This is a genomic window from Marinomonas foliarum (genome assembly GCF_016906065.1).
GTDB lineage: Bacteria > Pseudomonadota > Gammaproteobacteria > Pseudomonadales > Marinomonadaceae > Marinomonas > Marinomonas foliarum.
The window spans coordinates 1,988,015-2,045,685 of record NZ_CP070273.1; the positions used below are offsets into that span (position 1 = coordinate 1,988,015).

At 44.8% G+C, this 57,671-nt stretch carries 51 protein-coding genes (2 of these 51 running past the window's edge); 24 read left to right on the forward strand and 27 right to left on the reverse strand.

Going from position 1 to position 57,671, the window contains the following annotated elements:
- The 4 genes in view from JSY38_RS09210 to JSY38_RS09225 are tightly spaced (at most 44 nt apart) and all read left to right on the forward strand, a layout consistent with a single transcriptional unit that may run on beyond the window.
- Nucleotides 1-465, forward strand: the end of a protein-coding gene (locus JSY38_RS09210) for a sensor histidine kinase (RefSeq protein WP_205116589.1). 606 nt of this gene lie to the left of the window's left edge; the window shows 465 of its 1,071 coding nt (coding positions 607-1,071); its start codon lies beyond the left edge, outside the window; it ends in the stop codon at nucleotides 463-465.
- Nucleotides 462-1,151, forward strand: a complete 690-nt coding sequence (locus JSY38_RS09215) for a response regulator (protein WP_205116596.1) — start codon at nucleotides 462-464, stop codon at nucleotides 1,149-1,151. The genes JSY38_RS09210 and JSY38_RS09215 overlap by 4 nt, the downstream gene beginning before the upstream one ends.
- Before the next feature lie 44 nt (nucleotides 1,152-1,195).
- Nucleotides 1,196-1,849: a potassium channel family protein gene (locus tag JSY38_RS09220; protein WP_205116598.1), complete on the forward strand. Its 654-nt coding sequence runs from the start codon at nucleotides 1,196-1,198 to the stop codon at nucleotides 1,847-1,849.
- A 1-nt stretch (nucleotide 1,850) separates the two neighbouring features.
- Complete coding sequence (locus JSY38_RS09225; protein ID WP_205116599.1) at nucleotides 1,851-3,218, forward strand: TrkH family potassium uptake protein; 1,368 nt, start codon at nucleotides 1,851-1,853, stop codon at nucleotides 3,216-3,218.
- Between the two features lie 73 nt (nucleotides 3,219-3,291).
- On the opposite strand, the gene JSY38_RS09230 is transcribed toward JSY38_RS09225, so the two are convergent.
- Nucleotides 3,292-4,026: an SDR family oxidoreductase gene (locus JSY38_RS09230; protein WP_205116601.1), complete on the reverse strand. Its 735-nt coding sequence runs from the start codon at nucleotides 4,024-4,026 to the stop codon at nucleotides 3,292-3,294.
- Nucleotides 4,027-4,166: 140 nt separating this feature from the next.
- On the opposite strand from JSY38_RS09230, the gene JSY38_RS09235 reads away from it, so the two are divergent.
- Nucleotides 4,167-5,099: an AraC family transcriptional regulator gene (locus JSY38_RS09235; protein ID WP_239544484.1), complete on the forward strand. Its 933-nt coding sequence runs from the start codon at nucleotides 4,167-4,169 to the stop codon at nucleotides 5,097-5,099.
- 8 nt (nucleotides 5,100-5,107) lie between these two features.
- On the opposite strand, the gene mnmE is transcribed toward JSY38_RS09235, so the two are convergent.
- From mnmE to rpmH, 4 genes are all read right to left on the reverse strand, one after another.
- Nucleotides 5,108-6,487 carry a tRNA uridine-5-carboxymethylaminomethyl(34) synthesis GTPase MnmE gene (gene mnmE, locus JSY38_RS09240; RefSeq protein WP_205116605.1) on the reverse strand — a complete coding sequence of 460 codons (1,380 nt, stop codon included), beginning with the start codon at nucleotides 6,485-6,487 and terminating at the stop codon, nucleotides 5,108-5,110.
- A gap of 137 nt (nucleotides 6,488-6,624) precedes the next feature.
- On the reverse strand, nucleotides 6,625-8,280 hold the full coding sequence (yidC, locus tag JSY38_RS09245; protein ID WP_114410487.1) for a membrane protein insertase YidC: 1,656 nt from the start codon (nucleotides 8,278-8,280) through the stop codon (nucleotides 6,625-6,627).
- Between the two features lie 94 nt (nucleotides 8,281-8,374).
- Nucleotides 8,375-8,773, reverse strand: coding sequence for a ribonuclease P protein component (rnpA, locus tag JSY38_RS09250; protein ID WP_114410488.1), 399 nt, complete (start codon nucleotides 8,771-8,773; stop codon nucleotides 8,375-8,377).
- 8 nt (nucleotides 8,774-8,781) lie between these two features.
- Complete coding sequence (rpmH, locus tag JSY38_RS09255) at nucleotides 8,782-8,916, reverse strand: 50S ribosomal protein L34 (protein ID WP_084035504.1); 135 nt, start codon at nucleotides 8,914-8,916, stop codon at nucleotides 8,782-8,784.
- Nucleotides 8,917-9,429: 513 nt separating this feature from the next.
- Here rpmH and dnaA point away from each other — a divergent pair.
- The 4 genes from dnaA to gyrB all read left to right on the forward strand — a co-directional run bounded on the left by dnaA (nucleotide 9,430) and on the right by gyrB (nucleotide 15,740).
- Entirely contained in the window at nucleotides 9,430-10,980 is a 1,551-nt protein-coding gene (gene dnaA, locus JSY38_RS09260; RefSeq protein WP_114410489.1) for a chromosomal replication initiator protein DnaA, read from the forward strand.
- A 32-nt stretch (nucleotides 10,981-11,012) separates the two neighbouring features.
- Nucleotides 11,013-12,110, forward strand: a complete 1,098-nt coding sequence (gene dnaN / locus JSY38_RS09265) for a DNA polymerase III subunit beta (protein ID WP_114410490.1) — start codon at nucleotides 11,013-11,015, stop codon at nucleotides 12,108-12,110.
- A gap of 99 nt (nucleotides 12,111-12,209) precedes the next feature.
- Nucleotides 12,210-13,316 carry a DNA replication/repair protein RecF gene (recF, locus tag JSY38_RS09270; protein WP_114410491.1) on the forward strand — a complete coding sequence of 369 codons (1,107 nt, stop codon included), beginning with the start codon at nucleotides 12,210-12,212 and terminating at the stop codon, nucleotides 13,314-13,316.
- Nucleotides 13,317-15,740 carry a DNA topoisomerase (ATP-hydrolyzing) subunit B gene (gene gyrB / locus JSY38_RS09275; protein ID WP_205113021.1) on the forward strand — a complete coding sequence of 808 codons (2,424 nt, stop codon included), beginning with the start codon at nucleotides 13,317-13,319 and terminating at the stop codon, nucleotides 15,738-15,740. It begins immediately after the preceding gene.
- 82 nt (nucleotides 15,741-15,822) lie between these two features.
- Here gyrB and JSY38_RS09280 read toward each other — a convergent pair whose 3' ends face one another.
- Entirely contained in the window at nucleotides 15,823-16,668 is an 846-nt protein-coding gene (locus JSY38_RS09280; protein WP_205113022.1) for an SDR family oxidoreductase, read from the reverse strand.
- 83 nt (nucleotides 16,669-16,751) lie between these two features.
- On the opposite strand from JSY38_RS09280, the gene JSY38_RS09285 reads away from it, so the two are divergent.
- Nucleotides 16,752-17,165, forward strand: a complete 414-nt coding sequence (locus JSY38_RS09285) for a winged helix-turn-helix transcriptional regulator (protein WP_205113023.1) — start codon at nucleotides 16,752-16,754, stop codon at nucleotides 17,163-17,165.
- 154 nt (nucleotides 17,166-17,319) lie between these two features.
- Here the strand turns inward: JSY38_RS09285 and JSY38_RS09290 are convergent, their stop codons facing one another.
- Nucleotides 17,320-18,603: an NAD(P)/FAD-dependent oxidoreductase gene (locus tag JSY38_RS09290; protein ID WP_205113024.1), complete on the reverse strand. Its 1,284-nt coding sequence runs from the start codon at nucleotides 18,601-18,603 to the stop codon at nucleotides 17,320-17,322.
- 116 nt (nucleotides 18,604-18,719) lie between these two features.
- Nucleotides 18,720-20,210: an aldehyde dehydrogenase gene (locus JSY38_RS09295; protein WP_205113025.1), complete on the reverse strand. Its 1,491-nt coding sequence runs from the start codon at nucleotides 20,208-20,210 to the stop codon at nucleotides 18,720-18,722.
- 213 nt (nucleotides 20,211-20,423) lie between these two features.
- On the opposite strand from JSY38_RS09295, the gene aguB reads away from it, so the two are divergent.
- Nucleotides 20,424-21,302: an N-carbamoylputrescine amidase gene (gene aguB / locus JSY38_RS09300; protein ID WP_205113026.1), complete on the forward strand. Its 879-nt coding sequence runs from the start codon at nucleotides 20,424-20,426 to the stop codon at nucleotides 21,300-21,302.
- Between the two features lie 8 nt (nucleotides 21,303-21,310).
- Nucleotides 21,311-22,387: an agmatine deiminase gene (aguA, locus tag JSY38_RS09305; protein WP_205113027.1), complete on the forward strand. Its 1,077-nt coding sequence runs from the start codon at nucleotides 21,311-21,313 to the stop codon at nucleotides 22,385-22,387.
- 85 nt (nucleotides 22,388-22,472) lie between these two features.
- On the opposite strand, the gene JSY38_RS09310 is transcribed toward aguA, so the two are convergent.
- Together JSY38_RS09310 and JSY38_RS09315 are read right to left on the reverse strand one after the other, a co-directional pair.
- On the reverse strand, nucleotides 22,473-23,594 hold the full coding sequence (locus JSY38_RS09310; RefSeq protein ID WP_275586976.1) for an extracellular solute-binding protein: 1,122 nt from the start codon (nucleotides 23,592-23,594) through the stop codon (nucleotides 22,473-22,475).
- An 83-nt stretch (nucleotides 23,595-23,677) separates the two neighbouring features.
- The gene (locus JSY38_RS09315; RefSeq protein ID WP_114410500.1) at nucleotides 23,678-25,021 is read right to left on the reverse strand and encodes a glutamine synthetase family protein; all 1,344 of its coding nucleotides are present in this window, start codon (nucleotides 25,019-25,021) and stop codon (nucleotides 23,678-23,680) included.
- A gap of 237 nt (nucleotides 25,022-25,258) precedes the next feature.
- On the opposite strand from JSY38_RS09315, the gene JSY38_RS09320 reads away from it, so the two are divergent.
- Nucleotides 25,259-26,536, forward strand: a complete 1,278-nt coding sequence (locus JSY38_RS09320; protein ID WP_114410501.1) for an NAD(P)/FAD-dependent oxidoreductase — start codon at nucleotides 25,259-25,261, stop codon at nucleotides 26,534-26,536.
- A gap of 104 nt (nucleotides 26,537-26,640) precedes the next feature.
- Nucleotides 26,641-27,300, forward strand: coding sequence for a TetR/AcrR family transcriptional regulator (locus JSY38_RS09325; RefSeq protein ID WP_114410502.1), 660 nt, complete (start codon nucleotides 26,641-26,643; stop codon nucleotides 27,298-27,300).
- Nucleotides 27,301-27,324: 24 nt separating this feature from the next.
- Here JSY38_RS09325 and JSY38_RS09330 read toward each other — a convergent pair whose 3' ends face one another.
- Nucleotides 27,325-28,143 carry a helix-turn-helix domain-containing protein gene (locus JSY38_RS09330; protein ID WP_114410503.1) on the reverse strand — a complete coding sequence of 273 codons (819 nt, stop codon included), beginning with the start codon at nucleotides 28,141-28,143 and terminating at the stop codon, nucleotides 27,325-27,327.
- 558 nt (nucleotides 28,144-28,701) lie between these two features.
- Here JSY38_RS09330 and JSY38_RS09335 point away from each other — a divergent pair.
- From JSY38_RS09335 to JSY38_RS09360, 6 genes are all read left to right on the forward strand, one after another.
- On the forward strand, nucleotides 28,702-30,036 hold the full coding sequence (locus tag JSY38_RS09335; RefSeq protein WP_114410504.1) for a glutamine synthetase family protein: 1,335 nt from the start codon (nucleotides 28,702-28,704) through the stop codon (nucleotides 30,034-30,036).
- A gap of 115 nt (nucleotides 30,037-30,151) precedes the next feature.
- Nucleotides 30,152-31,243, forward strand: a complete 1,092-nt coding sequence (locus JSY38_RS09340) for a polyamine ABC transporter substrate-binding protein (protein ID WP_205113028.1) — start codon at nucleotides 30,152-30,154, stop codon at nucleotides 31,241-31,243.
- A 76-nt stretch (nucleotides 31,244-31,319) separates the two neighbouring features.
- Nucleotides 31,320-32,474: an ABC transporter ATP-binding protein gene (locus JSY38_RS09345; protein ID WP_114410506.1), complete on the forward strand. Its 1,155-nt coding sequence runs from the start codon at nucleotides 31,320-31,322 to the stop codon at nucleotides 32,472-32,474.
- The gene (locus JSY38_RS09350; protein ID WP_114410507.1) at nucleotides 32,471-33,403 is read left to right on the forward strand and encodes an ABC transporter permease subunit; all 933 of its coding nucleotides are present in this window, start codon (nucleotides 32,471-32,473) and stop codon (nucleotides 33,401-33,403) included. Before JSY38_RS09345 ends, JSY38_RS09350 begins: the two co-directional genes overlap by 4 nt.
- Nucleotides 33,403-34,212, forward strand: coding sequence for an ABC transporter permease subunit (locus tag JSY38_RS09355; RefSeq protein WP_114410508.1), 810 nt, complete (start codon nucleotides 33,403-33,405; stop codon nucleotides 34,210-34,212). Before JSY38_RS09350 ends, JSY38_RS09355 begins: the two co-directional genes overlap by 1 nt.
- 27 nt (nucleotides 34,213-34,239) lie before the next feature.
- The gene (locus JSY38_RS09360; RefSeq protein ID WP_205113029.1) at nucleotides 34,240-34,944 is read left to right on the forward strand and encodes a glutamine amidotransferase-related protein; all 705 of its coding nucleotides are present in this window, start codon (nucleotides 34,240-34,242) and stop codon (nucleotides 34,942-34,944) included.
- A 25-nt stretch (nucleotides 34,945-34,969) separates the two neighbouring features.
- On the opposite strand, the gene JSY38_RS09365 is transcribed toward JSY38_RS09360, so the two are convergent.
- The 3 genes from JSY38_RS09365 to JSY38_RS09375 all read right to left on the reverse strand — a co-directional run bounded on the left by JSY38_RS09365 (nucleotide 34,970) and on the right by JSY38_RS09375 (nucleotide 38,933).
- The gene (locus tag JSY38_RS09365; RefSeq protein WP_205113030.1) at nucleotides 34,970-35,713 is read right to left on the reverse strand and encodes a siderophore ferric iron reductase; all 744 of its coding nucleotides are present in this window, start codon (nucleotides 35,711-35,713) and stop codon (nucleotides 34,970-34,972) included.
- Between the two features lie 33 nt (nucleotides 35,714-35,746).
- Complete coding sequence (locus JSY38_RS09370; protein WP_205113031.1) at nucleotides 35,747-37,885, reverse strand: TonB-dependent siderophore receptor; 2,139 nt, start codon at nucleotides 37,883-37,885, stop codon at nucleotides 35,747-35,749.
- A 121-nt stretch (nucleotides 37,886-38,006) separates the two neighbouring features.
- Complete coding sequence (locus JSY38_RS09375) at nucleotides 38,007-38,933, reverse strand: AraC family transcriptional regulator (RefSeq protein WP_239543936.1); 927 nt, start codon at nucleotides 38,931-38,933, stop codon at nucleotides 38,007-38,009.
- Between the two features lie 162 nt (nucleotides 38,934-39,095).
- On the opposite strand from JSY38_RS09375, the gene JSY38_RS09380 reads away from it, so the two are divergent.
- On the forward strand, nucleotides 39,096-40,229 hold the full coding sequence (locus JSY38_RS09380; RefSeq protein ID WP_205113032.1) for an MFS transporter: 1,134 nt from the start codon (nucleotides 39,096-39,098) through the stop codon (nucleotides 40,227-40,229).
- 74 nt (nucleotides 40,230-40,303) lie between these two features.
- Here the strand turns inward: JSY38_RS09380 and gmhB are convergent, their stop codons facing one another.
- The 7 genes from gmhB to def form a co-directional block, all read right to left on the reverse strand.
- A complete protein-coding gene (gene gmhB / locus JSY38_RS09385; protein WP_205113033.1) occupies nucleotides 40,304-40,861 on the reverse strand; it encodes a D-glycero-beta-D-manno-heptose 1,7-bisphosphate 7-phosphatase in 558 nt (185 codons plus the stop codon).
- 55 nt (nucleotides 40,862-40,916) lie between these two features.
- On the reverse strand, nucleotides 40,917-41,390 hold the full coding sequence (ybaK, locus tag JSY38_RS09390) for a Cys-tRNA(Pro) deacylase (protein WP_114410514.1): 474 nt from the start codon (nucleotides 41,388-41,390) through the stop codon (nucleotides 40,917-40,919).
- Nucleotides 41,391-41,420: 30 nt separating this feature from the next.
- The gene (locus JSY38_RS09395) at nucleotides 41,421-42,869 is read right to left on the reverse strand and encodes a TrkH family potassium uptake protein (protein WP_205113034.1); all 1,449 of its coding nucleotides are present in this window, start codon (nucleotides 42,867-42,869) and stop codon (nucleotides 41,421-41,423) included.
- Nucleotides 42,870-43,021: 152 nt separating this feature from the next.
- Nucleotides 43,022-44,395 carry a Trk system potassium transporter TrkA gene (trkA, locus tag JSY38_RS09400; protein ID WP_114410516.1) on the reverse strand — a complete coding sequence of 458 codons (1,374 nt, stop codon included), beginning with the start codon at nucleotides 44,393-44,395 and terminating at the stop codon, nucleotides 43,022-43,024.
- A 403-nt stretch (nucleotides 44,396-44,798) separates the two neighbouring features.
- Entirely contained in the window at nucleotides 44,799-46,145 is a 1,347-nt protein-coding gene (gene rsmB, locus JSY38_RS09405; protein ID WP_205113035.1) for a 16S rRNA (cytosine(967)-C(5))-methyltransferase RsmB, read from the reverse strand.
- Nucleotides 46,142-47,128: a methionyl-tRNA formyltransferase gene (gene fmt / locus JSY38_RS09410; RefSeq protein WP_205113036.1), complete on the reverse strand. Its 987-nt coding sequence runs from the start codon at nucleotides 47,126-47,128 to the stop codon at nucleotides 46,142-46,144. Before fmt ends, rsmB begins: the two co-directional genes overlap by 4 nt.
- Before the next feature lie 85 nt (nucleotides 47,129-47,213).
- Nucleotides 47,214-47,729 (reverse strand): peptide deformylase, encoded by a 516-nt coding sequence (def, locus tag JSY38_RS09415; RefSeq protein ID WP_114410519.1) that lies wholly within the window; start codon nucleotides 47,727-47,729, stop codon nucleotides 47,214-47,216.
- A gap of 233 nt (nucleotides 47,730-47,962) precedes the next feature.
- On the opposite strand from def, the gene dprA reads away from it, so the two are divergent.
- A complete protein-coding gene (gene dprA, locus JSY38_RS09420) occupies nucleotides 47,963-49,234 on the forward strand; it encodes a DNA-processing protein DprA (RefSeq protein ID WP_205113037.1) in 1,272 nt (423 codons plus the stop codon).
- A gap of 40 nt (nucleotides 49,235-49,274) precedes the next feature.
- On the opposite strand, the gene JSY38_RS09425 is transcribed toward dprA, so the two are convergent.
- A complete protein-coding gene (locus JSY38_RS09425; RefSeq protein WP_114410521.1) occupies nucleotides 49,275-49,691 on the reverse strand; it encodes an RNA-binding S4 domain-containing protein in 417 nt (138 codons plus the stop codon).
- A gap of 44 nt (nucleotides 49,692-49,735) precedes the next feature.
- Between JSY38_RS09425 and cysQ the strand changes: the two genes are divergently transcribed.
- Complete coding sequence (gene cysQ, locus JSY38_RS09430) at nucleotides 49,736-50,584, forward strand: 3'(2'),5'-bisphosphate nucleotidase CysQ (protein WP_205113038.1); 849 nt, start codon at nucleotides 49,736-49,738, stop codon at nucleotides 50,582-50,584.
- A 125-nt stretch (nucleotides 50,585-50,709) separates the two neighbouring features.
- On the opposite strand, the gene JSY38_RS09435 is transcribed toward cysQ, so the two are convergent.
- Entirely contained in the window at nucleotides 50,710-51,294 is a 585-nt protein-coding gene (locus JSY38_RS09435) for a TetR/AcrR family transcriptional regulator (protein ID WP_205113039.1), read from the reverse strand.
- A 132-nt stretch (nucleotides 51,295-51,426) separates the two neighbouring features.
- Between JSY38_RS09435 and fabF the strand changes: the two genes are divergently transcribed.
- Nucleotides 51,427-52,695 carry a beta-ketoacyl-ACP synthase II gene (fabF, locus tag JSY38_RS09440; protein WP_205113040.1) on the forward strand — a complete coding sequence of 423 codons (1,269 nt, stop codon included), beginning with the start codon at nucleotides 51,427-51,429 and terminating at the stop codon, nucleotides 52,693-52,695.
- A gap of 106 nt (nucleotides 52,696-52,801) precedes the next feature.
- Here the strand turns inward: fabF and JSY38_RS09445 are convergent, their stop codons facing one another.
- The 4 genes from JSY38_RS09445 to JSY38_RS09460 form a co-directional block, all read right to left on the reverse strand.
- Nucleotides 52,802-54,124 (reverse strand): TRAP transporter large permease, encoded by a 1,323-nt coding sequence (locus tag JSY38_RS09445; RefSeq protein WP_205113041.1) that lies wholly within the window; start codon nucleotides 54,122-54,124, stop codon nucleotides 52,802-52,804.
- Nucleotides 54,121-54,675 (reverse strand): TRAP transporter small permease subunit, encoded by a 555-nt coding sequence (locus JSY38_RS09450; protein WP_114410525.1) that lies wholly within the window; start codon nucleotides 54,673-54,675, stop codon nucleotides 54,121-54,123. The genes JSY38_RS09445 and JSY38_RS09450 overlap by 4 nt, the downstream gene beginning before the upstream one ends.
- A 79-nt stretch (nucleotides 54,676-54,754) precedes the next feature.
- Nucleotides 54,755-55,780: a TRAP transporter substrate-binding protein gene (locus JSY38_RS09455; protein ID WP_205113042.1), complete on the reverse strand. Its 1,026-nt coding sequence runs from the start codon at nucleotides 55,778-55,780 to the stop codon at nucleotides 54,755-54,757.
- Nucleotides 55,781-56,173: 393 nt separating this feature from the next.
- On the reverse strand, nucleotides 56,174-57,671 hold the 3' portion of the coding sequence (locus JSY38_RS09460; RefSeq protein ID WP_205113043.1) for a methyl-accepting chemotaxis protein. 395 nt of this gene lie beyond the right edge of the window; 1,498 of the gene's 1,893 nt are visible here — the last part of the coding sequence; its start codon lies beyond the right edge, outside the window; its stop codon occupies nucleotides 56,174-56,176.

Consider the following 57,671-nt stretch of genomic DNA (forward strand, 5'->3'; position numbering starts at 1 on the left):
ATTCATCTTGTTATGGATCGTTTTAGTGAGCAAAAATCTCGTTTAATTCTGCAGTTAGACGATAAGCTGCCGCTGGTTTTAGTGAGTACTTCGCTTATTCAGCAGGCCGTTTTTAATGTTATCGATAATGCTTTGCGATATTCACCAATAGATAAAACTGTCACTATTTCGATAAAGACATTAGACACAGATAATAAGCATCCTCAGGTAGTTATTGAGGTACGAGATCAAGGGGTTGGCATTAGTTCAGCCCAGTCTGAGACTGTCTTTGAGTTGTTTTATTCTGTCGACTCTTTCAAGCGAAATGACAGCGGCACAGGCTTAGGTTTGGCGGTATCAAAAGGCATTATTGCGGCTCACCATGGTTCTATTCAATCTGTTCCCGTCGAGCAAGGCTGCTTGATTCGTATCTGCTTGCCTGCGTGCGCTGAGCCGTCGATTAACGAAAAAGGTAGTGCATCATGACCTCTTATAAAATCTTGGTGGTCGATGACGAGCCTCAAATCCACACCTTCATTCGTATTTCATTAGCCGCAGAAGGTTTTGAGTATCTTGGTGCGGAATCCATTGCAGCTGCAAAACGCGTAATTGAACAAGATTCACCGCATTTGTTGATCTTGGATTTAGGCTTGCCTGACGGCGATGGCATGGATTTGGTTAACTTTGTGCGTTCCACCAGCAACACGCCTATTTTGATTCTGACAGCTCGAGATGAAGAAGATGAAAAGATTCGGCTGCTTGAAGCGGGCGCAAATGATTACCTAAGCAAACCCTTCGGCATTCGCGAATTGATTGTTCGAGTGAAAGTCTTATTACGGGATTTAGTGAATACCCACTTACCTGCTGACCTCTTAGAAACAAACGATATTAAGCTGGAAATCAGTACTAACCAAGCGTGGTTTCAAGGCGAGCCTCTAGCGTTAACCAAGAAGGAATTCGCCTTTTTACGCATGCTGATGACCACGCCAGACAAACTGGTGATGCAAGAAGAATTATTGGCCAAAATTTGGGGCGTGACGCATACCCGAGACTCACACTATTTACGGATTTTAGTCAGTCAGCTGCGAAAAAAGCTCAAAGATAATGCTAATGATCAGCGAGTGATTAAAACGGAACCGGGTTTGGGTTATCGATTGTTATCCGATCGTTAACTCAGCAAAAGGCTCTTAAAAGGCATAAATAAAAGGGAATCAATATGGCGCATTTTACGGTGATTGGTTTAGGGCGTTTTGGCATTGCAGCAAGCATGGAGTTGATTTATTTGGGCCATACGGTAACGGGTGTGGACCGAGATTCGAAAATTGCGGAAAAGTATGTCGATGATTTCACCCAAGTGATGATTTGTGACTCCACCGACGAAAACGCGTTAAAAGAGCTCGACCTAATTAACAGCGACGCTGTGCTGGTGGCCATTGGTGAGGACATGGAATCCAGCCTGTTGTGCATCTTGGCGCTGAAAAAGATTGGTGTGAAAGAAATCTGGGTCAAAGCCAGTAGCCGCGCCCATCATACTATTGTCTCTAAACTTGGCGTGTCACGAATTATTCATCCTGAAGAAGAAATGGGTGTGCGTGTTGCACAGGCACTGAATTACCCAATGGTGAACGATTATTTGTCTATTGGGCATGGTTTATACGTGGTGGAGATTCATATCAAACCACAGCTAAACGGACGTCCTCTTGGGGATGTTTTAGACCCAACAAAAGGCAAAGTCGATGCTGTGATGATTAAACGTGAGCAAGAGACGTTTTTGCACTTAGATAAAGCCTTTGTTCTAAAAGAGAAAGACATCTTGTTGCTGTGTGGCCCTCGCAGTGAACTAAAACATATCGCGCCAAGGTTGGCTTAAGATGGTGAATTGGGACCCAGCGGTTGCCGCCATAGAGCGACATCCAAAAGCGGCGAAAAAAATCATGGCGGCACCACCTTTGATTTTATGTGGTGGTTTTTTATTACTGATTATCATCGGTACCTTGTTGCTTAAATTACCGATTGCCACCACACAACCGATTTCTTGGTTACACAGTGTCTTTACTGCCACGTCTGCAGTTACAGTGACAGGTTTAGTTGTCGAAGACACAGGCACTGCTTTTACTTCGTTTGGGCAAGTCGTGATTGCGCTTTTGATCCAATGCGGCGGTCACGGCTTAATGACCTTCGCTATTGTCACTCTCGTCGCGCTGGGCGGTCGTATTGGTTTTTTACAGCGCACGGTAGCCATAGAAGCATTTAATCAAACAGACGCCTCTAGCATCGTCTCTACGGCCAAGTCGGTATTGCTGTTTTCTTTGATTGTCGAAGTCATAGGTATGCTAATTCTCGCGCTGCACTGGAGTGATACCTTAGGTTGGAAAACCAGTTTATTCCATGGTTTCTTCTACACCATTAGCGCTTTTAATAACGCCGGATTTGCGCTTTCCTCGGATAGTTTGATGCCCTACGTGGCCGATCCTATCGTGAATTTTACTATTAGCGGTTTGTTCATCATCGGTGGTTTGGGTTTTTCCGTATGGATTGATTTGATGAAAAATCGCCGCTGGGCGAGACTTTCGCCCTACAGCAAAATGATGATTACTGGCACCATTGTTATTAACCTTGTGGCCTTGCTTGCCATCTATTTTATTGAATACAGTAATCCGAATACTCTTGGTCCATTAAGTGAAACGGGCAAGTGGCTGGCGTCTTGGTTTCAAGCAGTGACACCGCGTACGGCTGGGTTTAATACTCTCGCTATTGAAGAACTAAGAGACGCGACGACATCACTGATGTTGGTGCTGATGTTCATTGGTGGTGGGTCCTTGAGTACCGCCAGCGGCATCAAGGTTGTGACTTTTATGTTGTTGGTCTTAGCAACCTACGCTTACCTGCGCCGTGATGACGAAGTCAACGTGTTTAAGCGCGAAATTCCTAAAGAAGTGATCAGCAAAGCGCTGGCCTTGAGTATGATTTCTATCGGTGTCACTTGGTTGGCTATATTCGTATTGTTGGTGAGTGAAAAAAACGCGCAAATGATCGATGTGGTGTTCGAAGCCGTGTCGGCATTGGGCACGGTTGGCCTTTCTCGTGGCTTGACCGGATCATTGAGTAACACTGGAGAAGGCATCATTATCTTCTTGATGTTCATCGGCCGCCTTGGGCCACTGACGCTCGCTTACTTCCTCGCCAGCCCAAGAAGCAAAAAAGTCCGCTATCCAAAAGTCAAAATGACCGTGGGTTAAAAGGCATTTACACGCTCTAAGTCCAATAACTTGGAGCGTGGAATACGCTATTTTTTCTATTTACGAAATTCTTTTAGCCCTCGAAACTTCCACCGTATTCTTTTGGAACGAGATCCGTCTCTTCATCGCCCGTCCCTATTAGATTGATGATCATTTGTGCGGACAATGATGGTGGTTGAGCAATCGATACGGCTCCTGCTTCTTGTTCTTTTGAGGCGCTTAGGCCGGATTTTACTGAGCCATAAAACTCGGTCGCTGTCATGAAGGGATGTATCAAGGATACGGTGATGCCAGCATCCGCTAGTTCAAGCCGGGCCACTTTTGAGATCATGTTAAGGGCTGACTTTGAACTCGTATAAGCCGCCGAACCTGGGTACGTTGCTAAGGTCGCGCCTGAACTCACATTGATGATGCATCCAGCGCTTTGTTTGCGCATCAGGGGGATGACCGCTTGCATCATAATTAGTGGTGCGATCGTGTTTAGATTGAGCAGTTGCCTAAAATCGTCAATGCCGATGTCTTCAATTGCGCCATATAGACCTTGTCCTGCATTGTTGATTAAGACATCGATTTGGCCATATTTCTTTTGTGCTATTTGGACTGCCTTTTGAGCCTCGGCAGAGTTAGTGACGTCGCAGGGTAAGGCTAGAACATCCTCTCCCAGCTCTCTTGCTAAATCGTCGAGCCGATCTTGGCGTCTTGCCAATAATACAGCTCGGCCCCCAGCTTGAACGACGGCACGTGCTGTCGCTTCACCAATACCGGATGACGCCCCTGTAATGAGCACGACTGAATTTTTAATTTGCATAGCGTATTTCCTATCTGAAAGACGTGAAGTGGTATTTATAACTGCGTGGTGAAACTGTCGCGTGTCTATTCCAATCTATAAAATGCACATTCCTGCTTAATTTATTGATGCGCCATGTAAGCCATGCTAGAAAGAGTGGTATGAATCATTCCCTTGAAAAACTAAAATCGCTTGTAGAAAAGCGTGCGACATCCTTGCTTACCCAAACTCAGATACCTCGTTTGGACATTCTCAAGGTTTGCCAACCGACCGAGCTTTTTCCTGAAATATATCAACCCCTGATTAGCCTAATCCTGCAAGGTAGCAAAAGAATTGTTATCGGAGATCAAGTCGTCGACTATCGTGCAGGGCAAAGTTTTATTACCTCGGTCGAACTGCCGGTGATTGCAGAAGTGGTCGAATCGAGCCCGGCCGCACCCTATTTGGCTTTGCGCTTATCTCTTGACCGAGCTTTAGTCACGGAGCTTTTGTGCGAGATGGATAGCCCTTTGAGCCTGTCAGAGACGAGAGGTTTTTGCATTGATCAAGTGAGTGAGGATCTTGCTGATGCATGGTTCAGGATGGTCCGCCTTAGCGATCATCCACAAGATATTGACTTAATTGCACCTCTGATCGAACGCGAGATCCTGTATCGAATGTTACGCGGCCCGCAAGGTGCAGTATTACGACAAATAGCCGGTATCGATGATCGTTTTTTCCAAATTAGGAATGCTATTACATGGATTCGCAAACACTATGCCACGGCATTTCGAGTGGAAGAACTTGCGACGACAGTGAATATGAGCCCGTCGGCTTTTCATCGACGCTTCAAGGCGACGGTTGGCTTGTCACCTCTTCAGTATCAAAAGCAGATTAGATTATATGAAGCTCGCAGAATGCTCTTCACTGAGCTGGGTGGTGTCACCGCTGTCGCTTTATTGGTTGGTTATGAGAGCCTGTCACAATTTAGCCGAGAGTATTCTCGGCTGTTTGGCGCGCCCCCTGCGCGCGACATCAGAACACTGCGCCAAGATGCACAAGGGGGACTACCAAGAGAGCTCTATGATCCTGACACCATCACGGGCGAGGTGTGACCATGGTTTTACTTACCAATACAAAACGAGCCGAAGATACGTCCTAGCAGGTCATCGCTGGTAAAAGCACCGGTTATTTCGCTTAATGCTTGCTGGGCTTCTTTTAAATCTTCTGCGAGTAACTCCCCTGCGCCGTAGCCGTGCAGTTGCTCGTAGCCTGCGTCTAAAAAGCGGTTGGCTTTGTTGAGGGCTTCTATGTGACGACGACGAGCGATAAAGCCTCCTTCAGTCGTGCTGTCGAAGCCCATAACGGCTTTTAGGTGTTCAGTTAAGTCGTTAACGCCCTCACCTGTTTTTGCCGATAGAGAGACCACAGAGACGCCTGAGATCATCTCTATGCCAGTACTTTCTTTGGTTAAGTCGACTTTGTTACGCACTAAAGTTAGATGTTTGGTATCACCAAGTTTTTCCATAAATTCTGGCCATATTTCGCTTGGGTCTTTTGAATCAATCGATTGGCTATCGACCATCATAAGAATGCGATCGGCTTTGCTGATTTCGTCCCATGCGCGCTGAATACCAATGCGCTCTACTTCGTCTGGACTGTCGCGTAAGCCTGCTGTATCGATAATGTGCAGCGGCATGCCATCTAGGTGAATATGTTCACGCAAAACATCACGAGTGGTGCCTTCGATGTTGGTGACAATGGCGGATTCTTTACCAGATAAGGCGTTCAATAAGCTAGATTTACCGGCATTGGGACGCCCTGCAATAACCACGCTCATGCCCTCACGAATCAAGGCGCCTTGATTCGCTTCTTTGAGGACTTCTATTAGCTTATTTTTAATGCCTGCCAGTTCCGCTGCGACTTTGCCGTCACCGATAAAGTCGATTTCTTCTTCTGGAAAATCAATCGCCGCTTCCACGTATATTCTTAGATGAATTAAAGCTTCGACCAGTTCATCAACGCGTTTTGAAAAAGCACCTTGTAAGGAACGTAGTGCGCATTTTGCGGCTTGTTCCGAGGTGCTGTCGATCAAATCGGCAATGGCTTCGGCTTGGGTTAAGTCCATCTTATCGTTCATAAAAGCGCGTTCGGAAAACTCGCCTGGACGAGCTAAACGTGCCCCAAGAGCAACACAATGGCTAAGCAGCATGTCCATAATGACCGGACCACCGTGACCTTGTAGTTCAAAGACGTCTTCGCCAGTAAAGGAGTTTGGTCCTGGGAAATATAAAGCGATGCCTTCATCAAGCTGTTCTTGATTCGTTGTTCTGAACGGTACGTAATGGGCATAACGTGGTTTAGGCTCAAAGCCCACGATTTGCTGAGCAATGGCAAGGCTTTTGGGGCCAGATAAACGAATGATCCCTACGCCACCTCGGCCAGGCGCAGTGGCTTGTGCGGCAATCGTGTCTTGGTCTGTGGCGTATTGGAAATCAGTCATAATCAAACTCTGTGCAATAAAAGTAATGTATCTAGGTTGGTGCCATTGTCCGTTAGCTGAGGGATCAAGGCAATCTAAACGTAAAAAAGGCCTCCCAATGGGAAGCCTTTTTAATCAAAACCTAAGCCTATTTAGTATCAGGCTTCTTTTTCGATGCGTTTTGTAATCACATATTGTTGCAATATGGATAAGGTGTTGTTCGTTACCCAGTATAGAACCAAACCAGCTGGGAACCACAAGAAGAAGATGGAGAATGCCACTGGCATGATCTTCATGATTCGAGCTTGCATTGGATCTGGAGGCGTAGGGTTAAGTGATTGTTGAACAAACATACTAATACCCATCAAGATTGGCAGGATAAAGAATGGGTCCATCACTGATAAATCGTGAATCCACAGGAAGAACGGCGCATGGCGCAATTCAACAGATTCCATCAATACCCAGTATAACGAAAGGAAAACCGGCATTTGTACTAAGATTGGCAAGCACCCACCCAGAGGGTTGATTTTTTCTTTCTTGTACAGCGCCATCATTTCTTGCGACATCTTCTGACGATCATCACCATACTGGTCTTTCAGTTTGGCAATTTCTGGGCCGAATTTACGCATTTTCGCCATAGAACGGTAGCTTGTTGCTGATAGCTTGAAAAAGACTGCTTTTACACAGACCACAACCAAGATAATCGCGATGCCCCAGTTAATAACGAATGACTGAATTAGAGTAAGCAACCAGAATAGTGGTTTAGCCAACCACCATAACCAGCCGTAATCGACGGTCAAATCTAGGTTTGTAGCGGTTTCTTCAAGGTGGTCTTGTAATTTTGGACCTACATAGAAAGTAGAGCTCAATGTACCTTGTTTGCCTGCTGCAATTTCTACTGGCGTACCAGTGAAACCAATGATGTTGAAGTCGCCATTAGTACGAGCTTGCAATGTCACTTTTTGACCTTGCTCTGGAACCCAAGCAGACACGAAATAGTGCTGAAGTACCGCAACCCAACCTTGAGTCGTGGTTGTTTTAACAGGCTCTTCTTTCATATCAGAGAAAGAGATCTTGTTGTATTTCGTCTGTTCGTCAGAAATCGCACCACCAAGGTAAGGCTGTAGGCCCATGCTCGTTGCTTGGCTTGGATCTGGCGTATTATCACGTTTGATCTGAGCAAATAGATTACCACGCCATGTATTAGATGAAGCGTTGTCTACTGTGATCAATTGACGAATACGGTATTTACCCTTCATAAAGCGGAAAGTTTTTGTATATTTCACGCCTTGAGCATCTGTGTAGTAAAGGTTCACATCAAGAGAATCTTCACCTTCCGCTAAGGAATAAGCGGTTTTTTCAGATTGGTAAACTGGACGACCTTCAGGAGAAGCGTCTGGACCATTTTGTCCAACTAGGCCACTTTGAGTCACATAAGTGCGCTCGCTGCCATCTTCTAAAATAACAAATGGATCAGGCTTGCCTAATTCTTTTTTATATTGAAGAAGAGCGGCTTCAACCAAATCACCACCGACTGGATTGATCGCAACACGAAGGGTATCGGTTGTGACTTGAATCAACTTCCCAGGTGCGATTTTTGTCACACTTTGTGGGATTTCGGCATTGGCTTCGGTTGTGCTTTGAATTGCCGACGGCAAATCATCGCTCATTTGAGAGTTTATCTCAGATTGAGATTGTGTGCTTTGAGCTACGCTTTGAGTGGACTGAGGACCATAATCTTGGCTCCACTGTAAAAACAGTAGGTAGCCACTGATAAAAAGCGCACCCCATAAAAAGTAACGTCTGAAATCCATGGTATTCAACTAATTTGTTTGGTTGGACAATAGGTTCACAGAACCCTTATAAAAATCACGCGCTATTAAACCAGCCTTTGGCAGTTTTTTCAGCCTATTTCTGTCTAGTTTGGTCGCGTTTTTTATTTTGAGCAGGTTTTTGAGCTTTTTTTGCCAATTGATCCCACGCTTTGTCGAGTCGTTTGTGCAAATCAGCATTTTCCAGCTCTTTGATACCTTGTCTTGCTAGGAAGACAATATCAAGACCTGAAAGTGGTATTTTGTGGTGACGAAAGGAATCACGCACCAAGCGTTTGATACGATTCCTGCCTACCGCGCGTTTATCCGTTTTTTTGGACACAATAAGACCCAGTCGAGCTTGGTCATCATCTCGTTTTCGTGCCAATAAAAGGAATTCGCCTGCGAAGACTTTGGAGGAGGTGTCGTTAAAGACAGATTGATAATCCCCGGCATTCAGAAGTCTGACATGCCGAGGAAAACAATAGTCGGTCATTAGCGTGCTTATGCGCTTAGAACCTTGCGTCCGCGAGCACGACGACGAGCGACGATTTGACGTCCGCTTTTAGTAGCCATACGAGCACGGAAACCGTGGTTGCGTTTGCGTTTTAGAACGCTAGGTTGGAAAGTTCTTTTCATCTTAATTCTCTCACTGAATGCAGTGTTTGAGTTTTGAGGGTTAGCGGTCGCCAAGCCTCTACATTTGATTGGTCAAATCAGGGCGCGGATTTTAGAGCCTTTCCTCAGTAAATTCAATGCTTCTAGGCGCAAAATTATTAAATAAATAGCTTCACAATTCATTAAGCACTTACACACAGACTTCTACCTTAGTGGTGGATAAAGAAAAAATCATTTTGATATCTTATCCACAGAAGGTTTTTTTAATTAGTTATTGTGTATAAAAATCAAAAAGATAAAAAATATCTTACTTGTGCAAAACATAAAAATAAACCAATGTTAATATGTGTATAACTATCTCCTTTATGCACACGAGAAATATTTTATCTACCGATGTGTATAACCTCTTGTGTTATTAACATTTTTGAATTTATAGAGTTGTGTGCCTTATTTTCCATTTATATGTGGATAACTTTTATTGTCCGATGTAAAATCCGCTTCTTGTCTGTCACTCAACCAGGGAGTACGTTTACAGTGTCTTTGGAGCATTGGAATCTTTGCCTGCAGCGTTTGCAGGGTGAGTTTTCCACATCTCAGTTCAACACTTGGATTCGTCCATTACAGGCTGAAATGATGCCTAATGGAGAATTGCGCCTGAGCGCACCAAACCGATTCGTGTTGGATTGGGTGAGTAACAAATATCAAACGCGCATAAAAGAGTTATTGTCTGAATTTGCGGGTGATGACCTTGCTCCTGCTTTAAAGCTGGAAGTTAAAGCTCAAAACTTCGCTCAAACGAATCAGATGTCGCCGCCACCGCCTCCAGTTTCAAGCGAACCGGTTATCAGCCCTTTAAATAATGAAGTCGCAAGAGAATCTGGTTATCGTCCTGGCTTTGGTTTAATGGATGAAGAAGATGGGCCGCCACATGCCGATCTCGAATTTGAAGCGCCATTAACTTTGTCTGGCACAGGGTTACGCGGTGAACTTGAACCTTATGAACAGGGGCAACTGCCGTTAACGGCGCCCAAACGTAAAGTACAAGTTGAAGGTGGTATTAACCACGGCGCGAACCTGAATAATTCTTTTACCTTTGATAACTTCATCGAGGGTAAATCGAACCAGCTGGCTCATGCCGCAGCCCTACAAGTTGCTGAAAATCCAGGCGGTGCTTATAACCCCCTCTTTATATACGGTGGGGTTGGATTAGGTAAAACTCACTTAATGCAAGCCGTCGGTACTGAGATGATGCGTCACAATCCGAATGCTAAGGTGGTTTACCTGCATTCCGAGCGTTTTGTTGCCGATATGGTAAAGGCTTTGCAGTTAAACGCGATTAACGACTTTAAACGTTATTATCGTTCTGTGGATGCCTTACTTATTGATGATATTCAATTTTTTGCCGGTAAAGACAGAACCCAAGAAGAGTTTTTCCACACTTTTAATGCCTTGTTAGAAGGCGGACAGCAGATGATTTTGACCTGTGACCGCTACCCTAAAGAAATTCAAGGTCTGGAAGATCGCCTGAAATCGCGTTTTGGCTGGGGTTTAACTGTCGCTATCGAGCCTCCAGAATTAGAAACTCGTGTGGCTATTTTGATGCGTAAAGCAGATGAAAGTGGCATCAAGTTATCTTACGATTCTGCTTTCTTTATTGCGCAGAAAATCCGCTCCAACGTGCGAGAGCTAGAAGGTGCACTAAAACGTGTTATCGCTAACTCGCATTTTACTGGGCGCGCTATTACGCCTGATTTTGTGCGTGAGTCGTTAAAAGACCTTTTGGCCTTGCAAGACAAGCTAGTTAACATTGATAATATCCAGCGAATTGTCGCGGAATATTATAAAATTAAGATCAGTGATCTGTTGTCCAAACGTCGTAGTCGTTCAGTGGCTCGTCCTCGTCAAGTGGCGATGTCATTAGCAAAAGAATTGACCAACCACAGTTTGCCAGAAATTGGTGATGCGTTTGGTGGACGAGATCATACGACTGCATTGCATGCGATTCGTAAGATCAAAGAGCTGCAAGACACCGATTCGGATATCCGTGAAGACTATAAACAATTGATGCGAATCCTGACCACCTGATGGTCTAAGACTTTGAGTTTACGAGGAAAATAATGAAATTTTCAGTCGTCCGCGAGACACTTCTTAAGCCACTTCAACTAGTGGCAGGCGTTGTAGAGCGCAAGCAAACTATGCCTGTCTTGGCCAATGTATTGGTGGAAGTGAAAGACCAAGTATTAACACTGACTGGCTCTGACTTAGAAGTTGAGTTAGTTGGACATGTGCCATTAGATGAGTGCGAAGAAGGCCGTATTACCGTGCCTGCTCGCAAGCTAATGGATATTTGCAAAAGCTTACCAGACAGCGCTGTGATTGAATTCACTTTGGACGATCAAAAAGCGGTCATTCGCTCAGGTCGTTCACGTTTTAGCTTGTCTACTTTGCCAGCCGATGAATTCCCGAATATCCAAGATATGCAAGGTGATTTGTCTGTGTCTATCGCACAAAACAGCGTACGTCGATTGATCGACCGTACTGGTTTTGCCATGGCGAACCAAGATGTGCGTTATTACCTTAACGGCATGCTGTTAGAAGTGGCTGATGGTCAATTACGTGTAGTAGCAACCGATGGACACCGTTTAGCAACGGCTGTTGAAGACGCCCAAGTAAGTGGCGATCTGACGCAAGTTATCGTACCTCGCAAAGGTGTACTGGAATTAAACCGCTTGCTTAACGATACCGATGAAGTGGTTGAGCTAACGATAGGCACAAACCATATTCGTGCCAAAGTCGCGGATTATGTGTTCACTTCTAAGCTAGTTGATGGCAAATTCCCTGATTATCATCGTGTTATTCCTCGTAACAACGAAAAAATAGTTATTGCAGATCGTTTGGAATTACGCCAAGTATTCCTACGTGCATCGATTCTTTCTAACGAGAAATACCGTGGCGTGCGTTTGATTCTTTCTAATGGCATGTTGCAAGTCTTTGCTAATAACCCAGAGCAAGAAGAAGCTGAAGAATCCGTATTGGTGCAATACCAAGGCGACAATATGGAAGTGGGCTTCAACGTGGGTTATTTATTAGACGTATTGGGTGTCGTAGACTCTCAGGAAGTACGTTTATCCTTAAACGACTCGAACAGCAGTGCCTTGATCGAAGAAGCTCAAAGTCACGCAGCACAATACGTTGTGATGCCGATGCGTCTATAATTATCTGCTAGATGAATAGACCTATCACCCTCCAAGCGTTTGAAAGAATCAAATGCTTGGAGGGCTGTCTTCCCTCCCCCCAATTAAGGTTTAAGAGTTATGCCGCTGGTGCGTTTGGACATCTCTCATGTTCGCAACCTTTCTAGTGTGCGCTTTGAACCTTCGCCCCAAGTGAATGTGATCGTTGGCAAAAATGGCAGCGGTAAAACCTCGGTCTTAGAAGCTATTCACCTTTTGTCTTTTGGCCGATCCTTCCGTAGTCATAAGCACAAAACCTATATTCAGCACGAAAACGAAGCATGTATTGTCTTTGCCCAATTACATCAAGATCAAGGCAGCCCAGTGCCCGTTGGCTTGCAACGCTATCGTGATGGTCAGATTGATGTGCGTATTCAAGGACAACGCGCTCAGTCGGTTATTGAGCTGGCAGAACGTCTTCCTGTACAGCTGATTAACCCCGATGCGTTCCGATTATTAGAAGGATCACCAAGCATTCGGCGCCAATTTATTGACTGGGGAGCCTTTCATTTTGATAAAGACTTCATTCAAGCGTGGCGAGGCTGGCAAAAAGCATTAAAACAGCGGAATACCTTGCTCAGACGTGGTAAAATATCCCACAGTTTATTAGCGGCATTTGATCAGGAATTGATCCGGCTGGGCGAGCAAGTTAATCAATCTCGAAAAGACTATGTGGAAAAGCTAACGCCACATTTCGAGAAGGTTTTATCGCTCTTAACCACAGAGCTTTCAGTGAGTCTTCAGTTCTTTCAAGGCTGGGATGCACAGAAAAACTTAGCCATGGCTGTGGAAGCGGGACGCGAGCGAGATATTGAGCTTGGTTATACGCATACAGGCCCCCAGCGAGCTGATTTACGTGTGAAAACTGCAACGGGAGATGCGTTAGACACCTTGTCCCGTGGCCAGCAAAAGTTGGTGGTTTCTGCACTGAAGATTGCTCAAGGACAGTTATTGATCGATATGGGTCGCCCTCTGGTATTTTTAGTGGATGATTTGCCAGCAGAGTTGGACGCCAACCACAGACAGAAACTGTGTCAGTTGTTGGAGTCACTAAACAGCCAAATTTTTATTACCAGTGTCGAGCCTGATACAACGGATTTTACGTGGGCCGATACAACAGACGTTCGTCAATTTGCTATGAATAACGGCGAATTGTCTTTATTGAGCAAAGGTTTGCAGGAGAGTTAAATGAGTGAAAATAATTACGAAGCGTCCAGTATCAAGGTGCTCAAAGGGCTAGATGCCGTACGTAAACGCCCAGGAATGTATATCGGCGATACGGACGATGGCACAGGCTTGCACCACATGGTATTTGAAGTCGTGGATAACTCCATTGATGAAGCCCTTGCTGGTCACTGTGACACGATTACCGTCTTGATTCACCCTGATGAATCTATTTCCGTGTCTGATAACGGCCGTGGTATTCCGGTTGATATGCACGAAGAAGAAGGTGTGTCTGCTGCCGAAGTTATCATGACGGTACTTCACGCTGGTGGTAAGTTTGACGATAACTCATATAAAGTTTCTGGTGGTCTTCACGGTGTAGGTGTTTCGGTTGTAAACGCCCTATCTGAAGAACTAACCTTGACGATCCGTAAGAACGGCAAAGTTTACGAGCAACATTACAAGCATGGTGTACCACAAGCTCCTCTTGCCATTATCGGAGACTCTGACGGCAAAGGAACTACGGTTCATTTCAAACCTTCTGCTGATACCTTTACTAACATCTTGTTTTATTATGACATCCTGGCCAAACGCCTACGTGAATTGTCATTCTTGAACTCTGGCGTTGCCATCAAATTAAAAGACGAGCGTTCTGGTAAAGAGGAATTCTTTAACTACGAAGGCGGATTGCGTTCTTTTGTGGAGCATTTGAATACCAACAAAACGCCAATCAACGATATTTTTCACTTTATTTGCCAACGTGATGACCTAGAAGATGGTATCGCTGTTGAAGTGGCATTGCAGTGGAACGAAGGCTTCCAAGAAAACATCTATTGTTACACTAACAATATTCCTCAGCGCGATGGCGGTACTCACCTTGCGGGTTTCCGTGGTGCGTTAACGCGAACGTTGAACAACTTTATTGAAAAAGAAGGTCTTGCGAAAAAGCAAAAAGTCGCAACGACAGGCGATGACAGCCGCGAAGGTTTGACTGCGATCGTATCGGTAAAAGTGCCGGATCCGAAGTTCTCTTCTCAGACCAAAGACAAGCTCGTATCTTCTGAAGTAAAAACGGCCGTAGAACAAGAAATGGCGAAACGTTTTTCTGAGTATTTACTTGAGAAACCTGGTGAAGCCAAAATCATCGTTAACAAAATGATTGATGCGGCTCGTGCCCGTGAAGCTGCTCGTCGTGCTCGTGATATGACTCGTCGTAAAGGTGCGCTAGACATCGCTGGCTTACCTGGTAAATTGGCCGATTGTCAGGAAAAAGACCCAGCGCTTTCTGAAATCTACCTAGTGGAGGGTGACTCGGCAGGTGGCTCGGCAAAACAAGGTCGTGATCGTCGTACACAAGCCATTCTGCCTCTGAAAGGTAAAATCTTGAACGTCGAAAAAGCCCGTTTTGATAAAATGCTGGCGTCTGTTGAAGTAGGCACCCTGATTACGGCATTGGGTTGTGGTATCGGCCGTGACGAATTCAATGCCGACAAATTGCGTTACCACAGCATCGTTATCATGACCGATGCCGACGTCGATGGATCGCACATTCGTACCCTGCTGTTGACTTTCTTTTTCCGTCAAATGCCAGAAATCATCGAACGTGGTCACATTTTCATTGCCCAACCACCGTTGTTTAAAATCAAACGTGGTAAGCAAGAGCAATACATCAAAGACGAAGCGGCATTGGATCAGCATTTGATCGAAGTCGCTTTGGATGGCGCTCATATGCACGTCAACGAAGATGCTCCAGGCATTCAAGGGGAGCACCTGGCAAAATTGATGCGTGACTACATTCACATTGAAGCCGATGTTGAGCGTTTGTCTCGTGTGTACCCAAGAGATGTAATGGGCAAACTTCTGTACTGTAAAGCACTGACACAAGAAGATTTGACCAACGAAGCAACGGTAATGGAATGGGTTGAAGCCATCCGTAGCCAAATGCCACAAGACGCTCGTACTGGTTTCCGTTTTGATTTCTCTGTAGAAAAAGATGAAGAACGTAAGGTTTATTTACCTGTAGTCGACATTATGTCTCACGGTGTGTCTAACCGTTATCGTTTCGAAGGAACCTTCTTCAGTTCACCAGAGTACAAACGTATTGTTGCTATGTCCGAAACAGTGGAAGAATTGTTCGGCGAAGAGTCTTATATTCAACGCGGCGAACGTCGTGAAACAGTAAGAACGATCAGTGACATGAAAGCCTGGTTGATGAAAGAAGCCTCTCGCGGTATGACGGTACAGCGCTATAAAGGTCTGGGTGAGATGAACCCTGAGCAACTTTGGGAAACCACCATGGACCCAGATGCTCGTCGCATGCTTCGCGTGACCATCGACGACGCCGTTGCCGCTGACCAAATGTTCACTACTTTGATGGGTGACGAAGTTGAACCTCGTCGTAACTTTATCCAAGATAACGCCTTAAACGTAGCGAACCTAGACGTTTAATTAAGTCTGAGTCTGCTTAATAAAAAAGCGGTTAGAGTGAACACTCTAACCGCTTTTTTATAGAAAAATTTGCGGTATAGACCTACAACGCCGCTTTGATGCTGTCTTCAATAGATGTGGTTGGGCGTCCAATCAAGGCAGATAATGCTTTGCTGTCACTTAACAAACCGCCCTTAGCAGCGCCAGCTTCTGAATCCGCAAGAACAGCTGCGAACCCTTCAGGTAGGCCTACGCCAACTAGAATCTTGGTGTATTCGGCTTCTGGAACGTTTTGATAGGAGACCGTTTTGCCCGTTACTTTGCTAATGGCCTCCGCGTACTCACTTAGGGTGAAGGCATTGTCGCCAGCAAGCTCATAGACTTTGCCAGCCTGACCGTCTTGAAGCAGCACTGTTGCCGCGGCCTCTGCGTAATCGGCACGTGATGCAGTAGAAAGTTTGCCGTCGCCTGCACAGCCCACCACACCATGTTCCAAAGCCGCTTCCACACTCATTGTGTAGTTTTCTGAGTACCAGCCGTTGCGAAGTAGCACATGAGGTACGCCAGAGTCAGCCAGCATCTTTTCTGTGGCTACATGTTCTTGCGCAAGGATTAGAGGAGATGTATCCGCTTTTAGAATACTGGTGTAAGCAATCAAAGCAACGTCAGCTTGCTTTGCTGCGTTGATAACGTTTTGGTGCTGCTCTGCACGTTGGCCTACTTCGCTTGAAGAAATAAGCAGTACTTTTTTAACACCTTGCATTGCAGCAACAAGAGAGTCTTGGTCTGTGTAGTTTGCCTGACGAACCTGAACGCCTTTTTCTGCCAAATCTGCAACTTTTTCTGGGCTACGAACGGCTGCCACAATGTTGCTTGCTGCTGTTTTTTCTAATAGTGAATCAATAACAAGACGGCCAAGTTGACCGGATGCACCAGTAACTAAAATCATAATATTCTCCTTTGAGTTTTAAGTTGATGGAAGTAGAATATATCACTAACAAACTTTTAGTAAGTACGTACAAAAAGGTAAGTATGGAAAATAATTTACAAGGCTCTCAGAACGGTATGTCGCGCTTATTTGAAAAAGGCGATGTGTTTTCAGACAAATGCCCTTCCCGTGATATTTTGAAACACGTGACAAGTCGTTGGGGAGTTTTAGTGCTGTTTGCGCTCAAAGATGGTGAAACTCAACGCTTCAGTGAACTGCGCCGTAAGATCCTTGGCGTGAGTGAAAAGATGCTCGCGCAGACGCTTCAAGCCTTAGAAACGGATGGCTTTGTTTTACGCACCTCTTACCCTGTGGTGCCGCCTCATGTGGAATACAGTTTGACGGAGTTAGGGCTTGAAGTGTCTGTTCGGGTCGCCAGCTTGGCGGACTGGATTGAAGACAATCTTACTGATATTTTATCGGCTCAGTCTTTGCCGAGTGATTCATTAAGTGCCTAAATCATTGCTTTAAACGATCAGCATAAATGAATCTTAGAACTGTTAAGTTTCTATAATTATTGAAATAAAAGGTAAGTGAATGCTCACACTTCTTTACCTAAAACCAAACACACCGCTTTTGAGTGGTGTGTTTGGTTGACGAGATGATAGAAAACTAAATGCCGAGCTTATCGCGTAGATTGTAATACACAGCACCTGCAGCCGTATAAGGAATACGTAGCATTCGCCCACCAGGGAATTGATACTGAGGCATGCTGGCGAACACGTCAAAGCGCTCCATTTCTCCATCAATGGCATCGGATAAGATTTCTCCCATCAGATGGGAGTTGGTCACACCGTGGCCAGAGTAACCTTGCGCATAGTAGAGATTATCGCCAATTTTCCCCACTTGTGGCATACGCATCATGGTTAGAAGAAAGTTGCCTGTCCACGCAAAATCGATTTTAGTGTCTTTAAGCATTGGATAGGTTTCTAGCATTTTTGGAACAATGATAGACTCGATTTTCCCTGGGTCACGAGCACCATACGTTGTGCCTCCTCCGTAGATAAGACGGCCATCTCCCGACAGACGGTAGTAATCCAATAAGTAGTTACAGTCTTCTACACAGTGATCGGTTGGTAACAGCTGTTTTTGGATTTCTTCTGGCAGAGGTTCGGTTGCGATGACCTGAGTGCCGCATGGCATGGCCTTTTTCTCTATTTCTGGCAATAAACCAAACATATAGGCGTTGCCAGCGACGACGATTGTATCTGCGACGACGGTACCCTGCTTGGTGACGACTTTGCCTGGTTTACCTTGCTCTAAACGAATCACTTCAGAATCTTCAAATATTTGGCCACCAAGCTCTTCAAACGCTTTGGCTTGTCCAAGGACCAAGTTCAGCGGTTGGATGTGACCACCTTTTTTATCCAATAAACCACCAGCATAGCGGTCTGAACCGATATGATTTTGAATGGTATCAGCGGTTAAAAGCTCTAATTCATTATGTCCATGACGTTCCCACAGCGCTTTTTTGGCTTTCAATTCTTCAAATTGCTTTTTGTTACAAGCCGCAAAAAGGTTGCCGTGTTTTAAGTCACAATCGATGTTGTATTTTTTGATGCGGTGACGAATCAACTCAGAACCAGCAAACGCCATTTTTGCCATTTTTTGACCAATGTCATCGCCATAGTTATTGAATATATAATCAATGTCACGGTTAAAGCTGTTGACGATTTGACCGCCATTGCGACCAGAAGCGCCAAAGCCGATGCGTGATCCTTCAACCACAATAACGCGCTTGCCTTTTTCTGCCAGACTTAGAGCGGTCGATATGCCAGTAAACCCAGCACCAACGACACAGACATCACAATGATGCTCACCCGTTAACTGTGGACGAATGGCTTTATCATTTGCGGAGGCCGCGTAGTATGAGTTTGCATGAGTAGGTGATGACATATAGAACCTCTCCTATAGAGTGTAGATACTATGATTCAGCGTCTACACATGAGTAAAAAATTGGGGCTATGAACGCCCCTGTTAATCTAACGGTTATTGCGAGTCCAAGGATTGGTTTATTTCAGGCTGATCCAAGTGTTTTTAAGTTCCGTGTATTTTTCTAGTGCGTGCCAAGATTTATCTCGACCATTACCAGACGCTTTAACACCACCAAATGGCACAGTCGTATCGCCATCGCCCCATGTATTTACCCACACCATACCAGACTCTAATAGACGACTGACGCGGTGCGCGCGGCCCAAATTATTGGTCCAAATCGATGCACCCAAGCCGTATTTTGAATCGTTCGCCAGTTCAATGGCTTCGGCTTCGGTGTCAAATGTCATGACGGCTAATACTGGGCCAAAAATTTCTTCTTGGACGAAGTTCATCGTGTGGTTTGCATCAGTAAAAATAGTGGGTTTAGCGTAGAAACCTTGTCCATCTCGGTATTCAGGGACGCCGCCTAACGCCAACGTTGCGCCGTCAGCAATGGCACTTTCGATAAAGCCCGTCACAGTATCAAGCTGTGCTTTATCGACCATTGGGCCCATTTTTGTGGCTGGGTCTAATGGATCACCAGGCACGTAGGTTTTGGCCGCGTCGAGTAAGGCGACCATGAAGGCGTCTTTAATGCTGCTGTGAACATACAAGCGCGAACATGCGATACAAACTTCCCCTTGGTTGGTGAAGATGGCGGTTGCAGCCCCTTTGGCTGCGGCTTGAATGTCTTTGCAGTCTTCAAAGACGATACAAGGCGATTTGCCTCCCGCTTCTAGCCAAACCCGCTTCATGTTGGATTGACCCGCGTATTGCATCAGTAGTCCTGCCACGCGGCTAGAACCAGTGAACGCTAAGGTGCCAATATCATGGTGCAGCGCAAGGGCTTTTCCAGCGGTGTGGCCAAAACCTGGGAGGACGTTGAATACGCCATCTGGAATCCCCGCTTGCGTTGCCAACTCGGCAATTCTGAGAGCGCTCAACGGCGATTTCTCAGACGGTTTTAGAATGATGCTGTTCCCCGCAGCCAAAGCCGGTGCAATTTTCCACATCACCATCATTAATGGGTAATTCCAAGGCGTAATAATAGCGACAACGCCCAATGGTTCGCGGCTGATCAGTGCCAAATTGTCTGGGTTCGTTGGAGCTATTTCACCGTACAATTTGTCGATGCATTCGGCCGACCAACGTAAGCTGTCGATGGAATCTGGTACGTCGATGCCGACCATTTCTGAAATCGACTTACCCATGTCCAAGGTGTCTATTAAGGCTAGTTCATCTTGGTGCTCTTCTAGCAAATCGGCCCATTTTTGTAAGATGCGTTTGCGCTTATTTGGTGCCATGTTTGACCAAATACCACTTTTAAATGCTGCTTTAGCTGCCGCAGTAGCCAGGTTCACATCGGCTTCATCACAACTAGCAACTTTTGCCAACAAGGACTCGTCCGTCGGATTGATACAATCGAACGTGTCACCGCTTTGTGCTGGTGTAAAAACACCATTAATGTAGGCGTCGGAATGCAGGCTAATTGTGTTACGAAGTGCTTGCCATTCTTGGTAAGTTTTCATACGTAATTCCTTTCTTTGGCGTCCAATAAAAACGCTAAATGAGTTGCTATGAATCTAAACTAACTGAGCAGCGTCCTTTCGTACCATATCCCCGTGGGGGTATATCGTAATTTTCCGAATTCTCTAAGATGACGAAATTGGATTTAGAACATCGTCTAGTCAGACAAAATAATGAAAAATTTCTAACAAACTGTCACTTGGAGAGCTCAGCTTATGTCAAAGATAACCGTTGCCGCTACGCAAATGCATTGCACGTGGAATCAGAAAGATAACCTTGATCGTGCTGAAAAGCTAATACGTTTGGCTGCTGCCAAAGGGGCTCAAGTTATCCTAATTCAGGAGTTGTTTGAAACGCCTTATTTTTGCATAGAGATCCACGAGCCATATCATGATTTGGCGACCACATTGGCTGAAAATATGGCGTTTAAACGTTTCCAAGAATTGGCCACCGAACTAAATGTCGTACTGCCATTTAGTTGGTTTGAGAAAGCTGGACAAGTTCGTTTTAACTCCTTAGCAATGATAGATGCAGGTGGTGAACTTCTTGGCGTATACCGTAAAACACACATTCCAGACAGCGATGGTTACTTGGAAAAGTACTACTTCAGCCCTGGTGATACAGGTTTTAAAGTATGGCACACCAAGTTTGGTTGCATTGGTGTGGGGATTTGTTGGGATCAGTGGTTCCCAGAAACCGCTCGTTCAATGGCTCTAATGGGGGCGGATTTATTGCTTTTCCCAACGGCGATTGGCTCTGAGCCGAGCCAATCGGATCTAGACAGCATGCCTCACTGGACGAACACCATGCGTGGACATGCCGCTGCCAACCAGACACCTGTGATTGCCTCTAACCGAATTGGTACAGAGCAAGCAGAGCACCGTGATTTGTCACTGACATTTTATGGTTCATCGTTTATTTGTGATGAACGTGGTGAATTAATCGAGCAAGCAGACCGCGATAGCGAAGCGGTTCTTGTGCATACGTTTGATTTGGAAAAAGTGCGCTCTCAGCGTAAAGCATGGGGGCTTTTTCGTGATCGTCGACCAGAACATTACGATGTCATCAAAACACTCGATGGCCAGGTCAAATAGGAGGCATCATGTTAACCACTCCCAAAGCGGATGATTTTTGGATGCCAGGCGAGCATAACCCTCAGAGCTCTGTTTGGTTGGCGTGGCCTACACGTCCAGATAACTGGCGTGATAACGGCTTTCCTGCGCAGGCTGCTTTCGCGCATTTTATTGAGCGCTTAAGTGGCTATGTCACGGTAAAGCTGGCGGTGTTGCCTGAATACGAAATGCAATCTAGAAGCATGTTGCCAAGTTCCATTGAGATTGTTCCTATGGCTTACAATGACGCTTGGATGAGAGACATCGGTCCAACCATGGTCATCAATGAAGCGGGTGTGAAGCGTGCCGTTAATTGGCAGTTTAATGCTTGGGGTGGCGAATTGGACGGGCTTTACGACGATTGGTCAGATGACCAAAGTGTTGCCAGTCATATTGCCCAGCAGGAAGGCGTAGAAAGTTATGACGCGCCTTTTATCCTTGAAGGTGGTTCAATACATTGCGATGGAGAAGGTACACTTTATACAACGGAAGAGTGCTTGTTACACCCAAGCCGAAATCCAGAGTTAAGCCGAGAAGATATCGAAGTGCTGCTGAAAGAGTATTTGTCGATTGAAAAAGTGGTTTGGCTGCCGTTGGGCTTATTCAACGATGAAACCAATGGCCATATCGATAATATCTTGCATGTGGTTCGTCCCGGTGAAGTCTTATTGACGGTTTGCGATGATAATAACGACCCGCAATACGCCATTAGTCAGCAGGCTTTAGATATATTAGCTGAGGCTCGCGATGCGCATGGCCGTAAGATTATAGTTCATAAATTGCCTATGCCTGGGCCTCTTTATATTCGAGAAGAAGAAGCGGCAGGCTTGATACAGCCAGATCGTATGGAGCGCGCCACGGATGATCGTTTAGCTGGCTCCTACGCGAACTGCTTAATTTGTAACGGTGCAGTGTTTTACCCCCTATTGGATGAAAAAAATGACCAGCAAGCCCACGCTATTTTGCAAGCGGCGTTTCCTAAGCATGAGTTAATTGGCATTCCTGCTCGTGATATTTTGTTGGGCGGTGGCAACTTACACTGTATTACGCAACAGATTCCAGTCTAACCTTTCAGCTTTATTTAAAGGCAAAAAATGCCTAGCGACAAATCGTTAGGCATTTTTAGTTTTACGATAGAGTAACCGTCGCTTCTTAGCGTCCGGTTTTAATGTCTGTCCATAAACGTACCATCAAACGCTCGATCTTTAAGCCTCGTACCTTCTGTGCGAAGAGTTTCTTTTTCACTTCGTCGCTTGGGTAGATACCCTCATTACTAGAGATATCGGGATCTTGTAGATCCATCGCGTCTAGGTTTGGGTTCGCGTACGCCACGTAGTTTGATACATCGGCAATGACTTCTGGGCGTAATAAGAAGTTCATGAACTTGTACGCAGCTTCTTTGTTTTCAGCTTCTTTAGGTATAGCCAGCATGTCAAACCAGATTTGAGTTCCCTCTTTAGGGATACTGTATTCGATGTTTACGCCATTATCGGCTTCAATAGCGCGATCTTGTGCTTGAATCACATCCCCAGACCAACCAATAGCCACACAAATATCGCCGTTAGCAAGTGCGCTGATGTACTGCGAGGAGTGGAATTGAGACACATAAGGGCGCACGTCTTTTAGCAGTTTGACCGCTTCGCTGTCTAACGCATAATCTTGAGGATTACGACTGTTGGGGTTTTTACCTAAATAGTTGAGTGTAAGTGGGTACAGTTCGTCTGGTGAGTCTAAAAACATAACACCACATTTTTGCAGTTTGGCCATGTTGTCTGGATTAAATACTAGGTCCCAGCTGTTTACGGGTGCATCTTCACCTAAGACTTCTTTTACTTTATCGACGTTGTAACCAATACCTGTCGTACCCCATAAATATGGCACGCCGAATTGGTTACCAGGATCGACAGCTTCAAGGAAAGACAACAGCTCTGGGTCTAGATGCTTTAGATTAGGTAACTTGGCTTTGTCCAGTTTGCCAAACACGCCCGCTTGAATCTGACGTCCCATGAATGACGCGGTTGGCACCACCAAATCATAACCTGAATTGCCTGCTAGCAGTTTTGCTTCAAGCACTTCGTTACTGTCAAAAACGTCTTGGATGACTTGAATGCCAGTCTCGGCTTCAAACCGTTCAACCGTGTCTTCGGCAATGTAATCCGACCAGTTGAAGAATTTTAGCGTTTCGGCAGAAACAGACGTAGCTGTTGTGCCTAGCGCACAGACCATACCCGCAATGGGTAAAAATTGACGCATTTTAAGGTTTTTCTGTGTCATGATTTGGTTCCTCAGTGATAACTCTACTTACATCACGCAAAGCTTTTTTATCCTTGTCGTGATGCTCAGTGGATTAAAAATAATTACACATTCAACAATAGATGTTCGCGCTCCCAAGAGCTGATAACCCGGTTAAAGGTCTCGAACTCACTGCGTTTTACACCCATATAAGCTGTGACGAAGTCCTTGCCCAAGATGTTACATAATGGTTCACATTCTTCCAAAAGGCGTAGGCCTTCCTCTAGTGTTCTTGCAATTTCTACTTCTGGGTAATCGGACGGTGGCTGATTCGTTTTGATAGGATCGGTTGGTTGTAGCTTTTGCTTCATACCTAAATAGCCACATGCCAAGGTCGCCGCAATAGCTAGATATGGGTTAGAGTCAGCACCCGGAAAACGGTTTTCAATGCGTGTTGCTTGTGGCGGTGAAAACGGAATACGTAGCCCTGCTGTACGATTATCAAACCCCCAGTTCATGTTGATTGGCGCAGCCATTTCTGGTGAAAAACGACGATAGGAGTTGACGTTTGGTGCGAAGAAAGAGATCGCGTTTGGCGTGTATTTCTGCAAACCACCTAAATAATGATAGAACAGTTCGCTTGGTTTACCGTTATCATCAAAGACGTTTTTCCCCGTTTTCGCCTCTACCAAACTTTGGTGAATGTGCATCGAACTGCCTGGCTCATCTTTCATCGGTTTCGCCATGAAAGTAGCATACACGCCATGTTTGAGTGCGGCTTCTCGTAAAGTGCGTTTGAACACAAACACTTGGTCAGCCAAGTCGAGTGGATCACCATGAATAAAGTTTATCTCCATTTGTGCGGCACCGGATTCATGGATCAAGGTGTCTACGTCCAGTCCTTGAGCTTCGCAATAGCTGTACAGGGTATCAATGATGGTGTTGAACTCGTTTACTGCATCAATACTGTACGAACGACGTGATGTTTCGCGTTTGCCAGAGCGTCCTGCCGCCGGTTTTAGTTCATAATCTGGATCTGTGTTGGGTTGGATCAGATAGAACTCGACTTCTGGCGCTATGACGGGCTTTAAGCCTTCGGCTTCATAAAGTGACAAAATATGACGCAGAATAGTACGGCTTGCCAACGGGTGAAGGTTGCCATCAGTGGTATAGCAGTCGTTTATAACTTGAGCCGTTGGTTCGTCAGCCCACGGAACCATACGTATGGTGTTTGGGTCTGGTTTCAACACCATATCTCGGTCGCTGGCGTCGACAATGTCGTAGTGATTGTCAGCCCAATCCCCCGTCACACTTTGCACTAAAACGGTTTCAGGGATGCGCCCCGTTTTCTCTGCAAGGAACTTGAACGTCGGGTAAAATTTTCCCCGCGCATTCCCTGTCATATCTGCTAATGTTGACTCGACTTCAGTAATTGCATGCTCTTTTAAAAAAGCTTCAAACTCTGTCATAACTCACCTTAAGTTGGCTGCTTAACGAATGTTCTTAAGCCGTAACGTTTTTATACTGGCTTTTGCTCTAGGGTGTTTTTTTCTACAACCCGAATAATGCTTCGGTTTAAACATTATTTTACTTTGATCATTAAATCAACACTTAGTCAAAAAATAAGTTCATATTACAATTGACACTGACTATAAATTCGATCAATCATTCGGTTATTGAGTTTTGGATTATGACAGGAGTTTCCCTTGAGCAAACATGAGCCGTCCTACTATGAAGCTACGGCAAGAGCGTACAAAAGCCGCCCTCAGTTAGTGGGTGATCACAGTGCTGATATTTGCATTATAGGTGGAGGATTTACAGGTACTTCAGCGGCTCTGCATCTTGCAGAAGCGGGTTTTCAAGTGGTCTTACTGGAAGCCAACGAAATTGGCTGGGGGGCTTCTGGGCGTAATGGTGGACAAATTTGCCAAGGTCATAACATGAGCCACGCGGAGATGGCCAAAAAGGTCGGCAAAGACACAGCTGATGTATTGTGGCAAACCTCGGTCGATTCGGTTGATTTGGTAAAGGAGCTGATTGAGAAATACCAAATCGATTGTGATCTGGCTGCTGGAGTATTACATGTGGCATCTAAATCACGTCACGCAGATGAAATTAAAGAAGCGGTTGAATATAAGCGCCAGCAGCTAAATTACGAAGATGTTGAGTTTCTAGATGCTAAAACTGTTGCCGATAAATTGGGTACAGATCGTTATCATGGTGGCGAATGGTATAAGGAGGGTGCGCATATTCACCCGCTTAACTTTGCGCTTGGGTTAGCGAAAGCGGCGGAAGAATACGGTGCTGAGTTGTACGATCATTCCGCGGTATTGGAATACACAGATGGCAAGCAACCTGAGGTTATGACGGCCAAAGGTCGTGTTCGTTGCCGTTATTTGTTATTTGCGTGTAATGGCTACCTTGGGCACTTAAATGGCCCAGCAGCACGAAAAATCATGCCAATTAATAATTTTATTATTGCAACAGAGCCACTACCAGAAAGCGTTGCCAATCGAATTAACCCAGATCGCATTGCTGTAGCTGATTCGAAATTTGTTGTGAACTATTACCGTCTATCAAAAGACAGGAGAATGTTGTGGGGGGGCGGTGAAAATTACAGTCAGCGTTTTCCAAAGGATATTGCAGGGTTTGTTAAAAAACACATGTTAGAAACCTACCCTGAGTTAGGCGATTATCGCATCGATTATGCCTGGGGCGGAACGTTGGCGATTACGCTGAATCGAATGCCGCATATTGCGCGCCAGCAAGAAAATATTTTTGTTGCTCATGGTTATTCAGGTCACGGAGTAGCGATGGCGACATATGCTGGTGCGATTTTCGCCAAAGCCGTGCAAGGTTCGTTAGAAAAAATGGATGCATTTGAAAGGCTTCCTATGCGTGATTTTCCAGGTGGTACTTTACTTCGTTGGCCTGGTTTAGTTACTGGGATGCTGTATTACTCAATGTTAGATCGTTTGCCCTAATATGATGAATGGCTAGTGATGGGTATGTTTAGTGTTCATTGGTATGTGTATAATTTAATCACTTTATTTGATGTACTCTGTATATAAGGAAGCCAATTTTTATTATGGCAAACCCCCCTACGACAATGAAAACCATGCAATCTGTTTCGCCTCGTAGCGAGCCAGTACAGTCTCGTTCCATTAAACGCGCACAGCAAATTTTAGACGTGACTAGCGAGTTGCTGGAAACCGTAGGTTTGAATGATCTGAATACGGCTATTATTGCAAAAGAAGTCGGTATTTCTGTGGGATCTTTGTACCACTATTTTCCGAATAAACACGCCATTCTCTATGCCATGGGTAAGTCTTGGCTGGACAGTATTGAAGAAGTACTAAAAGACATTCAAGAGTGGCATTTGGAAGAGATGACGCTGCCCTACTTTATTGAGCAAGTTGTAGACATTAATTTGCGAACTTATCGTCAGCAGCGTGCGGTATTACGCCTAGTACAGGCTATGTTTTCAGTGCAAGAATTGCGTGAATTAGATGAGCGCCATGATGATATGGTAATTTCTCAAATGGCCAAGGTTTTTAAACGGTTAGGGCTGAAAAAGCACATTCGTGAGCGAGAACGTATCGCGCGTCTATACCTAGAGGTAACGCACAGTACGTACCTGGTTGTGGTAAACCAAAATGAACGCCGTGCAGCCCGCACGCTTGATGATTTGAAACTGATGTTAACAAGCGTATTAGAACGACATCTAAATGAGCCTGAATCTGAATAGTCGTTCTGTGCGCAGCTTTTCATATTAACCCTTTTCTCTGTCTAGTGAGTCTAGGTGGCTGAGGAACAAGGTGAAAATTTCCGACTGTGTTGATGTGTCTAAACGTGCGTGGATATTTTTACGGTGTACCTTTACTGTACCGGCACTGATGCCTAGCTCGTTGGCGATGGATTTTGACGAGTGACCTTTCAGCAGCAAGCCTAAAATTTCTTGCTCGCGGTTGGTTAACACGCCATGAGCAAAGGTTTTTAGCGCGTATTTTAATGGTCCTGAACGGGATTCTTTTTCGACGAACTCCCCTGCTTGCGTTAGCCAAAACTGACGAATCAAGGCTTCTAGCATCGGAAAAACGCTTTTCAAGTTATTAAATTCTGTTCGACGAATGGACCCAATTGCTTTCTGACGCCCCAACGAAACTGCACAAGTCGTGGTTGCATCTAATTCCACCAAAATATTAATTTCATCGACTAAGTCAAAGTTGCGATAACAAGTTTGGTAGTACTCTGTATCTTCGAATGAATCGGGTGACATATCGACCAAACGATAAACCCCCGGCGTGATGCCTTGCTGAATGGCGTTAAACAAGGGGTCTAATAAATAAGCCTTGTTTAAATACATCCGTAGGGTGTGGCTTTGCTCACTCGGGTCACTTGGATGAATCAGCAGTGGTTTAAGCGCTTTTTTGTAGGTTACGATAATGATGGTGTCGAAATAGCAAATGTTGCTAAGAACCCCCTCTAACGCAATGGGAAAGCTAGGGACCCGAATATGATTGGTGAGAGCTCCTAGGTCTTTCATTAATTCGGGTAATGATAATTGCCCTCTTAGAGTACTTTTCTGCATTATTTTAAATCCTTCGTCATGTATCTCTTGTGTGAGAAAACGTCATTAGTGCGCCCTTCTCAAATGACAATGATAAATACACAAACTACTGGCTATTATAAATGAGTCTATTTAATTAAGCTTAAGTCGACTTTTTAATCGGTTTTGCTTTCTTTCCTAAAATTGATCTGCTTCTGCAAAATATCCATCGACTTTCTCATGATTTCTGTAGTAAAAATGAAGACATAACCTGAATGATTTTTCGGCTTATGATGCTCGAAAGCTATGTCCTCAAACACATTAAGATGATTCTTTATTAATACATATCAGTAAAGTAGCTGAATGTGAAGAAAAGCAGTCAACTTTTAAAGCGTGATTTATATACAAGTGGTTCCATCTTTGCATATACCCACTCGGGGATAGTTACTCGCATCATTTGCTCAGGTTAAGGTGATTTATATCGGAAGAATTTGACTTAAATCCTGTGTAAGCAATATGAAAATCGAATTAAAACTCGATTATCATTTTAGAGAGCACAACTTCTTCTGCAGTAAGGCTAATTTCATAAGAGAACATTCTATGTCTGATATGTACGAAGGGAACAACGAATTTGATCTGTTCATCACAGATTTAAACGGCAACTTACGTGGTAAGCGAATGCCCTCTAGCGGTTTGAAAAGCGTTATGACGCAAGGGGTAAAGCTTCCTCAATCAGTGATTGGGTTTGACCATTGGGGTGACGACGTTCTCGATAATGGCATGGTCTTCGAGACGGGTGATAGCGACGGAGTGTGTTTTCCAGTCCACCCTGAACCTATTTCTGTACCGTGGGCGGAATCGGCTCGTGATCAAATTTTGGCGATGATGTACAACATGGATGGCACGCCATTTTATCCAGACCCTCGTCAAATACTGACGCGCATTGTTAAGCGCTTCAAGGACCTTGGCTACACACCTGTAGTGGCAACGGAGTTAGAATTTTACTTATTAGACGGACAGTCAGAAGCCAAGCGCCAGCCATCTCCTCCTATTATCGTAGAAGGCAACGGTGTGCGTTTGAACAAAACTGACTGTTATTCCATCGAAGAAATGGATGGCTTAGAAGGCTTCTTTGCGGAAGTCCGCCGGGCGTGTGAGATTCAAGGTATTCCTGCAGACACTATTATTTCCGAATTAGGGCCAGGTCAATTCGAAATCAACATGAAGCATAGCAATGACGCTGTGTTAGCCGCTGATCATGCGATTATGTTTAAACGTTTGATTAAAGGAGTTGCTCGCCAACATGACTTTGGTGCGACTTTCATGGCGAAACCCTACGCAGATAAGAGCGGCAATGGCTTTCACGTCCACTTTAGTTTGCTGGATGAGCAAGGTAATAACGTATTTAATAACGGCACAGACGAAGGCTCGGGTTTATTGCAACAAGCGGTTGCTGGGTTATTGAACCATATGTCTGATTCTATGCTTGTATTTGCGCCGCATATGAACTCTTATCGCCGTTTTCAAAATGGGGCACATGCACCGACATTTGCAAGTTGGGGCTATGAAAACCGCACTGTAGCAGTGCGTATCCCAGAAAGTGACAACATAGCTCGTCGTATTGAGCATCGTGTGGCTGGCGCGGACGCGAATCCTTATTTAGTATTAGCGGCGGTGTTGGGCGCTGCGTTGCATGGTATTGAAACAAAAATGTCTCCGCCACAGCCGATTGAAGGCGATGCTTATGCAATGTCGGAACGTTTTGAACCGCTACCGAATCGTTGGGAATTAGCCACTGAATCTTTTGCAGACAGCGCGTTCTTAACTGAGTATTTAGGAAGCGAATTTGTTCGTGTGTATGGCGCGGCAAAAGAACAAGAACAACAAAAAATACATGGTCGTATTTCCAACGTGGAATATGAAGCCTATTTGTAAGAGCACAGCTCAGAGTTACATTAGAAAATAGAGCCCATCAGAGGCTTTAATATGAAAACAACATCACAACAGGAACCAGCTGATGTCACGTTGGCTGTAAATTGGAGAATTCCACATGAAACGCAATGTATTGAGTATATTGGTCGCTGGTGCAGCATCTACTTTTGCAGCTAGTAGCTACGCTGAAGGTGTTTTAAACGTATATAACTGGTCGGATTACATGGCACCGGGTGCTTTGGAGCAGTTCTCGAAAGAAACCGGCATCAAAGTGAATTACGACGTTTATGACAGTAACGAAGTGTTGGAAGCAAAACTCATGGCGGGTGGCTCTGGCTACGATGTGGTTATGCCATCTAATTCTTTCTTTGAGCGTCAGGTTAAAGCGGGCGTGTATCAAGCTATCGACAAAAGCAAGTTGACCAATTACGGCAATTTGGATCAAACATTGGCAAAGCAAATCGAAAAGCACGATGCGGGTAATGTCCATAACATTCCTTATGCTTGGGGTACGATCGGCATTGGCTATAACACCAAAATGATTGAAGAGCGCTTGGGTACGGCTGATATTGATTCTTGGGATATTTTATTTAATCCAAGTATTGCGGCTAAGTTGAACGATTGTGGCATTGCCGTGTTGGATTCTCCTGCAGAAGTTATGTCGGTTGTTAATAATTACCGTGGCGTAGATCCAAACTCGGAAGACAAAGATGAGTTAACTGAATCAGCAAAACTAATGTCAGAGGCCCAGGACAACGTTCGTTATTTCCACTCCAGCAAATACATATCAGACTTAGCCAACGGCGACGTGTGTGTAGCGATTGGCTACAACGGTGACATATTACAGTCGCAAAGCCGAGCAGAAGAAGCCGATCAAGGCGTCGATATTAAGTTTGTGATTCCAAAAGAAGGCACCTTGGTGTGGTTTGATTTGATGGCTGTGCCTGCAGATGCTCCTCACCCAGAAGCTGCGCACAAATTTATCGATTTCATCCTTAAAAAGGATATAGCAGCGGCTATTTCGAATTATGTTTTCTATGCAGTACCAAATACGGCGGCGGTTCCTCTTCTAGACGACGAAGTGGCCACCAACAAAGGTGTCTACCCGACTCAGGAGGTCAAAGAGAAACTGTTCGTGCAAGTAGCTCATACTGCACGCTTCGATCGTCTCTTGACGCGCGCTTGGACTAACATCAAAACTGGGCGCTAAGCAGCCATCTGTTCGTGAGTGACGCCATTACGGCGTCACTTTTCTTGAATACTTATCATGCTGACTGGTGTGTTTTATGTCTGTGTCTTCTGTTTCTCCCATCGTTACTACTCAAACGATGCCAACTTGGCGTCAAAAAGACGCTGAGCCTTTTGTTCGCATTGAACAAATCAATAAAACATTCGGAGACTTCACTGCAGTGAATAATGTTTCTCTGGATATTTATAAAAATGAACTCTTCTGTCTGTTGGGTGGGTCGGGGTCGGGTAAAAGTACGTTATTGCGCATGTTAGCGGGTTTTGAATCTCCTACGTCGGGTAGCATCATCATTGACGGTGTGGACATGTCGAATGTTCCGCCATGGGAGCGCCCAGTTAATATGATGTTCCAGTCTTATGCTTTGTTCCCGCATTTGACCGTCGAAGCAAACGTAGCATTTGGTTTAAAACGTGAAGGTTTGCCAAGCCGTGAAGTAAAACAGCGTGTGGCCGATATTTTGGAAATGGTCCAGATGGGTCATCTTGCTCGCCGTAAACCACATATGTTATCTGGTGGTCAGCGTCAGCGTGTAGCGTTAGCGCGTTCTTTGGTGAAACGTCCCAAATTGCTTTTGTTAGACGAGCCTTTGGGCGCGTTAGACAAAAAACTGCGCGAAGAAACACAATTCGAATTGATGCGATTACAAGATGAACTTGGTATCACCTTTGTAGTGGTAACACATGACCAAGAAGAAGCGATGACGCTAGCAACGCGCATTGGTGTGATGAACAATGGTGAAATTGTCCAAACCGCCGAACCTCATGAAGTATACGAATACCCAAATAATCGTTTTGTTGCTGAGTTCATTGGTAACGTGAATTTGTTTAGGGGCACTGTGGTGTCGGATGAGCGTGACAGTGCGGCGATTCAATGTGATGACACCAATGGCCTTATCGCTTTGGATCACGGCATCAGTTGCGCGCCTAATCAATTGGTAAATGTAGCCATTCGACCTGAAAAAATGCGTATAGCGCGCGAGCCATCCAGTGCGCAAAATAACTCCGCGGAAGGGGTAATTACGGAAGTGGCGTACATGGGGAGCCAGTCTATCTACAAAGTGCGTTTGCTGTCAGGTAAAGAAGTTCGTATCACACAACCCAATTCCCACCGAGATACCGGTGAGCGTCTAACATGGGATGATCATGTATACCTTTCTTGGGATGCTGACAGCAGCGTGGTACTAACATCATGATAAACGCATCTACCAATACAACACAGCTGACGCTGTTGCAGCGTTTGCAAACAATTCGCTTGGGGCGCTGGTTTGTCATTCTAATGCCAATGTTGTGGTTGGCGGCGTTCTTCTTTATCCCTTTTCTGGTGGTGTTTAAAATATCGCTTTCGGAGGCAATGATTGCGGTGCCTCCCTATTCTCCTTTATTGGAATGGGATCCAAACAACGCCTACGCGACGTTAAAAGTCACCTTTGGCAATTATTTGTTTTTGTTTGAATCACGTTTTTACTTAGACGCCTATTTAAGCTCTTTGCGCATTGCTGCAGTGTCGACTTTTTTCACTTTAATCATTGGCTTTCCGATTGCTTACCTTATCGCTCGTAGTGGTTCGATGGCACGTACAATATTGTTATCCTTGGTTATTTTGCCTTTCTGGACGTCATTTTTATTGCGCGTTTATGCTTGGATGTCGCTGTTGAAAAAAAATGGTTTGGTCAACGACACTTTGATGTCTTTAGGCTTGATTGATCAGCCATTGCAAATCTTACAAACGGATGTGGCTGTGTATATTGGCATTGTTTACACCTATCTGCCGTTTATGATTCTGCCGCTTTATACCACACTAGAAAAAATGGATATGAGCTTGATTGAAGCTGCGAAAGATCTAGGTGCTAAGCCATGGCGAGCATTTTGTTCTGTCACTTTACCATTGGCGAAACCCGGCATCATTGCTGGTTGTTTGTTGGTGTTTATTCCTGCGGTAGGTGAGTTTGTTATACCTTCGTTATTGGGTGGTTCAGACACGTTGATGATCGGTCGAGTTCTATGGGATGAATTCTTTTTAAACCGAGATTGGCCTTTAGCGTCTGCTGTGGCGATCATTATGCTGATTGTCTTGGTGGGCCCTATTATGTTTATGCGTAATGGCAACAAGGAGGCTCTGTAATGAAAAATCATTCTTTAGCTCTGAAGCTTAGTGCTGGCTTCGGCTTTTTGTTTTTGTACGCACCCATTGTTGCCTTGATCATTTACAGCTTTAACGAATCTAAACTGGTGACAGTATGGGGTGGGTGGTCACTCAAATGGTACGTAGAGCTGTTTCAAAATGAGCAGATTATGAACGCAGCGTGGGTGAGTTTAAAAATTGCTTTCATCAGTGCGACCTTGGCATCCATATTGGGCACGTTAGCTGGTTTTGTATTGAGTCGGATGGGTAAATTTCGAGGCAAAACCATGATGGCGGGCTGGGTAACTGCCCCTTTGGTGATGCCAGAGGTAATTACCGGCTTGTCATTGTTGCTGTTGTTTGTGGCGATGGAAAGTATGTTTGGTTGGCCCGCCGGCCGAGGCACTACTACGATTGTCATCGCGCATACGACTTTTTGTTTGGCGTACGTCGCTGTAGTGGTTCAATCGCGCTTGTCTTCGCTGGACGAGACTTTGGAAGAAGCCGCAATGGATTTAGGTGCTAAGCCGGTGTCGTTGTTTTTCTTGATTACCTTGCCATTGATTTCACCAGCGATATTATCGGGTTGGTTGTTGTCCTTTACGTTATCGTTGGATGATTTGGTTATTGCTAGCTTTGTTTCTGGTCCTGGTAATTCCACTTTACCTATGGTGATTTTCTCTAAAGTTCGACTTGGCGTTACGCCAGAGATAAATGCGCTAGCCACATTGATGATATTGGTGGTTTCTGTTGCCGTGATTGCAGCTATTTTTATCATGCGCCGTCAAAACCGATTCCAAAACCCTTAACCGTTGTGTTCTTGAGGTAAGTATTTAATGAAGATAGGAATTCTCGCAGCGGGCATTACGCCCGATGTATTGCGCTCTAAGTACCCTACATATGCGGAAATGTTTGCTGAGCAAATTGCCGCATTAGAGCCTGAGTTGTCATTTGAAATATTTGACGTTCGTTTGGATGAATTTCCAGACAGTACGGATAAGTGTGATGCTTGGCTGATTACTGGTTCTAAAGCGGATGCGTATGCTGATGAGCCTTGGATTATCCGCTTGTGTGAGTTCATACGTGCAGTGGATGCCAAAAGCCAAGTGTTGGTCGGCATTTGTTTTGGTCACCAAGTCATCGCACGAGCACTAGGTGGTCGCGTCGCTAAATTTGATGGTGGTTGGGGTGTGGGAGTTCATCATTACCAAGTTATGGATAATGTTAAGTCGCCTCTAACTCAGAAAAACATCGCTTTTTGTGCTTTTCACCAAGACCAAGTATTGGAAAAACCAGAAAAAATGACGAGTTTTTTGAGTAGTGATTTCTGCCAGTATGCTGGGCTCATTTATGAGGATCGTATTTTGACGTTCCAAGGTCATCCTGAATTTTCAAAGGCTTATGAAAACGAACTGATCGACTTATATGATGGTGTGACATTGACTCCTGACGTCGCTGCGAAAGCGCGCCAAACGGTTGCTGATGAGTCGATAGACAATCAGCAGCTCATGGCTTGGGTAGGACAGTTTTTAAAAGGTTAATGGGCTTTAAGCAACTTGTTAGCGGCTAATGGCTAATAAGTTGCTTTTGTTTGGCACTTCTTGTGTGCAGTCTTGGACAGTTTCCGCAGAGCTCTCCGCCATCACGACGGAAGTGTAAGCAGCACGTGTGACGAACAAAAATAGGCGAATCTTTTTCTTGTCGGCGTAGTCCAGCAAGCGGTTTCAAGGGTAAATTCATCGCTTCTGCCCAATCTCGAAAATTCTGCTCAAGATTGAATTTCTGATCAATAGGTAGCAAGTTACCTATGGCGATCAATGCACTCATTACCTGATCGGCCAGCAAGCCTTTGTAAAGAGCAGGTCTTCCGCCAAAGGCATTAACATGCGCGTTTTCAAATGACTGAAAAAGAACCGTTAGCTGTTCACAAATGCTATTTATCAGAACCTCCTGACTTCCCTCCTGCCATATTCCATCCTGTAAAAAATACCCCGCGATCATCTCACCGTTTTGCTTTTGCTCTAAGTCTTGTAAGCGTATAGGCACAGCTTTAAGCTGATAGACGCAAATCATTGCCAGATAAATCGGCTGCCAACAGACTAATCCCCAAGATCTTATACGCCAATAAGGCGCACCCGTTTCTGGGTGCGCCTCTTGTAATGTGCTATGCAAAACTTGCAGTGCGTGTTCTGGATTTTTGGCAGACACATTGGTTGTGTTTTGCTTCTCATTAGAGACACTTTCTTCTCCGTCCAGTACGGCAATATAAGATCTGGCAGTGGTGAAAAGACGGTCTATAAGCCTTTCCATGTTTCTTTACCTCTCAGTTTTGCTATGTGATATCTAAAATTCATAGCGGGCGCTGACTTCGAAGGCTCTTTCGTCGCCGAACCAGCAGTTAGATTCGTCGTAGCAGCTGTAATAGGTTTCATCAAATACGTTACTCATGGAAAATCTCACGCTGGCGCCTTGCCATTGCTTAGACAGCATAGCTAAGTCGTAACCTATGGATAAATCGACCAAGGTGTAAGACGGTACGGTGTTCGAATTTGCTGCGTCGAGCTGCATTTGACCAACATAACGAGCGCCGGCCCCAAATGATGCGCCAGCTAATTTTCCTTCTGTTGGTGCATAGGTTAACCAAGTATTGAATTGCTTTTTAGGCACCCAAACTGGTGTGTTACCTTCTATACCGCTGTTATCTTTGGTTACTTCTACATCTTGCAGCGTATAGGCGGCTTTTAGGCTGATATCGGATGTAAGTGCTTGCTGTAATTCAAGCTCTATACCACGAGAGCGCATTTCTCCTACTTGAATTTTGTCGTACGCAGAACCATTCGGATCACGAGTGAGCACCTTACTTTTGACGATTTCAAACGCCGTTGCACTGGCGGTGATGTTTCGTCTTTTGTATTTTAGCCCTGCTTCCCATTGTTCGGCTGTGGAGGTATCAAACGTTTTACCATTTCGGTCTGCGCCAGTGATAGGTTCGAAGCTTTGCGCGTAACTAACAAATGGCGCTATGCCATTATTAAACTCGTACAGAGCGCCAGCTCGGCCACTAAATTGGCTTTGATCGACTTTGGTATTGGTTGTCGCGCCGTATTTTCTGCCCTTTTCAGTCGCTTTGAATTGATCGTAGCGGCCACCAGCAATCAGTACCCATTGATCAAGACGTATTTGATCTTGCAGATACATGCCTGTTTGTTCTTTGTCGATTGTGAAATCACTGCTGTAGCCTGACCCTGCAAAGTTTAGGTTATCTCTAATAATCTGCTCGTGATCTGGGTTATATAGATCGATGCTAGGCGCCAAAGCATCTTCGTAGATCACGTTTGACTTAAGCTTTAGGTAATCTAAACCGACCAAAATATTGTGCTCGGCATTGCCAATGTCAAATAATCCAGAAAATTGGCTGTCTATATTGATGCCTTCGGATTTTTCGTCTGTGAGATAGGCGCGACGGTTTAAGGTTCTTTCATCGCTGTCTAGCGAAGAAGAATAGGTGTTTTCTTGGTAGGCTTTTGCTGTGGTGAAACGAGTATTTTGTAAAAAGCGCCAAGTATTATTGATGTTGTGATCGAGTTTATAACCCAGCAATAGCACATCTCTGTCATAAGTTTCCCAGTTCGTATCACCTGAATAGGCATCAGAAGGCAGCTTTCCATTAATACTGTTATAGACAGTGCCTTTCGATGGCAAGGAGGAATAGACGCCCATTTTGGGGTCCTGTTGGTAATACATATTGAGGTTAAGCATAGTGTCATCACTGATCTTCCAATCAATAGAAGGCGCTATCATGATGCGCTCTTCTTCTGAGGTATCGGCTTGCCCATCTTTTTGGCGAAATAGGCCCACGACACGATAGTTGAGTTTATCGTTAATGGCGCCAGTGCTATCGATCTGTGTTTCGCGTTTACTGTCGCTGCCTAATGTTAATTCCACACTATGTTGGCTGTCTGACTGCGGTACTTTACTGATTAGGTTTACCATGCCTCCAGGAGGCATAGCGCCATACAGAGTTGAAGTTGGGCCTTTGAAGACTTCCACTTGTTCTACGGCAGCCATGTCGATTTGTGGCTGTAGATTCCAGTCGTTATAAAGTAGTTGCAGTCCATCATAGTAGGCCTTGTCGTTCTTGAAGCCTCGAATATTGAAAAAATCTAATCGAGTCACTGCGCCGCCACGTAATTCGGTGTTAATACCAGAGGCATAGCGAACGGCTTCTGCCACCGTTTCTGTACCTCTTTGCTGTAATGCGTTTTGATCTATCACTGAAATCGCTTGTGGTGTTTCTTCTGTGTCTAATTGGGTTTTAGTTGCGGTATTACGGTATGTCTGTCCTGTCACCACAAGAGCGTCTAATTGACCTTCTAGCCTTGTGTCACTTGTCTCTGATACGTTTGCTGCAAGAGATAAAGGCGACGCTGAAGTCGTTACTAAGGTAAGCAACGAGAGTTGTAAATGCACAGACAGTTTCATGTTAACTCCGAGAATAGAATAAAACAATATTGATAATGAATCTCATTCTATTTTCATTGAAAATATAAAACTTAACCTTTTGGTGCATCTTCAATTAGTGGGAGAAAGTATCGGTTGAAAATTACCTTGGTTTGATTGGTAGCCAATACTCCATGTAACTCTGCGGATTGTTTGGGTCATAATCAGGCTCGTAAATTTCTAATTCATAGCCTTGCACACCGTAATAATGAGATTCAGGCAACCATTGGAAGATAAACCACTCTAATGCTTTTTCAATAGCAGTAGCTTTTCCATGAACAGGAATGACAGCGTATTCTTGAAGTGGCACCTTCACCGTATCTAATGTGGCATTAAATGGCTTGGCACCATTAAACGTGGTTGGGGATGATGCTTTGATTGGTTCTAAGTACCCTGCCCAATACAGCATTTGATCGGGATGTAGAGCATGGTCTTGTGTATCAATTATACCAATGGGCCGAGCGCCTTTCTTTATGTCTTCTATTTCAGCCATGACTGTAGACCAAAGCTGTGGAACTCGTTCTGAAAAATCAGGGGTAGAAGACAGTAATCCTCGAATCCAATCGCATTTACCTTGAACTTGAAAGGCATCGTGGCTTTCAATGCGTATTTGTGTGAAGGACTGTAGTGTCTCTGTTTTGGTTTTATTGGGGCGTCTGTATTGTAGAGGAGTACGTAATCCATGACGCTTCCCACGTTGGCGATAATCTCTTGGGGTACAGTTGAACATTTGTTTAAAAGCCCGTGAGAAGCTTATTTCTGAGTCAAAACCACATTGTATTGCAATATCTACGTGTCTAGTTTTACTCGATAGCAACAGTTCGGCAGCTTTGCTTAAACGTAATTCCCTAATGTACTGGGCAACGGTAAGGCCTGTCGCTTGCCCAAAAACGCGTTGAAACTGCCACCTTGACCAGCAGCTTTTTTCAGCTAAGTTTGTGACATGGATCGACTCCTCCAGATTCTCGTGGATGTAGTCTAAAACCTTTTCTATGCGAGTGAGTCTGTTTTGATATGTCATGGCTGTCATTATTAAAATAATAACCATTATCATTTAATTGGTTACAAAAGCCAACTTCTTCTAAAGCTATTTATTATTCCCTTTCTCGAGGCTATTAATTAATCAAGTTGCATGATTAAATCCAACTCATCTTATATCGTTCAAAATAATGTCAGTAATGGATTTTCCCCGATGAAGGAAATAGCTCGTACTGCGCTTTATTGCGCCATGTTTATTGCGGTTGGTGCGGTGGCCGGCGTTCTTGGGCCGAGTTTGATTTACTTGGCGGATTTGATCGATGCCTCGGTAGCTGAAATATCCATAGTGTTTAGTGCCCGAGCAATCGGCAATATTCTTGGCGCTCTATTGGCAGGCCGAATGTTTGACCGCTGGCAGGGTCATCACTATCTGATTCTCATGCTGTTGCTGATGATCGTCGGTTTGCTGTTAGTGCCCTTCTCGACCAGTTTGACGATGTTGGTGGTATTGTTTTTCTTGCTTGGCGCCACAGAAGTGTCTGCTAACGCTGGTGGCAATATGATGATGCTGTGGCTGCACAAAGATAAAGTGGGCTCTTATGTGACCATTTTGCATTTATGCCATAGTGCTGGCGCTATGTTAGCTCCATTGATTTTGGTCTTTGCTCAATGGGCGACAGGACAAACTTATGGCGCGGGTTATTGGATGATTGCCATATACGCTTTGTTGTTGCCTTTGTTTTTATGGAAACAACCGAGCCCAACTTTCGAAGTTCGAGCCAGTGAAGTCGTTCCTGAAACAAAACAAAAAGCCACTTTCTTGGCGTTTCTGACAGCCATGTTTTTGTATGTGGGATTTGAAATTACCATAGCTGGTTGGATCAGTACGTATGCAGTTCTGTCTGGAGAGGATCAAAACACTGCGGCAATTTTAGTGACCTGGTTTTTTGTTAGCTTATCTCTAGGACGTTTATTTTCGGTATTCTTATTGCGATTTATTACCCCAGGGCAAGGTATTTACGGTTTGCTGCTAGTGAGTTTAACTGGAAGCCTGATGATGATTTTCTCTGATGTATCGCTGGTGTTTATCGCCTTGTGGTTAGGATTGGGTTGCTCTGCTTTTTTCCCTATGCTGTTTTCCTTTGGCAACAGCATTATGGCACTTAACGGCAAACGCACAGGCTATGTTTTTGTGTGTTGTGGATTGGGTGCGCTAGTGGCTCCGTCTTTAACTGGTCCCATTCTTGAAGCCTTTAGCGCCTCAGCGTTTCCTTATCTGTTATTAGCTTTGGTGGTATTAATTACCTTGAGTTGGCAAAGGTTGGCTGTGATGACTCGAGGCCGTTAGGCACATAAAGAAACAGCATGTTAGTGAATACTTGCCAACATGCTGTTTTCTTGGTTGCGAGTTTGTTACTCTGCTTAGCTGTATTTGTGCAACGTCGCTATGGTGAATGCGGCAAGATCAGTATAGACATTGAATGGGAAGTCTATCGTCTTGTACTGCGTCTCACGCCCCTTTCCTGTTAATACCAATATTGGTGCACAACCGCGAGCATTTCCTGCCTGAAGGTCTCGTAGAGAGTCTCCGACCATGATTGCTGGGTGCTCTTCAAATGATAAGCCAAGCTCTGCTTCAATCGCTTCAATCATGCCGCTTTTGGGCTTGCGGCAGTTGCAGTCATCATCAGGTCCATGGGGGCAATATTGAATGCCGTCTATTTTGCCGCCCTCTGCTTCTACCAGTGTTGTCATTTTATCATGCATGGCTTGCAGAGTGACTTCGTCATAATATCCGCGAGCAATGCCTGATTGGTTCGTCACCACAAAGACTTTAAAGCCCGCTTTGGAAAGTGCAGCGATGGATTTGATACTGCCTGGAATGGGCAGCCATTCTTCTACTGATTTCACATAAGCATCTGAGTCTTGGTTAATGACGCCATCTCGGTCTAACAGAATAATAGGTTTAATTTGCGTCATGGGGAGAAATGCCTTTTTGAATTGAGTTATATGATTGGCAGTGGAATTTTCGCTGCTATTTTGTTTCGCCAATCGCTGCGAAAGTGGTATTTCGACAAGCGAGGCTAAGGTCGTTTGGTGCAAGGCCGATCTCTAATCCTCGTTGTCCTCCGCTAACATAGATTTTTTCAAAAGCTTGGGCGCTTTCATCGATACAAGTGACCAGGCTTTTCTTTTGCCCTATTGGGCTGATACCCCCCACCAAATAACCGGTAAGGCGCTCGGCACCTTTAACGTCTGCCATATGCAATTTTTTTACGCCTAGTGCACTGGCGGCGCGTTTTAAATTCAAAGTACCCGTTACTGGAACAATGGTGACGAAGGTGTTTTTGTCATCGGTAACAAGCAGTGTTTTGAACACGCAAGCAGGATCAAGGTTCAGTTTTTCTGCCGCCTCTTCTCCAAAATTAGAGCACTGTGGATCATGTTCGTATTCGTGAATACTAAACGCAATCTTCTGTTTTTTAAGTTGGTTAATCGCCGGTGTCACTGTCTTAATCCTTCTAACATTTATTGCTTTCTATTTTTGCCAAAACATTGGAGTGAACAATACCAACAAGGTAAAGACTTCCAAACGACCCAATAACATAGAAAAACACAGCATCCATTTTGCAGGATCACTGACATTTGTAAAGCTAGAAGCGACGTCGCCTAAGCCCGGACCTAGGTTATTCAGCGTTGCTGCAACGGCAGACCAAGCCGTAACTTGATCCAATCCTGTTGCCATTAGACCAATCATCAGTATCACGTAAACTAGCAAGTAGGCTGAGAAGAAGCCCCATACTGCAGATACGACTCGCTCATTGATTGCCTTACCGCCAACCTTAACCGGAATGACCGCATTTGGGTGAATCAATCGTTTGATCTCACGCATACCTTGTTTGAGGATTAATAGGATACGAATCACCTTCATGCCGCCACCTGTCGAACTGGCACAGCCACCGACAAACGAGGTGACGATCAATAAGAAAGGCAAGAAATGCGGCCAGCTAGCGAAGTCCGATGTGCCAAAGCCGGATGTCGTTGCGATGGAAACACTCTCGAATACCGCATAGCGAATCGATGTACTCCAATCGTAAGTCGATGTCATGGCAAGCACGAGAGTCGACAAAATAACCGTACAAGACAGTATCAATAAAAAGAAACGTGCTTCAGGATCTTTAAAATAATGCCATACACTTTTGTGACGCCAAGCGTAGAAATGCAGTGCGAAGTTGAATGCTGAGACAATCATAAAAAAGGTACAAATCATTTCGATAGCGACACTATTGAAGTAACCGATACTCTCATCATGAGTTGAGAAACCGCCTATCGCGACCGTCGAAAAACTATGGCAAATGGCATCGAATAAGCTCATTCCTGCAATCCAATAACCCAAAGCACAAACGCTGGTTAAGGTCGCATAAATGTACCAAAGCGCTTTTGCTGTTTCGGCAATACGAGGCGTGAGCTTGGTGTCTTTAACTGGCCCAGGCGTTTCAGCCCGATACAACTGCATACCACCGATACCCAGCATTGGCATAATGGCAACGGCCAATACGATGATACCCATACCGCCTAACCAAGTAAGTAGCTGTCGATAGAACAGTATAGACTGAGGCAAAGCATCGATGCCGATGAGAATCGTAGCCCCTGTGGTGGTGAGTCCTGAAATCGATTCGAACAGCGCATCGGTAAAGCTTAAGTCTGGTGTTTCCGCTAAGAAGAACGGCACCGAACCGAATAAGCCCAATACCGTCCAAAACAATACCGTTACTAAGAAACCATCACGAATTTTTAATTCGCCACGTTCATTACGAACTGGAAACCAGAGTAAAAAGCCGCCGATTAAGTTGATGCCTAACGCATAAAGAAACGCGTTTAGCGCGCCATCAGAATAAATCAAAGAGACAATGATTGGCGGAATCAGTGACACACTGAATACCATAACCAATAATCCGATGACTCGTAAAATAACACTAAAATGCATACTTGCTTCCTAGAGCCTGACAATTTTGTGTCGTCAGGTCTGCGTTAAAATTCTGATGAAACCCTTGTTCGGTCTCTTGTCTGTTTTACTGTATTTCTCATAAACGTCTTGTAAAAGCCATAACCATTGAAGTGTTACCGCTATAAGTTCGGCTAGAAGAAAGTCAGCCCCACTTGGAATAGTTGCTCCACAGCGGGTATTTGCTTCTTGTTGGTTACGAAGATTATGACGTGATCTTCTGCCTGAATTACTAACTCACTGGTGGCGACGATCAAATCTTCTTCACGAACGATGGCTCCAATGGTCGCCCCTTCAGGTAAATTCAAATTGGCAATGCTGCGGCCAACCACTTTCGAAGAACGATAATCGCCATGAGCAACCGCTTCTAATGCTTCCGCAGCACCTTTACGCATCGAGTGAACATTCACCACATCTCCACGTCGTATATAACTTAGCAGCGAACTGATGGTGGTTTGTTGGGGCGAAATCGCAATGTCGATCATGCCTTCTTGAACGATGTCGACGTACGCAGGGTTATTGATGATGGTCATAACGGTGCGAACGCCAAGTACTTTTGCCAACATAGAAGACATAATGTTGGCTTCGTCATTATTGGTTAAGGCACAGAATACATCGGTGGATTCGATGTTTTCTTCAAGCAGTAATTCCTGCTTAGACGCATCGCCGTTGAGCACTATGGTGTTGTCCAATGTCTCAGATAAATAACGGCAACGCTCAGGGTCCCGTTCGATGATTTTAACGCGGTACTCTTTTTCCAAACTCTGCGCTAAACGCTCACCAATATTACCGCCGCCAGCGATGATGATGCGTCGATAAGGAACATCCAAAGGACGCAATTCACTCATCACATCCAATACGTCACGTTGAGCGGTAAGAAAGAAAACTTCGTCGTTGGCGTGAATATGTGTGTTGCCGTCAGGAGAAATAGATTTACCATCACGATAAATGGCTGCTATACGAGTTTGAATGGACGGCATGTGTTCTTTCAAAAAGCTTATAGGCTGGTCGATGAGTGGACCGCCCTTTTCTGCTTTCACCACCACCAATTGAACTTTACCTTCTGCGAACTCCATTACTTGTAACGCACCAGGATAACGGATAAGTCGGCTTAGATGTTTCGTTACTTCTTTTTCTGGGCTGATTCGAACATCCATTGGGATGGCTGCGTCAGCAAACAATTCTGGGTAATGAGCATAGGCACTTGAGCGAACACGCCCAATTTTAGTTGGTGTTTTAAATAGCGTATGAGCAACCTGACAAGCAATCATATTTGTTTCGTCTTGGTTGCTTACTGCAATCAGCATGTCTGCGTCATTACAGCCAGCTTGGTTTAATACATCAGGGTGCGAACCACTACCCTCAACCGTTTGTATGTCGAGACGGTCTTGCAGCTCTCTAAGGCGAGTTAGATCTGTATCAATGACGGTAATATCGTTATCTTCACTTGCTAAGTTTTCAGCAAGTGTCGCGCCGACCTGGCCCGCACCTATTATGATGATTTTCATAGTTTGCCTTTATGCACCTTAGAGAAAGCGTTGTTTGTTGTGAGCTCGAGACTGATTGCCAGAGTGTACTTTTTACTCGAATTCAGTTGTACAAGTTTACCCACATAAAGATCATTATTTAACTTGAAGTTGCTAAATAGTCGTAATTAATTTTCTTGATTCTATGGCTTAGCTGTTGATGGGTTTTAAGGATTGTTTTTGGCTAGTGTTAAAGTAATCAAATGGCGAAAATATAAGTAAGGACATTATGCTTTTTGAATCTCAAGGATTGGGCTCTATTTTTCCATGGATACAGAGAGAAAAAAGCTCAGTAAACTGTGTTCCATGTGAAACATTTTACTGAACTTATTAATAAAACCTTCATTATCTCAATAACTTGACTGTGCCCATATGCGGCTAGGAGCTAGGATTTCTGGAGTAGGCAATAATAGAAACCATCGTGACCTTCAATGGCTGGGAATAATTGTCTACCGTGGCTAACGGGAATGCCCCACTCTAACTTAAATTCAGACGCTAAGGTATTTATCGCAACTTCTTTTGCGTCAGCTTGATTCTCAAGAAGATATTGTATCTGTTGCTCATTCTCTTCCGGCATTAAAGAACAGGTTGCATATAACATGTAGCCGCCTGATTTTAGCGTGGTCCAAACCCTACTAAGGATTTCTCGCTGAATAAGAACAAGCTCATCGATATCTGCTGGCTTACGATTGATTTTGATGTCTGGATTCCGACGAATAACACCAGTTGCTGAGCAAGGAACGTCTAGCAGTATCTTGTCGAAATGTTCACCGTCCCACCATGATTCTATTTCACCAGCATCGGCGCAAATCAAATGTGCGTTATAGCCTAGGCGCTTAATGTTAGACTCAATTTTCTCCATACGCCAAGGTTCTAGCTCAACGGCAGTTAGGTCGATACTATTGCCTTTTTCTAGTAGGTGTCCGGTTTTACCTCCTGGTGCTGCACAAGCGTCTAATATTTTTTCTCCTGCTTTAGGGTTCAAAATGTGCGCTGACAATTGGGCCGCTTCATCTTGCACACTTACAAAACCTTCCTCGAAATTAGGTAACTCTCCAACTCGTACTGCATTTTTGAGGTACAGAGCTGAGGTAGAAAAGTCTCCCGTGCTGGATTTTATGCCTAATTCGTTAAGCTTCTCTTGATATGTTTCACGTGAAACTCGGCTTTCATTAACTCGAATGCACATTGGTGGATGTGTGTTACTAGCATCAACAATTTCTTCAAACTGTTCTGGCCAATGTTTAATGAATCGCTTAAGTAGCCATTTTGGCTGATTGTATTCAACGGATGGCGTTGACTCAAGGTTCATAATAATTTCATCAGCTTCGCGTTGGTAACGTCGCAAAACGGCGTTTATTAATTTGGTTGCCCAGTCTTTTTTAAGCAGTCGGCACGACTCTACGGTTTCATGAACGGCCGCATGATCTGGCGTATTCATATAGCTTAATTGGTAAAGACCTAAAAGTAAGGCGGCATAAAGATCTGTGTCCTTTTCTTCGAAAGGGTGAGCCAATAAATGCAAGGCGATACTGTTTAGCTTTGGGTACTGACGACAAACGCCGAAGCATAATTCTTTTAACAAGGGGATGTGTTCGCTAGCGACATCGGCTTGGCGTCGAGCAAGCTGAGTGCTAAGTGAACCTTGCTGAAGCAAAATGTTGGTGATGACCTCTATCGCAACTTGTCGCGCACTGTGCTGGATGGATGGTGTGCTGTTAGTTTTATTCATGCTACTTGCTCGTGTAGGCCTAGGCGTTGCCCAATTTCTAGGGCTGTTTTGTGTTTGCCATTAAGTGCGTCCTGAACTTTCATTCGCTTGCCGCCAGCAAATTGGATTTCAGAAATTAAGATAGATCCTTGCCCTGTTGCAACAATAACGCCCTCTTTGCTAACGACTAAGATATCACCTGGCTTGGACGCTTCATCGCTAACGCTGGCAATGTATGCGGCATGGATTTTCATCACTCCTGCAAGGCTATTTGTATAGGCTACAGGCCATGGTGACAGACCACGAATTTGACGTTCGATCAATTCTGCCGTAGATGCCCAGTTCACCTCACCTTCTTGTTTGGTTAACTTGGCTGCGTAGCAAGTAAGGTTTTCGTCTTGCTGCTCTGAAATCAATGTGCCTGCTTTCAGTTTCTCTAGGGCTTCAATCAATGCGCTACCACCCAGAACCGCTAAGCGATCATGCAGTGTTGCAGACGTGTCTGTCGGCTTGATATCGCAGTGTGCTTTTAACAGCATGTCACCCGTATCTAAGCCCACATCCATTTGCATAATGGTGATGCCAGTCTCGCTGTCACCAGCAATCAACGAACGATGGATAGGAGCTGCTCCGCGCCAGCGAGGCAGCAAAGAAGCATGAACATTGATGCAACCTAGCTTTGGTGTGTCTAAGACAACTTTTGGAAGAATGATGCCATAGGCAGCAACAATCATAATGTCAGCATTTAATGCAGCAAGCTGTGCCTTGTCTTCTTCTAGCTTGAAATTTAGCGGTTGATAAACGGGAATGTCGTTGGCGATAGCAAGTTGCTTCACAGGGCTTTGAACCAATTTCTGACCGCGTCCTGCTGGGCGATCTGGCTGAGTATAAACGCCGACTATGTCATATTGCTTTTCTGATTTAGAGTCTAAGACTGCTTGCAAGCTAGCCGCTGCGAATTCTGGTGTACCAGCAAAAACGATACGAAGTGGAGAGGTTGACATAAAGGTTCCTTAACAAAAAATCAGGCCAAAGCCTGATTTTATAATACGAGTATCAATGTTCTTTTGGTTAAAAAGAGTGATCTTCTTAACCTTGTTTCTGAGCCAGTTTATGGGCTTTTTCTAGTTTGCTTTTAATGCGGTTACGCTTTAATGGCGACAAGTAATCAACCATCAATTTGCCATCAAGGTGATCTACTTCATGTTGCACACAAACGGCCATTAACTCATCAACTTCCAATGAGAAAGCTTTGCCGTGACGATCTAACGCATTGACGCGCACTTTAGCTGCACGATAAATGTGCTCGTAAAAGCCCGGGACAGATAAACAACCTTCTTGAAATTCGTTGGCTTCGTCGTCTAATACTTCAAACTCTGGATTTATAAAAACGATCGGCTCGTTACGTTCTTCAGAGAAATCCATTACAACGAGACGGTAATGATAGTCCACTTGTGTAGCCGCCAAGCCCAAGCCATTTTCGTCGTACATGGTATCTAACATGTCGTCGATTTGAGTTTGTAGCTCAGCAGTGAATTCGGTAATAGGTTCAGCAACTTTGCGTAAGCGTTTGTCTGGGTATTCAAGTACAGTTAAAACAGCCATGATCTTTTCCAACGATGTGTCTTTGTTCATGAGTGGAGACGTTCTCCCCAACCCTTTTCATTCTGTCTATTGTAACGCAAGTCTGGCTATTGAGCAGTCTTCTCGTGGCGGTTTTTTGGCCAATATGATTGAATAGCCTCAATAGCCAAATACTATTTATTTTTGGTTCAATATTTTTGTTAACTGTTTGGGCAAGGAATGCTCAAGATTTATTCGCAAGGAAGCTGTTTATCATGTCGATTTCTAATGCCTCAGGTTTGTCCAAAACCGATTGGCTATGCTTGAGTTTCTTGTCTGGCATAGGACCATCTCGTTTATCACGTCTTTATACTTACCTCAGTCAACTGGATCAGCCTTCATCGACAGATGAACTGGACACTATATCTTTGTTCAACCGATCTGATGAGGCAGGTTCTACTCAGGCAATTACGTATGATTTACTGATTGCTCTTAAATGGCCAGAGATTACTGCCCGTGAAGCGATGGCTTATTTTTCTGCCGGGACTCTTAACAAGGAACAGGAAGGCAAGCGTGATGAATCGTTAGCTTGGCTTGAAGGTCACAATCACCACTTGGTGCTGCAAGAAGATGGCTTCTATCCAGCTGCACTGAAAGAAATTACTGTTGCCCCCGCTTTTCTTTATGTGGAAGGTAATCCTGAAATATTGGCACTGCCAAAAATAGGCATTGTTGGTGCGCGTAAATGCAGTCGTTATGGGCGAGATATCACCTTGCAATTTGCCGAACAATTATCTGATTGTGGTATTTGTGTTGTCAGTGGTGGTGCAATGGGTGTTGATACGGCTGCTCATCAGGGGGCGTTAAAAAGCAAAACCACACCGACTATTGCAGTGATGGGGACGGGCTTATTTCATCGCTACCCGAACCATAACCGCCAGATGTTTAATGAAATCCTAGAGCAAGGTGGTGCATTAGTGAGTGAATACCCACTATCAACTAGTCCTAGGCCGCATCTGTTCCCTCCTAGAAATCGAATTATTAGTGGCTTAAGTATGGGCGTGCTAGTGTCAGAAGCCTCGATAAAGAGCGGTTCTCTAATTAGTGCCAGTTATGCAGTGCAGCAGAATCGAGAAGTGTTTGCTCTCCCCGGCCGTTTGATTGACCCGCATTCTGAGGGCTGTCATCAACTGATTCGACAGGGTGCGACTCTAGTTCGTCATGTGGACGATATTTTATCTGAGTGCTCTGGGCTACCGGTATTATCCGAGAAAATAAGCGAGAAAAAGCCCTATTCACAAAGTAGCAATCAACATATTGATATTGCGCCGAGAATTTCTTCAGGCCGATTTAATCCTTTGCCGGAATCTACATCCGATAATGCGAAAGCTGTCATTGCCGTAATAGAGCAAGAAGCCCAAGCGATGGATTTTGATGCTTTGATTCGCCATACCAAAATGGATGCGGGGCTGATGATGCAGGTATTAATGGAGTTGGAACTGGTGGGTTGTTTAGAAAATCGAGAAGGTCTTTATTGCCGGAGTTGAACGGGCACTACTGACCTTCTCTTGAGCGTCGAGCTATTAGTTAGATGTCGCTAAAGATATCTTTCTTGAGCTGCTTAATATCACGGCGCTCTTTTTTGTTCGGCTTGTGGTCGGACATGATTCGGCCGCCGAAGGATTTGTTTTCAAGAGCACGTTTTTCTCTTTTTGCGATCGATGCCGCTGTTTCTTCATATAACAGTTGAGCCTCTGGCGCACCACGGCGCTGTTCGCTAACCGCTTTGACTTCGACGACCTTTTCGTCCCAACCAAGACGTATACCAACTAAGGCGCCAACTTCCACATTCCGACTGGCTTTACCCTTGCTGCCGTTATAAGACACCTTGCCACCATCGATTGCGTCTTTACAAAGTGAACGCGTTTTATAAAAACGTGCAGCCCAAAGCCACTTATCTAAACGAACGGCTTGTGGTGCCGACTGCTTTTCTGGTTTACTCATAAAGAATGCGTTGATCCTATTCTGTTGTCATATTTGAGGCTGTTATGCAGGACGTTAGTAGACACCCAATTTTCCAAGCTCTCCAAAAAATCATACACGATGCTGCTGATGCGATCATGGATATTTATCAACGTGCTGATTTAGGGATTGAACAAAAAACGGATGACAGTCCTGTCACTGCGGCAGATCTTGCGGCCCACAGAGTTATTCTAGCAGGTTTGCAGGCATTGACGCCTACTATTCCAGTTCTGTCCGAAGAAGGCATTGTAACGTACGAAGAGCGCTCTCAATGGCCTATGTTATGGATTGTCGACCCTCTAGATGGTACCAAAGAATTCATCAAGCGTAATGGCGAATTCAGTATTAATATTGCCTTGGTTGAAAACGGCGCGCCGATTCTTGGCGTGGTGTACTTACCTACTACAACTGAAGGCTATTTTGGTGTGACTCAGTCATGGAAAGATTTACCAGTAGGCGCCTTTAAATGGCAAGGTGATGAATACGAAAGCATCAATGTTCGCGAACCACGCGAACCTATCATTGCCATGACAAGCCGAAGTCACGGCCCTGCTCTTCCCGCCTCGCTGAAAAATAAATTAAAGCAAAGTTACGAGCAAGTGCGAGAGTTGCCAAAAGGCAGTTCAATCAAAGGCTGTCGAATTGCGGAAGGCATTGCCGATTTGCATCTGCGTCGTGGCCCAACCAGTGAATGGGACACCGCCGCTCAACAAGCCATCATCGAAGCCGCTGGCGGAATGCTTGTCACACCGGATGGAAAGCCCTTTCGTTACAACCAAAGAGAAACCTTACTCAACGGTCACTTCTTTGTATCGGGGGCTGAACTCGCCCCCTATGTGATGAACTGGTATCTCGAAAATGGGGAAGAAGAGTAAGCGTTACTCTTCTTGTCCTTTCCTTTCTACGGCCAAACCTAAGCACTCTATCTGATTGTTTCACGTGAAAAAATAAATGTGTTTACTATGATCTATAGTGAACACTCAAACTGAAACTTCCTAAGTTAACACTTTGCTGTGCCGTTCAGTCGATTGACGATGCGTTCTTGGGCGCGTTTTAAAAAGTCGGTTTGCAGTGGTTTGTCAAACGATCGTGCAATAGCGACGGTTCCCACTAATGAAACCACTGTCTCTTCCGCTAGCGCTTCGGCTTCTTTGTTACCGCGTTTTTTTAGGATCTCAGTAAGACGTTCGACTAGGCTATCAAAACACGCTTGGTAGGCTTGTCGAACTTTCTCTTCTTTGTGTGCCGCGTCTGTGACTAAAAACTCCAATGGCGATGGATGTTCTTTGTCATTTCGTCCCCAGCTAAGGTAGCGAGTCACTAGTGCCTTGATATGGGTTTCTTTTCCTTCGGTCTGTTTGTCGTCCCTCGCCCAAAAAGCGTTGGAGGTAGCGAATTGCATGGCCGCTTCATATAAGCTGCTCTTACCAGAAAAATGCGCATAGAACGCACCGTGCGTCATGTTGGCTTTTTTCATAATTTGATTCAGCGTGACGCGATCAAAGCCATGGGAGCAAAATAGTTTTGCTGCCGCTTGTAATATTCGTTGTCTAGTTTGTTCTTTGTGTCTTGGCGTGTAAGACATAGTTAACTAAACCTCCTCGTTGACTGACACTTTCTTCGATTATAAATCGGATTCTAAATATTATCTTGATCATATATAGACTCACTCTAGCATGGTGACTTTCTTTCTGCTGAAACTTAAGAGGGTTATCTCATGTCGCTTAAAGAACGAATTGTTATTACTGGTATGGGTTTGGTGTCACCGCTGGGTTTAGGCGTGGCTTCGGTTTGGGATAGGTTGATTCGCGGTGAATCTGGTATTCGCTCATTACCAACGACTTTATCGGAAGGGCTAAATACGCACATTGCGGGGCAAGTTCCTAGCCAGACAGAGCAAGAAAATGGTTTGAACGAGTCTGACTATTTGTCCCCTAAGGATCGAAAACGCGTTGATCTATTTACCTTATTTGCTCTTGCTGCTGCCGAAGAAGCCTTAACACAGGCCAACTGGCGACCAATGACTGCTGAAGACCAGGAAGCCACCGCTACCATCATTGCAACGGGGATTGGCGGTTTGCCAACCATTACTCAAGCGCACACGACATTAATAGAGCAAGGTGCACGACGTTTGTCGCCATTTACGGTTCCTGCCTTTCTTGCCAATCTTGCGGCGGGTAACGTTTCGATTAAATATGGATTCAAAGGACCAATAGGTACGCCAGTAACAGCGTGTGCCGCGGGCGTGCAAGCGATTGGTGATGCTATGCGTCTGTTGCGTACGGGTGAAGCGAAAGTGGCCCTGGCTGGCGGTACGGAAGCCTGTATTGATCCTCTGTCTTTGGCTGGTTTTGGTGCCTTGAAGGCGCTTTCTACGAGAAATGAGGATCCTGAAAAAGCGTCTCGCCCTTTTGATAAAGATCGTGAAGGCTTTGTCATGGGGGAAGGTGCCGGCCTTGTTGTGCTCGAAACGCTTGAGCATGCTTTGGCTCGCGGTGCCACTCCATTGGCGGAGATCGTTGGCTATGGCACCAGTGGTGATGCGTATCATCTGACATCAGGTCCAGAAAGTGGCGAAGGCGCTGCTCGCGCTATGCAAACGGCTCTGACTATGGCGGGCATTTCAGCTGATCAAATTGGCTACGTGAATGCGCATGCTACGTCAACGCCTGTGGGTGATCGTGGAGAGATTAACGCCTTGCGTAGAGTGTTTGGCGAGAAGGTGACAGAGGTAGCGATTTCATCGACGAAATCCGCAACAGGCCATTTGCTGGGTGCTGCCGGCGGCGTAGAAACGATTTTCAGTGCTCAAGCCTTGATATCTGGTATCTTGCCTCCGACGCTAAACCTTGAAAATCCAGAAGACAGTATGGCCGATTTGGATCTTATCCCATTGGTTTCACGTGAAAAAAATGTCGAGTACGTGCTGTGTAATGGCTTTGGTTTTGGTGGCGTAAACGCAGCGATTATTTTGAAGCGTTACTAATCTATAGAGCAATTTATAGGGCAATTTATCGAGTAAATTGAAACAAAAAAGGCGACTCAATTTGTAAGAGTCGCCTTTTTAATATCACTGTTCTTGAGTATTGGTTTTAGCCATCCATTAGTTGGCTAGGTAACCAAGTTACTAATTCTGGGAACATCATTACGACGATAAGAACCAAAAGCTTAAGCAGTACAAATGGTGTAATGGACTTGTAGATATCCAACATAGTGATGCCTGGAGGCGCGATGCCTTTTAGGTAGAACAAAGCAAAACCATAAGGCGGTGTTTGTACGGCGATCTCAATATTTAGAATCATCAAGATACCAAACCAAATCGGATCATAACCAAGGGATACAGCAATCGGTGTGAAGATAGGCGCACACATTAGAACGATGATGAATTCATCGATAATGAAGCCCAGCAACAGCATGATCAATTGGAACAGCATGATGACTACGATTGGTGGCAAGCCCAAATCTTGGGTGAAGCCGGCTACCATGCTTTGTACGCCCATTAGCAAATGGAAGTTACTGAACACAGATGCCCCAACGATAATCCACATTGCGACCGTGACAAGCAATGCTGCTTGCATGCCGGCTTTTTTAACCATACGTGGTTTGAAGCGTTTAAAGAAAATCGCCAAAATAATCGCGCCAACGACCCCGATGGCACCGGATTCTGTTGGCGTCGCAATGCCCATGATAATACTGCCCAAAACCGCGACAATCAGTAGCAGAGCTAGCAAGCCATCACGAGCGGTTAGGAACTTCTCTTTTGGTGTTGGTTGCACTTCTGGCACCACATCCATGGGTGCGCGTTGAGGGTTCAATTTACAAGAAATCACCACGTAAGCGATCAGTAAAACAATTGTGATAAGCGCTGGAATTAAAGCGCCAATAAACATACGCCCTACTGAGTTCTGTGTCGACGATGCAAACATGATCATTGGGATGCTAGGTGGAATCAAAATACCTAAACCACCACCGGCCATGATGACGCCTAAAGCAAGGCGTTTATCATAGCCACGCTCTAACATGGGACGCAATGCGATACTGCCTGACGTCATGATACCTGCGCCGATAATGCCAACCATGGCACCAATCATAGAACACACCACAATAACGCTGATAGCGAGTGAGCCACGTACTCGACCAATTAGCATTTGGCTGGCGTTAAACATGGCATCACCAATGCCGGAGCGAGTAAGCAATTGCCCCATGTAAATATACAAGGGGATGGCGAGCAGGATGAAACTAAAATGTGTCGACTCAAGCGTAGTGGGAATAACGTTAAAGAGCGCATCGCCCCACGTCATGTAACCAATACCCATGGCAATGCCACCAAGCGCTAAACCAACGGGTGCCCCCAAGGCAAACGACGCTATGATGCAGGCGAATAAAATGCCCGTTAATAGTTCAATACTAATCATGGTGCCGTTTCCTCTTGCTCTGTCTGTACTTCTGGCAATAAGGGTTTGCCTGTAATCGCTTGATGTAATGAATCAATCCAGTCGCTAGAAAGTTGCAAAATTAGCAGTACGCTAGCGATTGCCATCATTAGCCAGTAATGATGCATGTGAGGCGCCCATTCACTTTGGCGTCGGTAGTTAAACTCGAGCGCTTCTTCAAACTTACCTATGCTCATTTTGCAGACGATGATCATGAAGAACATGGCGAGAGCGAATGAAAATAGGTTAAATATGCTTTTGGTTCGAGCAGAGACTTTGTTGTAAAGGATGTCGACATTGATGTGAGCACGTTGCTGTTGGGCGTAAGCGCCGCCTAGTGCTGCAATGTAACCAAAAATAAATAGCGATGTGTCGTAAGCCCAAATGGTCGGGCTGTCTAAGATGTAACGAGAGAAAACCTCGAATGCAACGACAAATGCTAATACTGGCATCAGATAGGAAACGGAGTTTCCAATGAAAGCCACCAATGCGTGGACGCCTAGACAATAACGTCTAATCGCAGTCATTATCATTGTTTTGTACCTGTAAGGATGGATCGGAAAACTAAAACGGCCTTCATCAAGAAGGCCGTTTTAGTTAGTACTGTGTTAATTATTTCTGTTCTTCACGTAGAACGTCAATTAACTCTTTGCTGTATTTGTCTGCCGCTGCGTACTCATCCCAAAGTTTCGCACCAGCATCTTTCCATGCAGCTTTGTCTTCAGCACTTGGCTCTGGGCTCCACTGAAGTCCTTTCGCTTCCATGTCAGCAACTGCTTGAGATTCCCAAAGTTTAGACTTGGTCATTTGCTCTTGAGCGTGAACCGTTGTTGCCGCTTTAACAATTGCTTTCAAGTCTGCTGGAAGTTTGTTCCAAGCGCTTTGGTTAACGATGATAGGTAACACTTGAGCACCAGCTAGTGGAAGTGGGTACATGTATTTCGCTACTTCAACGTGGTTACCATCGCGATGGTCGATCATGTTAGAGCCAATAGAGCCATCGATTACACCAGTAGATAGCGAGGTGTAAATTTCAGACCAAGCAAGCGATACCGGAGAAGCGCCTAGGTTACGAAGGAACTTGCCGTATGCGCCAGGCGCTCGAATTTTCAAACCTTGGAAGTCTTCTACTGAGTTGATTGGCTCTTTGGTAATAACGTATACCGCTGGCTGAATGTAAGGGTCAAGCCAAACTAGACCTTGAGCACCGTATGCTTTTTTAAGAATAGGAGCCCAGCCTTTTTCTTGGAACAAAGTTGTCAACTCACCAACATCACTTGTGCCACCAGGCAGACCAATCTCAACCAAGCCTGCTGGAAGCTCACCTGCGTTCAAAGATTGGAACGTAGCGCCCATCGTGATTAGGCCCGTTTTTACAGCGCCAAAAATACCAGAAGAACCTACGCCTTCACCGTCGTATAAAACTTGTACTTTGATGCGGCCGTCAGACATTGTTTCAATGTTTTTGGCTAAATCTTCGTACACAGCACCAAAGGCTGAGCCACGGCTATATAGGTTTGCAAAGCGCCAGTTATAGTCCGCTGCATGAGCTGAAGAAGCGACAGCGCCTAATCCAAGAGCTACCGCTAGAGAGCTTACAACCAATCGTTTTTTTACTTTTAGTATCGTCTTAATCATTGAGCTACCTCGAGTGCAAAAGTGCATAAAAAAGTCACGTCTTGAATGTTGTGACGCCTTGCACTCGATACTTTCAAAAAGGCCGCCACCATTAAAGCGCACAAAACTTATCTAAAGTTTTGTCACAATCAAACATTAAAAAAACTAAAAGCCTTTTAAAATCAGCTAACTAAAGGGGATTAACGCACAAAAAAAGATCATTCGCACCAACATTGCGCAGAAAACAGGTGAATTGAGTGCAGCATTATAGTGAATAATATTGATCTATGGTGTTGAAAACGTGCATGTTTTTTACTTTTTCTTAATCTCGATTTGAATAAGGCTTTCAATAACAAAAACGCCCCGAAGTGGGGCGGTTGTTTTTTAGATTATTCAAGCCGGTCTTTAAAACCGCTAAGTGATGTCAAAACCTTGTATCTGTTTGGCTAATTCGTTTGTTTGATAATGAACATTTTTATTGGCCATTTGGATAGATTGTGTTGCCGCGTGATTGTCTTTGATATCGTGAGCAATGATGTCCATGTCTTGCGCCATTTGTGCTGTCGTCAATGCAACCTCTTTGATTGCTTGGGTAATCTCCTGCGTATGGTTCATTGCTTCCAGAGTGTTTTGCTCGACTCTATGGATCGTCATGACAGCGTTTTCGCCTTGTTCTTTGCTGCGACCAACTTTCTGTAGGCTAAGCGTCATAGCATCAATGACTGCTTGTGTTTCCTTCTGAATATTTTCGACTTTCTCTGTAATGCTTCCCGATGCTTTTACTGTTTGCTCTGAAAGCGTTTTAACTTCGTCTGCCACAACAGCAAAACCACGACCTGCTTCTCCGGCACGAGCCGCTTCTATAGCTGCGTTGAGAGCTAATAGACTAGTCTGCTCTGCGACACCGACGATGAGCTCAATAACCACATCAATCTCTTTAGACAGCGCACCAAGACGATCAACTCGTTCGTTAGTATCTTGAATAGTGTCCGCCACATCGCTAATGCTGGTCATGGCGTCACGCATGGCAGTGACACCGCTGGTTGCGGATTCATAAGCGACATTGGCAGCGCTTTGCACGTTCTGCGTCATTGATTGTACTGTATCAGCTGTGGCGGATATTTCTTCTGTAGAAGTGGCTAATGTATTGCTTCGATCACGAATTCGCTCACTGCCGCTGACAATGGTTTGAATACCGCTGTCCAACTCATCAGCCGTGAGCACCAGCTTCTCGTTGCTGTTGATTAAATGACCAATCAATAAGCGCAGGCTATCGGACATTTGGTTTGAAGCAATAAATAGTTGCTGGAATTCATCTGGATTGCCTGAACCTTGGTTCTGTTTATGGGAACCAAGTTTGCCTTGCGCGACTTCTTTTAATATCGCCAACACAGCGATTAGGTTGCGGTTTAAAGAGCGAATCACCGTCGACAAAATAAGACCGATAACAAGTGCAAGTAAAACACAAGCGATTACCAAAGAACTGCGCGCTTGCTCAGCAGTTTCTAATGAACGTATTTGTGCCTTAGCCAGTAAGGTGTTTTGCAGGTATTTGGCGCTCTCATCCATGGCTTGTGTGTATTGATTACTTAATGTTGTAAGTTCGCTTTGTTGCTTTTTTAAGGCAATGGAGAGAGCAATAACTGGGGCTAAGGTATCTTCATAGGTTTGAATCATTGGGCCGAATACATCGTCAAAGCCGAGATTATTAATATTGTCCTTCAGTGCGTTTAATGACGCCATTAAAGCTTCTTGATGGCTGTTATCTCTGTAAAAAAGAAAGTCTTTTTCTAGGTTTCTTATGTCTTTAAAGCTTGATCCAAAGCTAGCCAATGTACCGAACTTTTCCGCCAGCTCGTCGGCGGATTGATTTAACTTTCCTAGTGCCCCTGATTCGCTATTTAGTCCTAGC

Excerpts from the sequence above, each read along its gene's own strand:
- JSY38_RS09350 (WP_114410507.1), top strand. The coding sequence starts at position 32,471 with ATGATAAACGCATCTACCAATACAACACAGCTGACGCTGTTGCAGCGT.
- JSY38_RS09365 (WP_205113030.1), bottom strand. The coding sequence starts at position 35,713 with ATGGAAAGGCTTATAGACCGTCTTTTCACCACTGCCAGATCTTATATT.
- JSY38_RS09455 (WP_205113042.1), bottom strand. The coding sequence starts at position 55,780 with ATGATTAAGACGATACTAAAAGTAAAAAAACGATTGGTTGTAAGCTCT.
- rnpA (WP_114410488.1), bottom strand. The coding sequence starts at position 8,773 with ATGACCGACTATTGTTTTCCTCGGCATGTCAGACTTCTGAATGCCGGG.
- JSY38_RS09235 (WP_239544484.1), top strand. The coding sequence starts at position 4,167 with ATGAATCATTCCCTTGAAAAACTAAAATCGCTTGTAGAAAAGCGTGCG.
- recF (WP_114410491.1), top strand. The coding sequence starts at position 12,210 with ATGCCGCTGGTGCGTTTGGACATCTCTCATGTTCGCAACCTTTCTAGT.
- JSY38_RS09340 (WP_205113028.1), top strand. The coding sequence starts at position 30,152 with ATGAAACGCAATGTATTGAGTATATTGGTCGCTGGTGCAGCATCTACT.
- JSY38_RS09285 (WP_205113023.1), top strand. The coding sequence starts at position 16,752 with ATGGAAAATAATTTACAAGGCTCTCAGAACGGTATGTCGCGCTTATTT.
- dnaN (WP_114410490.1), top strand. The coding sequence starts at position 11,013 with ATGAAATTTTCAGTCGTCCGCGAGACACTTCTTAAGCCACTTCAACTA.
- JSY38_RS09325 (WP_114410502.1), top strand. The coding sequence starts at position 26,641 with ATGGCAAACCCCCCTACGACAATGAAAACCATGCAATCTGTTTCGCCT.
- JSY38_RS09290 (WP_205113024.1), bottom strand. The coding sequence starts at position 18,603 with ATGTCATCACCTACTCATGCAAACTCATACTACGCGGCCTCCGCAAAT.
- fabF (WP_205113040.1), top strand. The coding sequence starts at position 51,427 with ATGTCGCTTAAAGAACGAATTGTTATTACTGGTATGGGTTTGGTGTCA.
- aguA (WP_205113027.1), top strand. The coding sequence starts at position 21,311 with ATGTTAACCACTCCCAAAGCGGATGATTTTTGGATGCCAGGCGAGCAT.
- JSY38_RS09355 (WP_114410508.1), top strand. The coding sequence starts at position 33,403 with ATGAAAAATCATTCTTTAGCTCTGAAGCTTAGTGCTGGCTTCGGCTTT.
- JSY38_RS09280 (WP_205113022.1), bottom strand. The coding sequence starts at position 16,668 with ATGATTTTAGTTACTGGTGCATCCGGTCAACTTGGCCGTCTTGTTATT.
- JSY38_RS09225 (WP_205116599.1), top strand. The coding sequence starts at position 1,851 with ATGGTGAATTGGGACCCAGCGGTTGCCGCCATAGAGCGACATCCAAAA.
- JSY38_RS09435 (WP_205113039.1), bottom strand. The coding sequence starts at position 51,294 with ATGTCTTACACGCCAAGACACAAAGAACAAACTAGACAACGAATATTA.
- JSY38_RS09310 (WP_275586976.1), bottom strand. The coding sequence starts at position 23,594 with ATGACACAGAAAAACCTTAAAATGCGTCAATTTTTACCCATTGCGGGT.
- gyrB (WP_205113021.1), top strand. The coding sequence starts at position 13,317 with ATGAGTGAAAATAATTACGAAGCGTCCAGTATCAAGGTGCTCAAAGGG.
- mnmE (WP_205116605.1), bottom strand. The coding sequence starts at position 6,487 with ATGACTGATTTCCAATACGCCACAGACCAAGACACGATTGCCGCACAA.
- def (WP_114410519.1), bottom strand. The coding sequence starts at position 47,729 with ATGGCTGTTTTAACTGTACTTGAATACCCAGACAAACGCTTACGCAAA.
- JSY38_RS09220 (WP_205116598.1), top strand. The coding sequence starts at position 1,196 with ATGGCGCATTTTACGGTGATTGGTTTAGGGCGTTTTGGCATTGCAGCA.
- JSY38_RS09230 (WP_205116601.1), bottom strand. The coding sequence starts at position 4,026 with ATGCAAATTAAAAATTCAGTCGTGCTCATTACAGGGGCGTCATCCGGT.
- trkA (WP_114410516.1), bottom strand. The coding sequence starts at position 44,395 with ATGAAAATCATCATAATAGGTGCGGGCCAGGTCGGCGCGACACTTGCT.
- JSY38_RS09375 (WP_239543936.1), bottom strand. The coding sequence starts at position 38,933 with ATGACAGCCATGACATATCAAAACAGACTCACTCGCATAGAAAAGGTT.
- dprA (WP_205113037.1), top strand. The coding sequence starts at position 47,963 with ATGTCGATTTCTAATGCCTCAGGTTTGTCCAAAACCGATTGGCTATGC.
- JSY38_RS09395 (WP_205113034.1), bottom strand. The coding sequence starts at position 42,869 with ATGCATTTTAGTGTTATTTTACGAGTCATCGGATTATTGGTTATGGTA.
- JSY38_RS09370 (WP_205113031.1), bottom strand. The coding sequence starts at position 37,885 with ATGAAACTGTCTGTGCATTTACAACTCTCGTTGCTTACCTTAGTAACG.
- rpmH (WP_084035504.1), bottom strand. The coding sequence starts at position 8,916 with ATGAAAAGAACTTTCCAACCTAGCGTTCTAAAACGCAAACGCAACCAC.
- JSY38_RS09445 (WP_205113041.1), bottom strand. The coding sequence starts at position 54,124 with ATGATTAGTATTGAACTATTAACGGGCATTTTATTCGCCTGCATCATA.
- JSY38_RS09315 (WP_114410500.1), bottom strand. The coding sequence starts at position 25,021 with ATGACAGAGTTTGAAGCTTTTTTAAAAGAGCATGCAATTACTGAAGTC.
- gmhB (WP_205113033.1), bottom strand. The coding sequence starts at position 40,861 with ATGACGCAAATTAAACCTATTATTCTGTTAGACCGAGATGGCGTCATT.
- fmt (WP_205113036.1), bottom strand. The coding sequence starts at position 47,128 with ATGTCAACCTCTCCACTTCGTATCGTTTTTGCTGGTACACCAGAATTC.
- rsmB (WP_205113035.1), bottom strand. The coding sequence starts at position 46,145 with ATGAATAAAACTAACAGCACACCATCCATCCAGCACAGTGCGCGACAA.
- JSY38_RS09335 (WP_114410504.1), top strand. The coding sequence starts at position 28,702 with ATGTCTGATATGTACGAAGGGAACAACGAATTTGATCTGTTCATCACA.
- yidC (WP_114410487.1), bottom strand. The coding sequence starts at position 8,280 with ATGGATTTCAGACGTTACTTTTTATGGGGTGCGCTTTTTATCAGTGGC.
- JSY38_RS09295 (WP_205113025.1), bottom strand. The coding sequence starts at position 20,210 with ATGAAAACTTACCAAGAATGGCAAGCACTTCGTAACACAATTAGCCTG.
- JSY38_RS09450 (WP_114410525.1), bottom strand. The coding sequence starts at position 54,675 with ATGATAATGACTGCGATTAGACGTTATTGTCTAGGCGTCCACGCATTG.
- JSY38_RS09330 (WP_114410503.1), bottom strand. The coding sequence starts at position 28,143 with ATGCAGAAAAGTACTCTAAGAGGGCAATTATCATTACCCGAATTAATG.
- JSY38_RS09215 (WP_205116596.1), top strand. The coding sequence starts at position 462 with ATGACCTCTTATAAAATCTTGGTGGTCGATGACGAGCCTCAAATCCAC.
- JSY38_RS09345 (WP_114410506.1), top strand. The coding sequence starts at position 31,320 with ATGTCTGTGTCTTCTGTTTCTCCCATCGTTACTACTCAAACGATGCCA.
- cysQ (WP_205113038.1), top strand. The coding sequence starts at position 49,736 with ATGCAGGACGTTAGTAGACACCCAATTTTCCAAGCTCTCCAAAAAATC.
- JSY38_RS09360 (WP_205113029.1), top strand. The coding sequence starts at position 34,240 with ATGAAGATAGGAATTCTCGCAGCGGGCATTACGCCCGATGTATTGCGC.
- aguB (WP_205113026.1), top strand. The coding sequence starts at position 20,424 with ATGTCAAAGATAACCGTTGCCGCTACGCAAATGCATTGCACGTGGAAT.
- JSY38_RS09425 (WP_114410521.1), bottom strand. The coding sequence starts at position 49,691 with ATGAGTAAACCAGAAAAGCAGTCGGCACCACAAGCCGTTCGTTTAGAT.
- JSY38_RS09380 (WP_205113032.1), top strand. The coding sequence starts at position 39,096 with ATGAAGGAAATAGCTCGTACTGCGCTTTATTGCGCCATGTTTATTGCG.